This window comes from Arthrobacter sp. 10N410 (assembly GCF_056394945.1).
Genome location: NZ_JBFTIP010000004.1, coordinates 169,973 through 227,279, shown reverse-complemented (window position 1 = coordinate 227,279; position 57,307 = coordinate 169,973). Strand labels below are relative to the sequence as shown.

The following is a 57,307-nucleotide window of genomic DNA, read 5'->3' as shown; positions in this document are numbered from 1 at the left end:
ATTGCGGTGTCCACGCCGGGCGCGTACACCGTGAAGCGCAGGGCGAACTCGGCCCAGTCCAGGTCTCCTGGGTCGAGCTCCAGGGCCCGCAGCCGTTCCCAATAGAGCTCCGCGTAGTTCCCGGTGGGTCGTTCAGCGAAGCGCCACGGCGCGTTCGCGATCGGGCGCTTGGCGATGACTCCCGGGCCGAGCCGGGGACGGAGAACGTTTCGGAGATTCCACTGGTCGGCTATGTTGACGCTGGTTTCGATGGCACCGAACCGGCCGGAGTCCACAGCGAATGCGAGCGGCGCGTTGTCTCCGCTGTAGCCGGCGACACCGATCTTGCCGGCGGCGACTGCCTGGTCCAGGGTGTCCTGCAGATCGCCACGCCGCAGGATTTCAAGCGGGCATGAGTGCAGATAGAAGACGTCGAGCCGTTCCGACCGGGTCAAGCGCAGGGACTGTTCGATACTCTCCAGCACGCTGCCCGGCGACCAGTCCCGTTGGCCGTTGATCTTGGGCCCACCCTTTGTGGACAATACGAACTCGTCCCGGCGTCCGCCGAGGTGCCGGCCGATGCGCTCTTCGCTCAGCCCGTAACTGGCGGCGGTATCGATCAGCGTGACGCCGAGATCCAATGCCCCGTTGAGCACCTCGGCGGCTTCGGCCTCGGTGACCTCACTTTCACCGATCTGGCCGGCGCCGAGCCCCACGATGGAGACTTCCAAACCAGTGTTCCCGAATGGCCTTCGCTCCAGCATGAATTGTCTCCTTGAGTAGTAATTTGCCCAGTGGCCGCATGCGCCACCGCCTCGTGGCCACCGCTCTACCGTAACGCTGAAGCGGCCCGGGTACCGGAGTTTGCGGACGTGCCTCCGGCATAGGACAATGGGAGTTGTGACTGCGGTCACGAGCAATTGAATATGCCTTTGATCTGCGGCGGGAGAGTTCTGCAAGTAGGTACAAGCAGGCGCCGTAGGAGCAAACCCTCCCCAGGAATCTCTCAGGCCCATGTACCGCCGCGGCAAGGCAACTCTGGAAAGCAGCAAGTGCGTCACGCGGCGCGCTGTGCTCACCGACGGTGCAAGCGGAGCCTCGCGAAAGCGGCTGCGCGGAAACTCTCAGGTCCAATACAGAGCGGGGAGGAACCCGAATCAATGTGGCGTACCCTGCGCCGCCTTAGTTATGGAGTTCCTTGTGACTGTTACCTCAGCCTCCACGTCCTTCGTTGACCGGCATATCGGCGCCCGGCGCCAGGCCGACGTCGACGCCATGCTGAAGGCTGTCGGCTACGACACCGTCGACGCCTTGGTGGATACCGCCGTCCCGAAGGACATCCGGCAGGACTCCGACCTGGCGCTCGCCGCGGCGCTGAGCGAAGTGGAAGTGCTCGCCGAACTGCGCAAGCTGGCATCGAAGAACAAGACCGCAGTGCAGATGATTGGCCAGGGCTATTACGACACCGTCACCCCGGCCGTGATCCGCCGCAACATCCTCGAGGCACCGGCCTGGTACACCGCGTACACGCCGTACCAGCCCGAAATCTCCCAGGGCCGGCTCGAGGCGCTGTTGAACTTCCAGACCATGGTCCAGGACCTCGTCGGGCTCCCGATCGCCAACGCCTCGCTGCTGGACGAAGCCACGGCCGTCGCCGAGGCCGTGCTGATGATGCGACGGGCCAACAAGAACAAGACGGCCCACGACGGCAAGACCGTCCTCGACGCCGACTGCCTCCCGCAGACCATCGCCATCGTCAAGGGCCGCGCCGAGGCCCTCGGCTTCGAGGTCGAGGTCGCGGACCTGTCCAAGGGCCTGCCCGAGGGCGTCATCAACGGCGTCGTGCTGCAGCAGCCCGGTGCCTCCGGACGCGTGTTCGACCACTCGGACGTCATCGCGGACGCCAAGGAACGCGGCGCGCTCGTCACCGTGGCCGCGGACCTGCTGTCCCTGACCCTGATCACCTCCCCGGGCGAACAGGGCGCGGACATCGCGGTCGGCTCCGCCCAGCGCTTCGGCGTGCCGCTGTTCTTCGGCGGCCCGCACGCCGCGTACATGGCCGTCCAGAAGGGCCTGGAGCGCTCCATGCCCGGCCGCCTCGTGGGCGTCTCCAAGGACAACGCCGGCGTCCCCGCCTACCGGCTGGCGCTGCAGACCCGCGAACAGCACATCCGCCGTGAGAAGGCCACCTCCAACATCTGCACCGCCCAGGCGCTGCTGGCCATCGTGGCCTCCTTCTACGCCGTTTACCACGGCCCGGACGGGCTGAAGGCCATTGCCGAGACCACCCACGGCCACGCCCGGACCATTGCCGCCTCGCTGAAAGCTGCGGGACTGGACGTGCTGCACACCTCGTTCTTCGACACCGTGACCGTCTCCGTGCCGGGCAAGGCCGCGGAATTCATCGCCGCCGCCGACGCCAAGGGCATCAACCTGCGCGCCGTCGACGCCGACACGGTCGGCATCTCCGCCGATGAGGCCACGACGGCGGCGATCGTCGCCGACGTCGTCGCCGCTTTCGGCGCCAGCGTCGCGGATAGTGCCGCAGGCACGGACACTGCGTTTGCCCTGGACTCCGCCGTCGAGCGCACCTCCGACTACCTCCAGCACCCGGTCTTCAACACGCACCGCTCCGAAACCCAGCTGCTGCGCTACATCCGCCGCCTCTCGGACCGGGACCTGGCCCTGGACCGCACCATGATCCCGCTGGGTTCCTGCACCATGAAGCTGAACGCTACGGCCGAAATGGAAGCCATCTCCTGGCCGGAGTTCGCCTCCATCCACCCCTTCGCGCCCGAATCCCAGACCGCCGGCTGGCGCGAACTGATCGAGGACCTCGAAGCCCAGCTGACCGAGATCACCGGCTACGACCAGGTCTCCATCCAGCCGAACGCCGGCTCCCAGGGTGAGCTCGCCGGACTGCTCGCCATTCGCGGCTACCACCTCTCCCGCGGCGACGACCAGCGCAACATCTGCCTCATTCCGGCCTCCGCGCACGGCACGAACGCCGCCTCCGCAGTGCTGGCCGGCATGAAGGTCGTCGTCGTGGCCACCGCCTCCGACGGCACGATCGACCACGCTGACCTGCAGGCCAAGATCGAGCTGCACAAGGACGCCCTCTCGGCGATCATGATCACCTACCCGTCCACGCACGGGGTGTACGACGCCGACGTCCGCGAGGTCTGCGATGCCATCCACGCCGCCGGCGGCCAGGTCTACATTGACGGCGCCAACCTCAACGCACTCGTCGGACTGGCCCAGCCGGGCCAGTTCGGCGGAGACGTCTCGCACCTGAACCTGCACAAGACCTTCTGCATCCCGCACGGCGGCGGCGGACCCGGCGTCGGACCTGTCGCGGCGAAGGCCCACCTGGCCCCGTTCATGCCCGGCAACGCGGCTGATCCGGCCAACGGCGCCGAGGGCACGCCGATCTCCGCCTCCCGCTACGGCTCGGCCGGCGTGCTGCCGATTTCCTGGGCCTACGTGAAGCTGATGGGCGGACAGGGCCTGACCGAGGCCACCAAGTCGGCCCTGCTCGCGGCCAACTACATTGCGGCCCGCCTCAACGATTACTTCCCGGTGCTCTACACCGGCGAGGGCGGCCTGGTGGCCCACGAATGCATCCTGGACCTGCGCGAACTCACGGCCAAGACCGGTGTGACCGCCGAGGACGTCGCCAAGCGCCTCATCGACTACGGTTTCCACGCGCCCACCCTGGCGTTCCCGGTGGCGGGGACCTTGATGGTGGAGCCCACCGAGTCCGAGGACCTCGGCGAGATCGACCGGTTCATCACGGCCATGATCGCCATCCGCGCCGAGATTGACCAGGTGGCCCACGGAGACTTCACCGTGGAGCACAGCCCGCTGCGCAACGCCCCGCACACCGCGGCCGCCGTCATCAGCACCAACTGGGAGCGAAGCTACCCGCGCGAACAGGCCGTCTTCCCGGTGCACACGCTAAAGCAGGACAAGTACTTCCCGCCGGTCGGCCGGATCGATGGGGCCGCGGGCGACCGCAACCTGATCTGCTCATGCCCTCCCCTCGAAGCCTTCGAGGAAGACACAGCAGCCCACTCCGACGACTCCGCCAACTCCGCCTCTAACAACTAGGGACAGCCAACGATGACTGAGAACTACACGGCACTTTACGAAGAGCACAAAAAACTCGGCGCCTCCTTCACGGACTTCGGCGGCTGGCAGATGCCGCTGAAGTACAGCTCCGAACTCGCCGAACACCACGCCGTCCGCAAGTCCGCCGGCCTGTTCGACCTCTCCCACATGGGCGAGGTCTGGGTCACCGGCCCCGACGCCGCCGCCTTCCTGGACTACGCCCTCGTGGGCAAGATCTCCGCCATGGCGGTCGGCAAGGCCAAGTACTCGCTGATCTGCAACGAGGACGGCGGCATCATCGACGACCTCATCACCTACCGCCGCGGTGACGAGAAATTCCTTGTCGTCCCCAACGCCGGCAACGCCAAAGTCGTCTCCGCGGCCCTGGCCGAGCGGGCTGGAAAGTTCGACGTCACGGTCCGGGACGCCTCCGCCGAGACCTCGCTGATCGCGGTCCAGGGCCCCAAAGCGGAAGCGATCCTGCTCCGCCTGGTCCCCGCCGCCCAGCACGAGCTCGTCACCGGCCTGAAGTACTACGCCGCCGTCGACGTCCCGTTCATGGTCAGCGGCGCCAGCCAGGACCTGCTGCTGGCACGCACCGGTTACACCGGTGAGGACGGCTTCGAAATCTTCGTCTCCAACGACGACGCCGCCGCCCTCTGGCAGGCGCTCATCGCCATCGCCGAGGACGGCGAGCTGACGCCCGCCGGCCTGGCCTCCCGCGACTCGCTCCGGCTCGAGGCCGGCATGCCGCTGTACGGCAACGAACTCTCCCTCGAGGGCGACCCGTTCGCCGCCGGGCTCGGCCCCGTCGTCGCGCTGTCCAAGGACGGCGACTTCGTCGGCAAGGCTGCCCTGGCCGCCAAGAAGGAGGCCGGCGCAGGCTCCACCGCCGGGCGCAAACTCGTCGGGCTCAAGGGCCTCGGACGCCGGGCCGGCCGCGGCCACTACCCGGTCCTGAAGGACGGCAACACGGTCGGCGAAGTTACCTCCGGCCAGCCCAGCCCCACTCTGGGCTACCCGGTCGCCATGGCCTACGTCGACGTCGAGTTCACCGAACCCGGCACCGCCCTGGACATCGACCTGCGCGGCAAAACCGAGCCGTTCGAAGTTGTCGCACTGCCGTTCTACAAGCGCCAAAAGTAGCCCGGCTATTCGCGTCCCGGAGCTGTGGCTGGCTCCGGGACCGGCCGTCCCCGGCTCCGGGACCGACTAGCCCCAGTTTTCACGCGTGCTCGCTCGTTCCTCGCTTAGACGCACGCTTTCGAAAACCGCGGCCAGCCGCCCCCTCGTGGACAGCTCACCTTTTAGAACAACCCACAACACCAAAACCAACGGGAGCCATCGCCTTCGAAAGCCAAAGGTGATGGGGCCCGTACCGCCTACCGAGGGTCGGCTCTAAAAGATATCGACGGCCTCTGTTTCTTTCCGGAGAACGGCGGTTTGGCCCAAAACTATTGGCCTCCGGAACTGAACTGGCATTTAGCGGTGGGGGACGTCATCCGGAAGCGTGCGTCTAAGCGAGGGACGAGCGAGCACGCGGAGGATGGCGGGCCGCGCCGCGTAACCCGGCCACGGTCACTCCGCAACCCGGCCACAATTGATTTAGCACCAACGACCACTTCAAGACTTAGGAAAAACACATGGCAAAAGTTGCCCCTGAACTGCAGTACTCCGACGAGCACGAGTGGGTTGCGCGGGAGGCCGGGAACCTTGTCTCCATCGGCATCTCCGCGGTCGCCACGGACGCCCTGGGCGACATCGTCTACGTTGACCTGCCCGAGGTCGGCTCCGCGGTGACCGCGGGGGAGACCTGCGGCGAGGTCGAGTCGACCAAGTCCGTCTCGGACCTGTACGCCCCCGTCACGGGCGAGGTCACCGAAATCAACCCCGCCGTCGTCGACGACCCGGCCCTGATCAACAGCGACCCGTACGGCGCCGGCTGGCTCTTGAAGGTCGCCGCCGAATCGGACGGCCCGCTGCTCTCCGCGCAGGATTACGCGTCCAAGAACGGCGGCGAACTGTGAGCGCCGCCGCGGTCGCAGGTACAAACACCGCGGTATTCGAGCAGGTCGTTTCGCCGAGCCTGGACGCTGAACTGTCCGCGCTGGATCCGGAGATCGCCGCGAAGATCGACGCCGAGCTCAGCCGCCAGCGCGACGGCCTGGAAATGATCGCCTCGGAAAACCACACCGCCAAGGCCGTCATGCAGGCGCAGGGCTCGGTGCTGACCAACAAGTACGCCGAGGGCTACCCGGGCAAGCGCTACTACGGCGGCTGCGAACACGTCGACGTCGTCGAGCAGCTCGCGATCGACCGGGTCAAGGCCCTGTTCGGCGCCGAGTACGCCAACGTCCAGCCGCACTCCGGCGCGCAGGCCAACGCCTCGGTCATGCACGCCCTGATCCGTCCGGGCGACACCATCATGGGCCTGAACCTGGCGCACGGCGGACACCTGACCCACGGCATGAAGATCAACTTCTCCGGCCGGCTGTACAACGTCATCCCGTACCAGGTCCGGGAGGATGACCACCGGATCGACATGGCCGAGGTGGAGCGCCTGGCCCAGGAGCACAAGCCGGCCCTGATCGTCGCCGGCTGGTCCGCCTACGCCCGCCAGCTCGACTTCGCGGAATTCCGCCGGATCGCCGACTCCGTGGGGGCCTACCTGATGGTGGACATGGCCCACTTCGCCGGGCTCGTCGCGGCCGGGCTGCACCCGTCTCCGGTGCCGCACGCGCACGTGACCACCTCCACGACGCACAAGACCCTGGCCGGTCCGCGTGGCGGCATCATCCTCTCCAACGACGCCGACATCGCCAAGAAGATCAACTCGGCAGTGTTCCCGGGCCAGCAGGGCGGCCCGCTGGAGCACGTCATCGCCGGCAAGGCCGTGGCGTTCAAGATCGCCGCCTCGCCCGAGTTCAAGGAACGCCAGGAACGTGTGCTGGCCGGCGCCCGGATCCTCGCCGAGCGCCTGGTCCAGCCGGACGTCACCGCCAAGGGGATCAACGTGATCTCCGGCGGCACCGACGTGCACCTGGTCCTGGTGGACCTGCGCAACTGCGAGCTCAACGGGCAGGAGGCCGAGGACCGCCTCGCGGAAATCGACATCACCGTCAACCGCAACGCCGTTCCGTTCGACCCGCGCCCGCCGATGGTTACCTCGGGGCTGCGGATCGGCACCCCGGCGCTGGCCACCCGCGGCTTCGGCGAGGCCGCCTTTACCGAAGTTGCGGACATCATCGCCGAGGCGCTGACCGCCGACGCCGGCGCGGACCTGTCCGGTCTGCGCTCCCGCGTCGATGCCCTCGCCGCCGCCCACCCGCTCTACCCCTCGGTTGCTAATCTAGGTTGACCGCTGCGGCTGGCTCCGGGGCCGATCTCTTTCGGGTTGGCTCCGGGCCCGGCGGACCGGACTTTGCACGCGTGCTCGCTCGTCCCTCGCTTAGACGCACGCTTTCGAAAAGCCCGGCTCCGCCGGCCCCTCGTGGGCACCTCGCCCCCGCATTGACGTCTCAACCACATAGTGCCGCTCACGGTGACGGCCCCCGGGGAGGGGGCCGGGCATCCGGCAGCATGCGTCAAAGCGACGAAGGAGCAGCATGCAGAGGATGTCCGTCCCCCTCCCCGCCCGACCGCAGTGCCTAGTTAGGATTCAGTAATGGCTGTTGGCGTCTTTGATCTTTTTTCGATTGGGATCGGGCCTTCGAGTTCGCATACCGTGGGGCCGATGCGGGCTGCTGCGGTGTTTGCCGAGGAGCTCAAGGCCTCGGGGGATCTGGACCGCGTGGCGTCGCTCCGGGTTGACCTGTACGGCTCCCTCGCCGCCACCGGCCATGGCCACGGCACCATGACCGCCATCCTGCTCGGACTCGAGGGCTTCCACCCGGAGAAGATCCTCCCCGAGGAAGTCGAGGACCGGCTGGCCGCCATTGCCCAGACGGGCACCCTGCACCTGGCCGGATCCGTCGCGTTGCCCTACGGCGTGAAGGACATGGTGCTGCGCCCGCTCACCATCCTGCCCCGGCACACCAACGGCATGACGTTCACGGTGTCCGACGCCGACGGCGCCGTCGTGCACAGCGCCACCTTCTTCTCCGTCGGCGGCGGCTTCATCGTCCGCGAGGGTGAGGAGGACGCGGCGCTGAAGGAACTCGACGAGTCCAAGAAGGAACTCCCGCTGCCGTTCCGCACGGCCGCTGAACTGCTGGGCCGCTGCCAGTCCAAGGGGCTCTCGATCGGCGAAATCATGTTCGTAAATGAGCGCGCCTCCCGTACCGAAGAGGAGATCCGCGAAGGCCTCCTGCACATCTACTCCGTGATGGAAGGCTGCGTCGAGGTCAGCCTTAAGCGCGAGGGCCTGCTTCCCGGCGGGCTCAAGGTCCGCCGTCGGGCCCCCGACTGGCACGAACGGCTGATGAAGGAAAACCACGGCCAGGACCCGGACTACCGGGACCCCAAGTACTGGCAGGAGTGGGTGAACCTGATCGCGCTCGCGGTGAACGAGGAGAACGCCTCGGGCGGCCGCGTTGTCACCGCGCCCACCAACGGCGCCGCGGGTATCATTCCGGCCGTGCTTTACTACGCGCTGCACTTCGCCCCCGGCATGGATAAAGCCACCCAGGCCGACCGCGACGACGTCGTGGTTAAGTTCCTGCTGACCGCCGGTGCCATCGGGGTGCTCTACAAGGAACAGGCCTCGATCTCCGGCGCCGAGGTGGGCTGCCAGGGCGAGGTGGGTTCGGCGTCGTCAATGGCGGCCGCCGGCCTGGCCGAGGTGATGGGCGGAACGCCCCAGCAGGTGGAGAACGCCGCCGAGATCGCGATGGAGCACAACCTCGGCCTGACCTGCGACCCGATCGGCGGGCTGGTGCAGATCCCGTGCATCGAGCGCAACGCCATCGCCGCAGCCAAGGCGATCAACGCCGCCAAGATGGCCCTCTGGGGCGACGGCTCACACCGCGTGTCGCTCGACGAGGTCATCGTGACCATGCGCGAGACCGGCAAGGACATGAGCTCCAAGTACAAGGAAACCGCCATGGGCGGCCTCGCCGTCAACGTGGTGGAGTGCTGATTTCCCAGTCGTTCCTGATTGTCCTCAGTTGTTCAGTGCCGCCCACAGATTCAGTGACGCGGCGAACACGATCCAGGACAGGTAGGGGAGCAGCAGCAGCCCGGCGGTGCGGCTGATCGGGCCGAAGCGCAGCACGGTGGCGGCCACCGCGACCGCCAGCGCCACGATGATGACGAAGCCGATCCAAAGCGCGGGGGAACCCATGGCGGGGTACAAGCCAAAGAACACCGGGGTCCACAGCAGGTTCAGCACCAGCTGGACGGCGTAAGCGGTGAGGGCGGGCCTGGCGCCTTCCGCCCGGCTGCGCCAGACCAGCCATGCCGCTACGGCCATCGCGATGTACAGAATCGTCCAGACGGGCCCGAAGAGCCAGTTCGGCGGAGACCACGGGGCCTTGTCCGCGGCCGCGTACCATCCGTCGACGTTGCTGGCGCTGGCCAGTCCGCCGAGTGCCGCCACGAGGGCCGAAGCGCCGAGCAGTACCAGCAGGGCCACCGCCTCGACGCCGGGCCGGCGCGTCCCGGCCCCGCCCGGACGGAACTGCCGGCGGACGGCTGACGGTTCCGGCTGCGCATCCATACCTTCAGCGTAAACCCGGTGCGACGGCCGGCACAGGGCCGCCGCGCCCTGAGAGCCGCCGGCCTCCCGATAGACTTGATGCTGCATGCCAGCCATGCCGCCGAAGCTCGTTCCGCAAAGATTGGATACCGCACCCTTGCGAGAATTCACTGCCCGCTTTGCCTCCGCCGAAGAGGTTGCCAACTGGGACGCCCACGTCACCGCGAACCCCAACGGCGGGAATTTGCTTCAATCCGAGGCCTTCGCCGAGGTCAAGCAGCACTTCGGCTGGAAGCCCCTCCACCTGGTCTATGAGACGGCCGACTACACCAGCTACAACCTGGTCCTGGAGAAGTCCTTCCCCCTCCTCGGCAAGCTCTGGTACCTCATCAAGGGCCCGGATGTGGCGTCGGTGGAGGACATCCCCGGCATCGCGGCCGCCAACGCCGACTTCGTCAAGCGCGCCCGGCTGGGGGTATTCGCCATCAAGATCGAGCCCGACATCGTCCTGTCGGAGGACGCGCGGCGCGTCATCGAAGGCGCGGGCCTGGTCAAGACCCACAACCTCCAGCCCAACGACTCCACCGCGCTGCTGGACATCTCGCCGCAGGAAAACCAGCTGCTGCGCAACCTGCACTCCCGCGGCCGCAACGCCGTCCGGCGGGCCATCCGCGAGGAGGTCGAGGTCCACAACGTGGAGCCGACCGAAGAGAACTTCCGGGCGATGTACGCGCTGATGACGAACACCGTGGAGGCCAAGTCCCAGGTCCGGGTCCGCGAGTACGAGTATTACCGCCAGTTCTGGACCAACTTCGTGGACCGCGGCCAGGGCCGGCTGCTCTTCGTCTATGAAAACGGCGTGCCCTCGGTGGGGGCGTTCGTGATCAACTACGGACGGAAGGGCACCTACAAGGACGGCGGTTCCCTGCAGAAGCGCAGCCAGTACGGCGACTCGCACCTGGTCCAGTGGACGGCCATCAACCAGCTCAAGGAACTCGGCTGCACCGAATACGACTTCTGCGGCACGCCGCCCAGCGACAAGCTGAAGGACACCTCCAATCCCTTCCACGGCCTCGGCCTGTTCAAGACCAGCTTCAGCAAGACCGTCACGGACTTCGTCGGCTGCTACGACCAGGTCTTGAGCCCGCTGAAGTACAAGGCCTGGATGGCCGCCGGGGAGCGCGTCGCCCGCCAGCTGTACACGCGGCGCACGGGCCAGCAGTTCTACTAGACCGCCCGCAAGGTGAAATGAGGAGGCCGGAATGACCAAACCACCCGACGGCCGCCGCGGGCCGCAGACGGACGGCCTGCCCCGGACCGAGCCGATGTCGCCCCTGCAGGTGCGCCAGAACGCCGCCGCCAAACGCATGCTCCGCAGGCTGGTCCAAGGTGAGAACCCGCCCACGGCACCGCTGAGCATCGTCGACCGGCTGGCCGGCAGCCCGTACGCCAACCCGATGATCCAGGTCGGAGGCGTGGACACCTCCGCCCGCAAGACCATCGACTTTGCCCTCAAGCTGGCCGAATCGATGTTCCGCTACGGCGCCGGTGCCCTCGAAGTGGAAACCAGCATCATCGCCATTACCGCCGCGCTGGGGCTGAAGAACATCGAGGTGGACATCACCAACCAGTCGGTGGCCATCAACTATGCCCCGAAGGACCAGACACCCATTACGCTGCTGCGCGTGGTGCGGTCCTGGACCAACAACTACGCCGGCCTCGCCCAGGTCCACCAGTTGGTCACGGACATTGTGGCCGGCGGAGTGGGCCGCGAGGAAGCGGTGCGCCGGCTCGAAGAGATCACGCACAGCTCGAAGCCATTCCCGCGCTGGATGGTCACCGTGGCCTTCGGCGTCTTCTCCGCGGTGTTCGTCGGCGTGCTGGGCGGCGGGGTGGCCGCGTCCGGCATCGCCTTCCTGTCCAACCTGCTGATCAGCCTGCTGGCGCGGCAACTGGGCCGCTGGCGCACCCCGGACTTCTTCATCACGGCGTCCTGTTCCTTCGTTGTCACCCTGATCGCCCTGCTGCTCTGGCGCTTCGGCAGCCCGCTGGGAATCCAGATCGCCCCCGCCATCGTGGTGGTCGGCGGAATCCTCCTGCTGCTGCCCACCGGTCGGCTCGTCTCCTCGGTGCAGGACGCCATCAACGGCTTCCCGGTGACCGCGGCCGGCCGGTTCCTGTCCACCATGCTGACCTTCGGCGCGCTGGTCTCCGGGATCGCCGTCGGCTTTGTGGTGGGGGCGATGACCGGGATGCAGTCCATTGACGTCACCGAAACATTCCCGCCGAAGTATCCTTTGTGGGTGCTGGTGCCGTTGGTGGCCATCGCGGTCGTCGCGATCGGCGTCACCGAGCAGACCTCGCTGAAGCTGTTGCTGCCGACGGCGGCCGTCGGCGTCGTGGGTCATCTGGTGCTGATCGGGGGAACAGCCATCGGCATCGGTCCCCGGTTCGCCCCGGCCCTCGCCGCCGTGGTCATCGGCCTCCTGGCCCGCGTGGTCGCACTCCGGATGGGGGCCCCGCAGCTGGTCGTGGCGGTGCCCGCGGCGCTCATCCTGCTGCCGGGGCTGACTATATTCCGTTCCATGTATGTATTGACGATCGAAGAGTCCGAGATCCTGATGGGAGCCGGCGGGATGCTCAATGCCGGGGCAATCGTGCTCGGCGTCGCGGCCGGCATTGTGCTCGGCGACACCCTCGCCCGGCCGTTGACCCGGAGCCTGGCCAGCAACGAGCGGCGCCGCGCCCGCCGCCGCTAACGACGGCGGAGATGGCTCGTCTGCCTACGAGCTGAAGCGCCGCGTTTCCCCACCTTCGCCGGGCTCCGACGGCGTGTCAGCCCGCCGCGCCGGGCTGTCCCGGCGTCGTGGCGGCAAAAGTGGGGAAACTCCGCGGCGCCAGACCGCGTCAGCCGTGGATGGCTGGCTAAATCTTGCCGATCGGCAGCTTCTTTTCGGCCTGGAAGTCGTCCTCCACCCGGCCACTGGCCCAATACCCGGAGAGCGAGACCTGGCCACGTTCGAGGCCACGGTCGGCAAAGAACACCGGGCGCAGGGCCTTCATGTAGCCGCGCTCCCCGTGCGCGAAGACCTGCACTCGGCCCTCGGGCCACTGCGCGCCGCGTACGGCGTCCACCAGCAGGGTCCCGCTTCCGGCCGGAGTCCCGCGGCGCAGCAGCCAGCGCAGTTCCACCCCGGCCGGGGCGTCGATCGCCAGGACGTCGGCGTCGCTGTCCACCTCCAGGAAGGCCAGACCGCGGGCATCCCGGGGGAGTGACTCGATCGCGGCGCTGATCGCCGGCAGGGCGGACTCGTCGCCCGCGAAGAGGTACCAGTCCGCCGCCGGGTCAGGGTTGTAGCCCCCGCCCGGCCCGGTGAAGACAAGGCTGTCCCCGGCCTGTGCGGAGGCGGCCCACGGCCCGGCCAGGCCCTCATCGCCGTGGATGACGAAGTCGATCGCCAGCTCGCCCGCCGCCTCGTCGACCCAACGGACGGTGTAGGTCCGGGTGTGCGGCCACTCTTCCCGCGGGTGGGACTCCCGGATGGCCCAGAGATCCAGCGGCTGCGGATAGTCGACCCCCGGCTGCGGGAACGCGATCTTGACGTACCGGTCCACGTAGCCGTTGTTGACGAAGGCAGCGAAACCCGGGCCGCCGGCGACGATCCGGACCATGTGCGGCGAGAGCTGCTCGCGGCGCAGGACCGTGAGGTTGGTCTGCGGCCGGGAGTTCCGGTTGGCGGTGGTTGTGGCGGGGACGGAAGTCATGGAGCTAAGCCTAGCCAAGAACCGGGTCAGGGCAGCGGCGGCAGTTCCCAGTCCACGGTGCCGTCACCCTGGGCGGTGAGCAGGTCATTGGCGCGGCTGAAGGGGCGTGAGCCGAAGAACCCGCGCGAGGCCGAGAGCGGGCTGGGGTGGGCGCTGGCGATCACGGCGGCCGAGCCCAGCAGTGGCCGCACGCCCTCCGCGTCCTTGCCCCAGAGGACCACCACGAGCGGCGCGGGGCTGCCGTCGTCTCGGCGCCGCTGCGCGACGGCCCTGATGGCGGCCGCCGTGACGGCCTCCCAGCCCTTGTTCCGGTGCGAACCGGCTGCTCCGGCCCGGACGCTTAGGACTCGGTTGAGCAGCAGCACCCCCTGCTCCGCCCACCGGCTGAGATCACCGTGGACGCGGGGCGGCAGCCCGAGGTCGGCGTCGAGCTCCTTGTAGATATTGGCGAGACTGCGCGGGATCGGCCGGGTGCCGCCATCCACCGCGAAGGACAGCCCGACGGCGTGACCCGGTGTGGGGTAGGGGTCCTGGCCCACAATCAGAACCCGCACGCCGGAGAGCGGCTGCCGGAAGGCCCGGAGGATGTTCGACGGCGCCGGCAGCACCTCATGGCCGTCGGCCGTCTCGGCGGCGAGGAACGCGAGGACCGACCGCAGCTGTCCCTCGACCGGTGCCAGCGCCGCGGCCCAGTCCGGCGCCACCAGCCCGTCCAAGGGGAGGTGCGCCATCGCCGCGAGGTCCACCGCCTCTGCGGCGGGGTCAAGTTCGAAGAGCGCGTCGGGATTAGATGAATCAGGCACGGCTTCATTCTCGCAGGAGCCCGGGCAGCCGGCCGGGCCGGCTAAATGACAAGCCTGTTATTCGGCCGTAACATGTGGGGGAGACCTATCGGAACGAGCCAGGGAGTGTGCAGTGGCCGAAGCAGCACCCGAGTACCTGTCGGCGGATGACGCCGACGCCGTGCTGGCGGCAGTCTCCGAAGACTCGCCGTTGAGCAGCCGGGAGCAGCAGATGCTTGCCTTGGAGCGGCAGTGGTGGAAGTACGCCGGCGCCAAGGAACAAGCCATCCGGGAACTCTTTGACCTCTCCGCCACGCACTACTACCAGATCCTCAACGCCCTGATCGACACCGAGGCGGCGCTGGCCCACGATCCCATGCTGGTGAAGAGATTGCGTAGACTACGTACGTCACGACAACGTGCCCGCACTGCACGCCGTTTGGGCTCGGACGCTTAAGAGCACGTGAGGTCCGGCCGGAAGCGCGGAATTTCGCGCGGATTCCGGCGTCGGGCCATCAGCCAGAAATCAGCAAGGACGTCGTTTTACCATGACCAAGTACGCACGGGATGAATTTGATCGGGTCCCGGAGGCCTCCACGCGCCAGGGTGTCCACCGGACGGTCGCCGCTCCCGGTGCCCGCCGGCTGGGCCCCGTCCTCGCCACCGGCGCCGCGGCCCTGGTAGTCGGCCTCGTCGCCTTCCTTCTGCTGCCCAAACTGGGCTTTGGTCCCGCCGGTGGCTCGGCCATGACCGCGGACCAGGCCAGCAACAACGCCGCGGCGTCGCAGGCACCCACAACGTCCGCCGGCTCGAAGCCGTCCCCCAGCAGCCAGCCGACCGGGAGCCTCGCCCCCGCGGGCTCCAAGCCCTCCGCTTCTGCAACGCCGAGCGCCGCCGCGGACCAGTCCGGGGACCAGAAGCTTGACAAGACCCAGCCCGTGGCGATCTACAACGGCACCACGACGCCGGGCTTGGCCGGTCGCGTCGGCTCCAGGATCTCCGCCGCCGGATGGGTCCAGGGCCCGCTCGGCAACTGGGGCGGCGCCCCCCAGCAGACCTCGGTCGTCTTCTACAACGGCCCGGCGCAGAAGGCCAACGCCGCAGAGTTGGGTTCCCTCCTCGGGATTGGCACCCTGGTGGATTCGGCGGAATTCCAGATGCCGCTGGTCATCGTCCTCGGCCCCGGTTTCAATTAGCCCCAGGCTGGCCGCCGGCTTCGGTTACGCCTGAATAACTATTCCCGGCCGGGCCGGGACCCTGCCCGGGCACCGGTGGAAGGCTGTGGGTAGAGTGTCTGCGGACTTCATTTCGCATAACGCGGCGCACATTGGGGTGGGCCGTTCGCAAGCTAGCTGAAAGTGTGGAGAACATGGCACTGGGGACCGTCAAGTGGTTCAACGCCGAAAAGGGCTACGGGTTCATCACCGTCGACAGCTCCGGGGCCGACGTCTTCGTGCACTGGTCCGCGATCGCGGGCGAAGGCTACCGTGCTTTGGCTGAAGGCCAGCGGGTGGAACTGGAAGTCGGCGAGGGCGAAAAGGGCCCGCAGGCCGAAAGCGTCCGGCCCGCCTAGTGGCAGTCTCCGCTGCGGCAGCTGCCCCGAAGAGCGATGGCCGCCGGCGCAAGCTCCGGCGGTTCAGCCGTGCAGCGGCCGCCGGCGTGGCCGCAGCCGTGGCGCTGGCCGCCTGCGCCGGTCCCACCGGCAATGCCCGGGTGGATGCCGCGGAGGCGAGCGGCGACGGAACGCTGCGGATCGGCCTGATCCTGGACAACACCGGCCGGCAGGACTTCCTCAATCCGCCCCAACTGGCGGCGGCGAAGCTGGCGGTCAAGGAAATCAACGCGGCGGGCGGCCACAAGGGCAAGCCCGTGGAACTGCTGCCGGAGTCCATCGGTACGGACACCGCGGCCCAGGCCAAGGACCTGGTGGCGGCCAAGGCCGACGTCGTGATCGGGCCCACCGACTCCAGCCGCGCCGCCGGCGCCATCGACGTCCTCTCCCGCGCCAAAGTCGCCCTCATTTCACCGGCCAACACCGCACCGGGGCTCAGCTCGTACAAGAGCGGCGGCTACTACTTCCGGACCGCGGCCGCCGACATCGCGCAGGCCTCGGTCCTGGTCAAGCTCGCCCAGGACGGCGGCGCCAAGACCCTTGCCGTGGTGCACGAGGAAGGCGACTACGGCAAGGACGTCTCCGTGGCCGTCTCGGCGGCCGCGAAGGCCGCGGGCCTGGGCACCTCCGTCGACGCTGAATTCAAGGCCGGTCAGGCGCAACAGGCGGCCGCGGCGGCCAAGGCTGCCTCGCCGGACGCCGTCGTGCTGGTGGCCCGGGACGGTGCCCAGGGCGCCATTGCCGAGCTCAACAACGCGGGACTGTCCGGAAAGAAGCTCATCCTCAGCGACGGGGCCGTAAACCAGTACGGCGACGGCCTTGGCTCCAAGGCGCTGGACGGCGCCCGCGGGGTCCTGCCGGGCACGTTCCCCTCCGCGCACTTCCAGGCGGAACTCGTGGCCGTCGACCCGGGCCTGAAGGACATGGCGTTTGCCGCCGAGACGTACGACGCCGTCAACCTCGCCGCCCTCGCCGCCGCCGCGGCGGAGGACGACGCGGGGACCTCCATCGCCTCGAAGCTGGTCGCAGTGTCCGGCGGAACGGCTGCCGGCACCGGGGCCCCGTCCGGGGAAGCCGCGGCCTGCAAGTCCTACCAGGAATGCGTGGCCGCGCTCCGCGCCGGCAAGCGCCCCGACTACGACGGCGCCTCCGGCCCGATCAACTTCGACAGCAACGGCGACGTCACCGCCGCCGCCTACATGGTCTACAGCTATGGCCCGGACAACAACGCCGAGATGACCGGCAGCGAAACCGCCCGCAGCGCCGGCTCCTGATCGCTCCTAGCGAAGAGCGCCCGGCGGGGCGCACCCTGACCTCACCACTGCTTGCACTCTCCCCGGGGGAGTGCTAATTATGGAGTTAGCACTCCCGCGTATTGACTGCTAACTCGACGCCCCGGTTCGCCCGGTCGCGTGGAGGCGGCGGACGGGCCGGGAGCGAGAGAAATACCTGGCTGGGGTGAGATCCCCGGCCCGGCGGCGTACAGAGGCTGCCGGGTTGGAATCGTCCGTCGCGGGCACCGCAGCGCAAGGTTCATTCTTAACGACTGTCCCGAAAGGACTACTGCCGTTATGGCCAAGATCATTGCATTTGATGAAGAGGCACGCCGCGGTCTTGAGCGGGGCCTGAACATCCTCGCCGACGCCGTCAAGGTCACCCTCGGCCCGCGTGGACGCAACGTCGTCCTCGAAAAGAAGTGGGGCGCCCCCACGATCACCAACGATGGTGTTTCCATCGCCAAGGAGATCGAGCTGGACGACCCTTACGAGAAGATCGGCGCCGAGCTGGTCAAGGAAGTTGCCAAGAAGACTGACGACGTCGCCGGTGACGGTACCACCACGGCAACCGTGCTGGCCCAGGCCCTCGTCAAGGAAGGCCTGCGCAACGTCGCGGCCGGCGCTGACCCGCTGTCCCTCAAGCGCGGCATCGAGAAGGCTGTTGAAGCGGTCACCCGCGAGCTCCTGGCTTCTGCCAAGGAAATCGAAACCAAGGAAGAGATCGCCGCCACCGCGTCCATCTCCGCAGGTGACAACGAAATTGGCGCCCTGATTGCCGAAGCCCTGGACAAGGTCGGCAAGGAAGGCGTCATCACCGTCGAGGAGTCGAACACCTTCGGCCTCGAGCTGGAGCTCACCGAGGGCATGCGTTTCGACAAGGGCTACATCTCGGCCTACTTCGTCACCGACGCCGAGCGTCAGGAAACGGTCCTCGAGGATCCGTACATCCTGATCGTCAACTCCAAGATCTCCAACGTCAAGGAACTGGTTGCAGTCCTCGAAAAGGTCATGCAGTCCAACAAGCCGCTGCTGATCATCGCCGAGGACATCGAGGGCGAGGCCCTGGCCACCCTGATCGTGAACAAGATCCGCGGCACCTTCAAGTCCGTCGCCGTCAAGGCTCCGGGCTTCGGTGACCGCCGCAAGGCACAGCTGGCCGACATCGCCATCCTCACCGGCGGCCAGGTCATCTCCGAGGAAGTCGGCCTCAAGCTTGAGACCGCCGGCCTCGAACTGCTGGGCAAGGCACGCAAGGTTGTTGTCACCAAGGACGAGACCACCATCGTCGAAGGTGCCGGCGACGCCGACCAGATCGCCGGCCGTGTGTCCCAGATCCGCGCCGAGATCGAGAACTCCGATTCCGACTACGACCGCGAGAAGCTGCAGGAACGCCTGGCCAAGCTGGCCGGCGGCGTTGCAGTCATCAAGGCCGGTGCCGCAACCGAGGTTGAGCTCAAGGAACGCAAGCACCGCATCGAGGACGCTGTCCGCAACGCCAAGGCTGCTGTCGAAGAGGGCATCGTCGCCGGCGGTGGCGTGGCCCTGATCCAGGCCGGCGCCAAGGCGTTCGCCAACCTGCAGCTCGAAGGTGACGAGGCAACCGGCGCGAACATCGTGCGCGTAGCCATCGACGCCCCGCTGAAGCAGATCGCCTTCAACGCCGGCCTCGAGCCCGGCGTTGTGGTGGACAAGGTCCGCGGCCTGCCCGCGGGCCACGGCCTGAACGCAGCAACCGGCGAGTACGTCGACCTGCTCGCTGCCGGCATCAACGACCCGGTCAAGGTCACCCGCTCGGCCCTGCAGAACGCGGCTTCCATCGCCGGCCTGTTCCTCACCACCGAGGCCGTTGTGGCCGACAAGCCGGAGAAGAACTCCCCGGCCATGGGCGGCGGCGACGACATGGGCGGCATGGGCGGCATGGGCGGTTTCTAACCACCCGGCTTCCAAGCCCTGAACGCCTGAACTGACGGTTCTCCGTCAGCGACGGCACGTTCGACGACGGCGGTCCCACCACTGGTGGGGCCGCCGTCGGCGTTTAACCCTTCCGCCCCGGGGCACCTTCCCTCAAGTGGTGGGGTGGTCGGCCGGACGTTCTCTCGGTTGGTGGGGTGCTCTTACCCGGTGTCGGCGCCGGTGCCAGTGCCGGTGGTGCGGGAGCGTCGGGCGGCGGAGGTCTGGCAGGATGGTGCAGTGACGATTACAGCAGCGGCCGACGGTTCGGCTTTAGGAAATCCCGGCCCGGCCGGATGGGCCTGGTACGTGAACGACGACTGCTGGCGTGCCGGCGGGTGGCCGCACGGGACCAACAACCAGGGGGAGCTGATGGCCGTCCTGGACCTCTTCCGGGCCACGGCGCACCTTCCGGGCGAGGACCTGCACATTCTGTGCGACAGCCAGTACGTCATCAACTCGGTGACCAAGTGGATGCCCGGCTGGAAGCGTAAAGGCTGGCGGAAGTCCGACGGCAAGCCGGTGCTCAACGTTGAGCTGCTCAAGGAGATCGATCAGGCGCTCACCGGACGCAAGTACACCTTCGAATGGGTCCGCGGACACGCCGGCCACGACCTCAACGAGGCGGCGGATGACCGCGCCAGGGCCGCCGCCACCGCCTACCAGCAGGGCGTCGCGGCCCGGCAGGGCCCCGGCTTCGTCCGAGCCGGAGACGTTGCCGCCGCCGGCGTGCAGACTGCCCCCGCCGCGCAGCAGGCTTCGGCCGCGCCGGCCCCGGCCTCAGCCCCGGCGCAGTCCCGGCAGGCATCGTCCGCTCACGCCGGAACGCGGGAACTGATCGCTGAGCCGACGCTGTTCGGCGAATCCAGCCTTTTCGCTGAGCCGGATCTCTTCAGCGAACTGGAGGAGGAATCCCGCGTTGCGGCGGCCGGCCCGGAGCAGAGCCCGGAGGCAATCGTCGAGGCGCTGGAGCGAGAGCTGCTGCTCCCCGAGACGCGCTCGGATCTGGGGCGCACAGGAGTGCTGCTGCACCCGGACTTTACCGAGATCGGCAGTTCCGGACGGCTCTGGACCCGCGACGAGACGATGATGGCCCTCGAGGATGATCCCGGTGTGCCCGCCGAGCTGGAGCTTCTGGCCGCGGACCGCCTCAGTGAGGCCGCCGTGCTGCTCACCTACCGCGGCCACACCCGCACGGGGACGGCGTTGCGCAGCTCCCTGTGGGTCCTGGACGGCGCGCAATGGCGGCTCCGCTTCCACCAGGGCACTCCCGAGGCCTAGGGGGCACACAGGGCCGCGGGCGGGCCTCCGCCGCTAGCTGAACCGCTGGGCGTTGCTCAGCTCGGCCTGGGCGTAGCTGGCCGCGGCGGATTTGAGCGCGAGATTGATCGAAGCCAGGGAGGCCTCGACCTTGCCCTGGGTCAGGGTCCATTCTGCGAGCAGGGCCTGGAAATTGGTGGCGGCCGACCCGCGCCAGCTCGCCTGCAGTTCGTCCAGCCCGTGCCTCATGGCCTGCACGTCGGCGCTGATTCTTTCCACCGTGGCCTGGACGTTGGCGGACTTGAGCTGGAGCAGTTCGGTATCGACGGAAATGATGCTCACGGGAGGGCCTTTCACGGGTGCCGGGGATGAGGATGTCCGGATTTTCCGGACACTGTCAGCCTAGGAAGGCGCTGCGGCCTGCCCCAGCGGAGAAGCCCCCTATGTGGAAAACCCGCCGCACGGAAAGGGTTACCCGCGCGCCGCGCCGCCCGACCCCTGGCCAGGCTCCACGCCCGCATTAGCGCCGGACTCAGCGCCGGACTCAGCGTCCGGCTCAGCGCCTTTCAGCTCCGCTTCTGCTGTCTCGGCCTCCGGCGGCTCCGCTTCGGCCAGGAACGGGAGGCTGACCACCAGGGTGGCGCCGCCGCCCTCGGTCGGCTGGACACGGACCGAGCCCGAGTGCGAGCCGACGATGGCCGCCACGATTGCCAGTCCGAGGCCGCTGCCGCCGGTCTCCCTGGTCCGGGAAGTGTCCGCACGGTAAAAGCGTTCAAAGATCCGGGCCGCTTCGTCCTCCGAGACACCCGGCCCGTGGTCACGGACTTCGATCACGGAGCGGCGCGTCCCGTCGGCGTCGGACCGCACCCCCACGGCGAGCTCGATCGGGGTGCCATCCGGGGTGTAGCGCAGGGCGTTGCCCACGAGGTTGCCGACCACCTGGCGCAGCTTCGCCTCGTCGCCCATCACCGGGGCCGACGCCCCCGCGCCGCCGTCGAGGCCCCGGAGCGAGATCACCCGGCTGCGGTCGCTGGCCTGGGTGTCAACCACGGCGTCATGGGCCAGCAGCAGCAGGTCCACCGGCTTCTGCTGCAGCGGGCGCTGTTCGTCGATCCGGGCCAGCAGCAGCAGGTCTTCCACCATCGCACCCATCCGCTTGGCCTCGCTCTCGATCCGGCCCATCGCGGTGGCGACGTCCTCCGGCGTGGCCAGGGCGCCGTGCCGGTACAGCTCCGAGAAGCCGCGGATTGTGACCAGCGGGGTGCGCAGTTCGTGGGACGCGTCGGCGGCGAAGCGGCGCATCCTCTCCTCGGAGGCCATCCTGGCGGCAAAGGCCGACTCGATATGCGCCAGCATGGCGTTGAGGGACCGGCTGAGCCGGCCGACCTCGGTGTCGGGGTTCTCGACTTCCACGCGCCGCGAGAGGTCGCCCGCGGCGATGGCGGCCGCGGTCTTTTCCACCCGCGCCAGCGGCCGGAAGGACCGGGTGACGGTCCAGGTGGCAATGAAGAAGGCCAGCACCAGGGTCAGCAGCCCGACGCCGACCACCACGAGCGCGGCGTGCTCCATCACCGAATCCACCGGATACAGCGGCAGTCCGATCACGACGACGGCGGCGCGCTGGTTGCCGTCCAGCACGTTGACGGCCACCACCCGCCAGTTCCGCCCGTCGGTGCCGCGGACCTGGAACGGAACCTCGCCGCGGTCGTGGGCCTCCTGCGGCGCGATGCTGCTGATGGCCGGCCGTGAGCCCTTGCTGCCGCCGAACACGTAGGCGGACTGGCCCGGGCTGAAAAGCATCAGCGAATAGTCGGTGGGGACGTTCGGGTTCTGGTCCTGCAGCTGGCTGAAGGATTGCTGCTGCCGGGCCGATCCCACGGCGGCCTTGAGCTTGTCATCGACCTGGCCCTGCAGATAGCTGTGCAGCAGGGCAAGCGTGCCCGCGCCCGTGGCGGTGAGGGCCACGAGCATCAGGGCCATCATGATGGCGACCAGCTGCGACCGCAGCGATGCCGCCTTCCATCGGTGCAGCAAGGTCAGCGCTTCTCAGCCGTCCGGAGCACGTAGCCGACGCCCCGCTTCGTCTGGATCAGGGCCGGCGCCGCGGGGTCGATGTCCACCTTGCGCCGGAGGTAGGAGATGTAGGACTCCACGATCGAGGCGTCGCCGTTGAAGTCGTACTCCCAGACGTGGTCCAGGATCTGGGCCTTGGAGAGCACCCGGTTCGGGTTGAGCATGAGGTAGCGCAGCAGCTTGAACTCGGTGGGGGACAACTCGATCACTGTGCCGCCGCGGCGCACCTCATGGGCGTCGTCGTCGAGCTCAAGATCGTCGACCCGGATGACGGCGTCGTCGTCCTGCAACGGCTGGGTGCGGCGCAGCACGGCGCGGATGCGGGCCACCACCTCGTCGAGGCTGAACGGTTTGGTGACGTAGTCGTCGCCGCCGACGGTAAGGCCGGTGACCTTGTCCTCGGTGTCGTCCTTGGCGGTCAGGAACAGCACCGGGAAATGCTTGCCCGCGGCGCGCAGCCGGCGGGTGACGGTGAACCCGTCCATGTCCGGCAGCATCACGTCGAGGACGGCGAGGTCCGGGGAGTGGAGCTCCGCGGCGGCGAGGGCATCGCGGCCGGTACCTGCGGAGACGACTTCGAACCCGGCGAAGCGCAGCGAGGTAGAAAGCAGCTCGCGGATGTTGGGTTCATCATCGACGACGAGCAGCTTGGCTTCGGGACCGTTCTTTTTCATGGTTCCCATGATGCTCCCAGACTCTGTGAGTTTTCTGAAAGGCGGATGTGTGTTGAATGGGCGTCTGCTAGTTGCCTGCGCCGACGTCCTTGGCGTCCATGATCCGGTAGGCGTAGCCCTGCTCGGCCAGGAAGCGCTGGCGTTTCGCGGCAAAGTCCTGGTCCAGGGTGTCCCTGGCCACGAGCGAGTAGAACCGCGCGGCCCGGCCGTCCTGCTTGGGACGTAGCAGGCGTCCCAGCCGCTGCGCCTCCTCCTGGCGTGAGCCGAAGGAACCGGAAACCTGGATCGCCACCGAGGCCTCCGGCAAGTCGATGGAGAAGTTGGCGACCTTGGACACCACAAGGGTCTGGACCTCCCCGGCGCGGAATGCGTCGAAGAGCCGCTGGCGCTCCTTGACCGAGGTGTCGCCCTTGATCACCGGCGCCTGCAGGCGCTCGCCGATCTCGTCCAGCTGGTCGATGTACTGCCCGATCACGAGCAGCTGCTCGCCGGCGTGTTCCGCCACAAGCCGCTCCACGATCCCGGTCTTGGTCTCGGACGTCGCGCAGAGCCGGTACTTGTCGGCGTCCTCGGCCATGGCATAGGCCACCCGTTCGTCCCGGGGGAGGTCGACCCGGACCTCAACGCAGTCCGCAGGGGCGATGTAGCCCTGCGCCTCGATGTCCTTCCACGGGGCGTCGTAGCGCTTGGGTCCGATCAGGCTGAACACCTCTCCCTCGCGGCCGTCCTCGCGGACCAGGGTGGCGGTCAACCCGAGGCGGCGGCGCGCCTGCAGGTCCGCGGTCATCCGGAAGATCGGCGCCGGGAGCAGGTGGACCTCGTCGTAGATGATGAGGCCCCAGTCGTTGCCGTCGACCAGTTCCAGGTGCGGGTACAGCCCGCCGCGCTTGGTGGTGAGCACTTGGTACGTGGCGATCGTGACGGGGCGGACTTCCTTGACGGAACCGGAGTATTCGCCGATCTCCTCCTCGGTGAGCGAGGTCCGCTTGAGGAGCTCGTCCTTCCACTGCCGCGCGGACACCGTGTTGGTCACCAGGATCAGCGTGGTGGTGGAACTCGTGGCCATCGCGGCGGCACCCACCAGGGTCTTGCCGGCCCCGCAGGGAAGCACGACGACGCCGCTGCCGCCGGCCCAGAAGTTCTCCGTGGCCAGTTGCTGGTACGGGCGGAGCTTCCAGCCGGTTTCGTTGAGCATGATGGGGTGCGGCGTGCCGTCCACGTAGCCGGCGAAGTCCTCCGCAGGCCAGCCGATCTTCAGCAGCAGCTGCTTGAGCTGGCCGCGCTGGGAGGAGTGCACCACCACGGTCTCGGCATCGATCCGCGGCCCCAACAACGGAGCGATCTTCTTGGCGCGGCTGACTTCTTCGAGGACCGGATAGTCGGAGGTGCGCATCACGAGGCCGTGCTGCGGATCCTTCTCCAGCCGCAGCCGGCCGTAACGGGACATGGTCTCTTCGATGTCAATCAGCAGGGAGTGCGGCACCGGGAACCGGGAGTACTTGAGCAGCGTATCCAAGACCTGTTCGGCGTCCAGCCCGGCGGCCCGGGCGTTCCAAAGTCCCAGCGGCGTGAGGCGGTAGCTGTGGACATGCTCGGGGGCGCGCTCCAGCTCGGCGAAGGCCGCGATTGCATGGCGCGCCTCGGTGGCCTGTTCGTGGTCCACTTCCAGCAGGATGGTCTTGTCACTCTGGACGATCAGCGGTCCGTCATTCACTGGAGCAATTCCTCTGTGGTTTCAACATCAATGATCCGGTGGATGGACAGGACACGTTCGGTTTCCTTGGCCGGATCGAACACGCGCACACGCCCGCCATTCACTGCTACCGGAACAACGGTTTCGCGGGTGGCATTCCCCAGGCTGTCCACGATGTTCATCACCACCCGCTGCTTGAGCCGGATGGCCTTCTGCAGGGTCTCCAGGCCCAGTTGCGTCGCGGCCTCGCCGCCGCCCGCCCCGGCCCCGCGGCTTCCGGGGGCGGCGGCATCGGAGAAGGAGGAAGGCGAACCGCCGTCGCGCAGCACCGCGAGCTGGGCGTCGACGTCGGCGTCCGCCGGAGCGGTGCGCGGGGCGGTGTAGACCGGCCGGACGCTGCCTGGCGCCGCGGTGCTGCGGCGCAGCCGGACGGTGGCCGAACCGGTTTCCTCCACCGCGGGGGACAGGCCCAGCCCGCGCAGCAGCTGGGCCGCTTCCCGGGGTGCGGCGTGCGAGACCAGCACGGTCGGGGCGATCCGGACCAGGCCCAGTCCGGACGCCGCGGGGGTGTTGAGCAGCTCCAGCAGGGCTGTTTCATCCTCGCTCTGGATGAAGCTGGCGGCCGGGCCCACCCGGAGCCGGGCGTGGCGCGCGGCGGTGTCCTCGATGAGGTACTGCAGCGGCTGGGGCACGGCGGTGGCCGAGTGCTCGCGCAGGAAGTCCATGAGTGCCCCGGCGTCCTGCCCGGCGTCCAGGGCGCGCCGGACGGACGCCACCGAAAAGCGGTAGATGGTGGCCGGCCCCTGGCCCTCCGCGTCGGCCATGGTCAGGAGTTTCTCGCTCAGTTCCGGGTCCAGGTAGCCGGGGGCGACGGCGGTCAGGTCCGCCTGGAGCAGCACGTGGTTCAGCGCCGCCGGCAGGTGCTCGCCGAGGATGGCCAGGGCTTCGTCGGGCTGTTCGACGGCGATCGCCGCCCCGATCTGGCTGAGGGCGCCCGAGCCGACCAGGCCCAGCATTTCGGCTTCGGCGAGGACGCCCTGGATGAGCGAACTGAAGCGCCGCGCCATCCGCGGCTGCGACCAGTCGGCCCGTTCCAACACGGCGGCGGCGTCCAGCACCGGCGCCTCCCCGTCGGCCGCGGCCGCCTCCTGGGTGAGTTCGTTGAGGATTTCCAGGATCCGTTTCCGGACCACGGGGGCGTCCGGCCGCTGCGCCTCCGCGGAGAGGGCATTGATGGCGCTGCCGGCGGGGCCGCGGTGCGCCTGCGCGGTGGCGACGCCGCTGACCGGCTGCCCGACCAGCGACGGGACCCGTTCGCTGGCAAGCCAGGCGTTGACCAGCCACAGCCACTGCTCCTGCCGGGGCAGCGTCAGCCATTCCAGCTGCGGTGCCTGGATCCAGGCGGAGCTGTCCACGTCCAGGCGGAGCAGCCCGGAGAGGGCGCACAGCTCGGCGAGGACGCCGGCCTCATGCAGCCCGATTCGGAGGGCGTCGGCGAGGCGCTTCATTTCCCGGATGCCCACGCCGCCGCTGCGCAACGTGGCGAGCGGCTGCTCGCGCACGGCGTACAGCAGTTCGCCGGTCAGCCGCAGGGTTTCGGCGATGGCGCCGAGCGCGGCATTGCGGCGCAGCGAAGCGCTGGTCTGTCCCAGTCTCGGCACCGGCGGGCTGAGCGCGAAGTGCTCAATGACGAAGCCGCCGCGGAGCGAGACGCCCACGCTGTGCGGGAGCTCCACGTGGGCGGCGTCCAGCGGCACCAGCAGCCCGCGGGCCAGCAGCCAGTCGACGGGCCCGACGTCGGAGCCCTCGTTCAGCACGGACGCGCGGCGCTGCGCCTGGGGCACCGCGCCCATGGCCCAGTTTCCGAAGCGGGCGAGGAGCGCGGTCGTGCGCTCCGGTGCGGTGGCCAGGATCGCTTGCAGGGCCTCCGGCGACGCGGTCCAGTGCTGCAGCGACAGCGCCGCCTCCATCGGGGTGCTGGCGGGGGCGATGTCGGCGCCGGTGTGGTGGAGCTCGCCGACCAGCTGCACCACACGCTGCGCGAAGGCCGGCTGGAGCCGGACGAGCTCCGTGTAGCTGCGTCCCAGCCCCGCCGGGTAGATGCCGATGACGTCCTTGAGGCTGCCGACCGGGAGGTAATGGCGCTGCCGGGCCGTGGCCTGGCTGGCGCCGTGCGGGGGGTCGGCCCGGTGCACAAGCGCCAGTTCCTGCAGGGAGTGCAGCAGCCGGTCCAGCGCGGCGACGGAAGAGCCGTTGATCAGGCGCTTGAGCGTCGCGGCGGACGCGCTGTGTCCGGTGTCCGTATTGGTGCACAGGTGCAGGGTTTCGAGCACCTGCATTTGCGGACGGTTCAGCCGTTCCAGCGCCCGTTGCACACTGACCCGGCCGCTGGCTCGGGCGGCGAGGGCGGAGAAATCCGGCACCGGAGGGGAAATCAGGTCCGGCCGCGCGGAGAACAGGGCCCGCAACGAGTCGTCGCTGCGGGACTGCAGTTCCTTGCTGAGCGCGCGGATAAGGGACATCAGTCCAACGCTACCTTCCGCCGTGCCCGGGTGTCCGGCGCCGGGCAGCGACGGCGTCGACCACCAGGGCGAGCATGAGCAGGAACGCCACGGGCAGCCCGTAGAGCGCGGTCGACGTGACCCAGGCCGGCGCCACCGTGTTGTTGAAGGCCATGACCATGACGGCTCCGACGGCGGCCAGCGAGAGCGCGGCAACGGTGGCCGCAAGAATCGAGAGCGGCCGCCGGAAGCGCTGTGGTGTCATGGAGGCAACGCTAACAGCCCGGCTTCGCCCGCGCCTCAAGCCGTCAAAGTGGCCAAGGCAGGATAACCTTGGAGGAACAGACCAACACGGTCCGGGCAGTCACACCCTGAACCCGCATATCCATGCGGATGCGGTGACCGCCGGCCGCGTCCCCGCAGAACGAAGAAGGTTGATTACGTGCCTACCGGCAAGGTCAAGTGGTATGACAAGGAAAAGGGCTTCGGATTCCTCGCAGGCGAAGACGGCCAGGAGGTCTTCCTGCCCAAGTCGGCGCTGCCCGAGGGCGTAACCGAGCTCAAAGCAGGAACCCGGGTGGAATTCGGCGTCGCCGACGGCCGCAAGGGAGCCCAGGCCCTGGGCCTGCGGGTGCTGGACAAGACCCCGTCGATCGCCAAGGCCAAGCGACCCAGCGCCAAGGACCTCGCACCGCTGGTGCAGGATCTGGTCAGCGTGCTGGACAACCTCTCGGGAACGCTGTCCGCGGGCAAGTACCCGGAAGGCAACAAGGCCAAGGCGATCGCCGTCGCGCTTCGTAAGGTCGCCGACGAGCTGGACGCGTAAGGCTCTGCGATGACAACGGAACCTGAACAGAACGCCGCCGCGGCGGCCGGTGCGGCCGCCAAGGCCGCCGGCGCCAAAGCAGGATCCAAGCCGCGCTACGGCGTGCCCGTGTGGCGCGTCGGCAAGCCCGACGCCTTCCTGGCCGCGTCCGTCGATGTGGCCCGTGCCGCCGTGGAAGGCATCGCGCCGGCAGAGCAGATCGGCCGGCACCTGGGCGCGAAGAGCGAAGGCGACCGCCTGGTCACGCACCTCTTCGAGTCCAAGCTGCCCGGCTACGGCGGTTGGCAGTGGTACGCGGTGCTGACCCGAAATTCGCGCTCCAAGACCGTGACGGTGGATGAGCTGGGCCTGCTGCCCTCGGAGGATTCCATCCTGGCCCCGGAGTGGGTTCCGTGGGCCGAACGCGTGCGCCCGGAAGATGCGCAGCAGGACGAGGCCGCCGAAGCTCCCGCCGCCGCGGCTGCGTCGGATGAGACCGCCGACGACGGTGCCGCGGAGGCGCAGGCAGAGCCTGCCGAAGCAGGAGCCGACGCTGGAGCGGTCCAGGACGAGTCCGCCGTCGAGGTCGACTAACGGTTTGGGGCCGTTCGGGAGCGTGCAGCGGAAGGTCGGGACATGAGGTCCACCTTCAAATCGCTGCACATCCTGAACTACCGGATCTGGTTCATCGGCGCCCTGATCTCCAATATCGGGACCTGGATGCAGCGCACCGCGCAGGACTGGCTGGTCTTTGACCATCTGAGTGCCCAGGACGCCGGCGCCATGGGCATCACGATGGCCCTGCAGCTGGGACCACAGCTCTTCCTCGCCCCAGTCGCCGGGCTGGTCGCCGACCGCTTCAACCGCAAGCAGCTGCTGGTCCTGACACAGTCCTCCATGGCCGTGTTGAGCGCAGCGCTCGGTGCCCTGGTGCTGTCCGGGGCCGCGCAGCTCTGGCACGTCTACATATTCGCCCTGCTGCTGGGCGTGGTCTCCGCCCTGGACGCCCCGGTGCGCCAGACCTTTGTCTCCGAACTGGTGCGCGACGACTACCTGCCCAACGCCGTGGCCCTCAACAGCGCCTCGTTCAACGTGGCCCGGATGATCGGCCCGGCCGTCGCCGGCCTGCTCACCGTGGCCATCGGGCCCGGCTGGGTCTTCCTGGTCAACACCGTCACGTTCCTGGCGCTGCTCCTGAGCCTGGCCAAAATCCCCGCCGCCTCGCTGCGCCAGCTGCCCCGCGCGCCGGCCGGGAAGGGCCGGATCCGCGAGGGCCTGCGCTACGTGCGTTTCCGGCCGGACATTGTGGTGGTGCTGGTGGCGGTGTTCATCGTGGGAACCCTGGGGCTGAACTTCGTCCTCTTTATCGCTGCCATGGTCGGCACCGAATTCGGCCTCGATGCCGGCGCCTTCGGCCTGATGAACTCGATCATGGCGATCGGTTCGGTCGCCGGAGCGCTGCTCTCGGCCGGGCGGGGCCGGCCGCGGATGCGCGTGATCTTCGGCGCGGCCGGCGCCTTCGGCCTGACCTCCGGCCTCGCCGCGCTGGCGCCGGACTACTTCTGGTTCGGCGTCGCGCTGGTGCCGGTCGGCCTGTTCGCGATCACCATGACGACCAGCGCCAACGGTTACGTCCAGACCACCACGGACCCGGTGATGCGCGGCCGCGTGATGGCCTTGTATATGGCGATCTTCATGGGCGGCACTCCGATCGGCGCACCGCTGGTCGGCTGGGTGGCGAACGTCGCCGGCGCGCGCTGGTCCATGGGGGTGGCGGCGGCCTCCGGGCTGATCGCGGCACTGATCGGCATACTCTGGATTGTCCGCGCCAAGCAGCTGCGGATCGCCTTCAACCGGCGTGCACGGGGCCTGCGGTATTTCCGGGTCGTCCCCGGCAGCTCTGTGACCGGCGGCTCGGCGACCAGCGGCGCCGCCCGGGAGGAAGACCCGGACGACGCCGTCGACCGCTGAAGCGTCCCGGAAGGGACGGCGCGGTGGCTACTTCTTGAGCTCGCCGACGACGAAGTCGATGCACTCGAGCAGTGCGGAGACGTCGTCGGGTTCGATCGCCACGAAGGTGGCGATGCGCAGCTGGTTCCGTCCCAGCTTGCGGTACGGCTCGGTATCCACGATCCCGTTGGCGCGCAGGACCTTGGCGATGGCGGAGGCGTCGATCGAGTCGTCGAAGTCGATGGTGGCAATCACGTTGGACCGGTCCTCGGCCCTGGCTACGAACGGCGTGGCGTAGGCGGAGGCCTCGGCCCAGCCGTAGATGCGTCCGGCCGAGTCGGCGGTGCGGGCGGCGGCGAAGTCGAGGCCGCCGTTGGCGTTGAGCCACTGCACCTGCGCGTCCAGGGTCACGAGGGTGGCCAGCGCCGGAGTGTTGTAGGTCTGGTTCAGCCGCGAGTTGTCGATCGCGGTCTGGAGGTCCAGGAAGTCCGGAATCCAGCGGCCGCCGGCCTTGATCCGGGCCGCGCGCTCCAACGCCGCCGGGGAGAACAGTCCAAGCCAGAGGCCGCCGTCGGAGGCGAAGTTCTTCTGCGGGGCAAAGTAGTAGACGTCGGCCTCGGCGACGTCCACGTCCAGGCCGCCGGCCGCGGAGGTGGCATCCACCAGCACGAGGGAGCCTGCATCGGCGCCGGCCACGCGCTTGACCGGCGCTGCGACACCGGTGGAGGTCTCATTCTGCGGCCACGCGTAGGCATCGACGCCGGCCTCGGCCCGCGCCTCGGGTCGGGTGCCGGGTTCGGATTTGATGATCGAGGACTCGGCCAGGAACGGTGCCTTGTTGGTGGCCGCGGCGAACTTCGAGCCGAATTCGCCGAAAGACAGGTGCTGCGCCTTGTTTTCCACGAGGCCGAAGCTGGCAATGTCCCAGAACGCCGTGGACCCGCCGACGCCGAGGATGACCTCGTAGCCCTCCGGGGCGCGGAAGAAGTCGCTCAGTCCGCTCCGGACCGATCCCACGAGGTTCTTGACCGGGGCCTGGCGGTGCGAGGTCCCCAGCAGCGTCGCCGACGCAGCAGACAGGGCCTCCATCTGCTCCGGCCGGACCTTCGACGGGCCGGCGCCAAACCGGCCGTCCTTGGGCAGGAGGTTCGCGGGGATGGTGATGCTGGTGTCGCTCACAGGGGCTCCAATTTTCGGCTGGGTGTGTGGCGTGGCTTGGACGGGCTCTGCCGGGCGTGACCGGGACCCGCTATTTATTCTGCCCGACGGCCCCACGCGGGTGGGAATAAAGCCCGTCATAGTCCGGTCATTGAGACGGCGGCGCGGCGCCGGGCGGGGCGTAGTCCACAGGTCCGCGCGGCAGCCCACAGATTATCCGGACTAATTCAAAATAGGCTAGGCTGTGCGGTGACGTACGGCGGATCTCGCCAGGGCGCAACCCGCACGCTGTACGGTGGGAATGACGCAAGGACGGCGCTCGAGGAGCTGAGCTGAATGACGGATCTGATCGATACCACCGAGATGTATCTCCGGACCATCCTGGAACTTGAAGAAGAGAACATCATCGCCCTCCGCGCCCGCATCGCCGAGCGGCTCCGTCACTCCGGCCCCACCGTTTCCCAGACCGTCGGCCGCATGGAGCGCGACGGCCTCGTGGTTGTCTCCGGCGACCGGCACCTTGAACTGACCGAAACGGGCCGGAAGCGCGCCATCGAGGTCATGCGCAAGCACCGCCTGGCCGAACGGCTGCTTGCCGACGTGATCGGGCTGGACTGGGCCTACGTCCATGAGGAAGCGTGCCGCTGGGAGCACGTGATGAGCGAACGGGTCGAGCGCCGCATTTTCGAAATGCTGGACCACCCGACCGTGTCCCCCTACGGGAACCCGATTCCCGGACTCGCCGAACTGGGCGGGCTTCCGACGCCGGACCGCGGCGCCGTGGTCAACCTGCTTGACGCCATGGCCGGCTACGGCGCCGACTCGCGGATCACCGTGAGCCGGCTGGCCGAGCCGATCCAGGTCGAGCCGGAGCTGCTGGTCCAGCTGGACGAGGGCGGAATCCGTCCGGGCGCCAGGGTCTCGCTGGAGCGGGTGGGGGAGTACATCTCGGTCCGGGTCCCCGACATTGAAGGCGCCCTCGAGCTGCCTCCCGAGGTCGCCGCCCATGTGTTCGTTACGCTCGGGTAACCCGGCGTCAAAATCCTTCCGCCGGACAGCAGGTAAGTTGTGCACAGGCGAGATAACGGAATTATTACCGCCTGCCTTAATCCCCTATAGTTGATGACTAGCACTGATACTAAAGCGTTATCTGATCCGGAGCCGAGCTCTGCCAGCGGATCAGCCGGCGATTCACCTTCTGGCAGAGGCGGGGGAACCACAACCGGCTGTTGATTCAACAGCCTTGGGGTGAAGTCCGCTAGCGGCAAGCAATTCAAACTGGGACCTCCGTGGATGCCCCTGCGTCTGGATGCTTGCACCGGCGGACCGGGTCTTTGATCTCTCTGACCCGAATCCGACAGCTAACTTCGCAGGCTATCCAGAGAGGAACCGTTCTTGACCACCCAGACCGTCAGGGGCCGCCGTCGTGCGACCGGTCCCGCTCCGGAGCCACGCCCGGCCGCCGTCGTCCTCGACGAGCGCCCGCGTGACGCGCACCGCGAAGCGCGCCGCGGCCGGCGCAGCGCGTTCCGTCAGGTAACAGACTTCGCCGCTGTCAGCGGCGTGGGGCAGAAGGCAGGCATTGCCCTGGCCGCCACGGGTTTGGTCCTCACCGTTACAGTTCCGGCCACCGGCCCCGTGATGGCCACCGATGCGGCCAGGTCCGGTTCGGTTTCCGCGGCGGCCCAGCCCGAGGTCAAGGCCCCGGCCGCCGAAATCAACTTCAACCGCACGGCCGTCACCACCAAGGGTGACCCGGACAGCAAGCTCAAGCAGTTGCTGAGCGCGCAGTCCGTCGGCAGCATCACCCGGGCAGCCTCCGCGGGCAGTCTCGGGGCGCCGCTGGATTCCATGGTCACGGCCTCGCCGTTCGGCTACCGGGTCAGTCCCATCACGGGAGCCGTCGGGGAATTCCACCGGGGCCAGGACTACGCGGCCCAGTGCGGCACTCCTGTACATGCCGCCGCGAGCGGCACCGTAACCTTTTCCGGCTGGCACCCCTACGGGGGCGGCAACCGGGTCGTGATCGACCATGGCAACGGCCTGGAGACCACGTACAACCACTTGTCGTCCTCCGACGTCCACGTGGGCCAGCAGGTCTCACGTGGCGATGTGGTGGCGATGAGCGGGACCACCGGCGCCTCCACCGGCTGCCACCTCCACTTCGAGGTGATGGTCAACGGGGAAGTTGTTGACCCGCTCGGCTGGCTTTAGCCAAGCCGAGGGACCACTCGCATTTCTGTGACACGCCGTGATCTGAATGTGACATTGAGTCCCAACTGCTGTACCGTATGAAGCACGCCAACTTCTCCGAAGTTGGCGCTCTTGAGTGGATTGCCTAACTCTGCCACCGCTCAAGGTCCGTTCGCATGACATCGTCTGGCAGGGGCGGGGGAACCAATTTTGGTCTTCGCAAGAAGACCTTGGGGTTAAGTCGCAAAGCTTCCCAGGAAGCAGCGCGGCCGGGTGACTCCCATCCGAATCCGACAGCTCACCTCGTAGGCATTGGGAGAGGCTACTTTCGTGTCTTCACGCCACAATGCTGCGCGTTCTCGCGCTGGCGAGGCTCAGTTGAGCCCGCTGAATTCCATGCTCCGTGCCGCCCTTGCCGGCGCCCGGACTGGATCACACAACGCAGTTCCCGCTTTTGGCGCGTCTTCGCAGTACACCCTTCGCTAAGAAACCCGTTTCGGGGCGATCCGGCGTACCCCCAAGATGCCGGAGCGTCCTCAGTCCCGCCTGCAAGCAGCGCGGACCCAAGGATCACGAAAGAGAGAACTGAATGACTACTCGTGCAACCATTGCACGCCACCGCGCGGAGGTCACCAAGACCAACTCGCTGGCTGTCATTGCTAAGGCCGTCGGCGACAACGCCGGTGGTATGGGTCGCCAGGCCGCGGTTATCGCTGCAGCCTCCGGCCTGGTCCTGACCAGCGGTATCGCAGCCAACGCTGCCGAGACCAACGTTCAGCGTGAATCGACTTCCGCTTCGGCCATGGAAGTACAGTCCAACGCACCGGCCACGATCTCCGCGGCCTCCAGCATCGCGATCTCCTACGAGAAGCCTGCTGTCACCACCGCGCCGGCTCCCGTTGTCGAGGCGGCCAAGCCCGTCGTCAACGTCCAGGAAGCGGACACCGCCGTCACCGGTACCGGAACTGGTACCGGCACCGCGGTCACCGCATCGCTGGCCACCAAGGCTCCGGCCGCCGTCAGCGGCATGGGCGCTTCGATCGCCGCTGCTGCCTACGCACAGATCGGTGTCTCCCAGGATTGCACCATGCTGGCCACCAACGCGTTGGCCGCAGTGGGCGTCCACTACCACGGCTGGCCGGCGGGTTACCTGTCCCTGGGCCGCACCGTGAGCGCCGCCGAGGCCCAGCCGGGCGACCTCGCCTACTACCAGAACGGCGGCATGGGCATGGCCCACATCGCCGTTTACGTCGGCAACGGCATGGCCGTCCATGGCGGCTGGAACGGCGGCACCACCGCGCTGTACAGCGTCAACGTGGGCTCCGGCCCGGTCTTCATCCGCGTCGGCGGCTAGGACTTAGGCGCGTCTAACGCCTGAAGCTTTGTGAAGGACCCCTGCCCTCGCGGCAGGGGTCCTTTGCAGTTTGCGGCTCGCTCGCGCCCGCCCGCCGACGCGCGGCCGGGAAGCCCGGCAAAGAAAAATTCGGCAATCCGGGCCTTCGGTGTTTACTCTTGTGGTGTCGATCCATAGCCCGACCATGCACAGGGCAGCCGGCCCTCGTGCCCCTGGCGGGTGCGGCCGTGAAGAGGTATGCGGATGCGCACTCTCGTTCTGAATGCTGGATATGAACCGCTGGCGGTAGTCACCTTCCGCCGGGCGCTGGTGCTTGTACTGACCGGGAAGGCCAGCGTGGTGGCCGAGGGGGATGACCCCGTGGTGGGTCCGCAGGATATCCTCGGCCGACCGACGGTGATCCTGCTTAACCGGTACATCAGGCCGCGCTACAACACCCTGACGGCCGTGAGCCGCAGGGGAGTGCTCCGCAGGGACAACCACCGTTGCGCCTACTGCGGCAAGGCTGCCCACACCATCGACCATGTCCACCCCAAGTCGCGGGGCGGGGCGGATTCCTGGGAGAACCTGGTGGCGGCCTGCCTGCGCTGCAACAACGCCAAGGGAGACCACACGCCCGCCGAAATGGGCTGGAAACTGGGCTTCGTTCCCGGGCCGCCGAAGGGCACGATCTGGCAGATCAAGGAACTGGAGAAGCCGACGCCCGCCTGGGATCCGTTCCTGCTCCCCGAAAAGGCGCACTGAGCAGGCGCACCGGCGTCGCGGGCTGACCCGGCCGCGGTGAGGCCGATGCGGCTAGGCTGGGCTGGTGGAATTTGACGCTGTTGTACTCGCCGGGGGCCGGTCCGCCAGGCTTGGCGGCGTACCCAAGGCCCGGCTGACGGTCGACGGCGGCACCCTGCTAAGTCGGTCACTGCAGGCTGCCCGGGGCGCCCGCCGGACCGTCGTCGTCGGCCCCGACCCCGGCGACCTCCCACCAGATGTGCTCGGCTGTCGCGAGGACCCGCCGTTTGGCGGACCCGCCGCCGCGATTGCCGCCGGCCTTTCCGCCCTGGCCGCCGTTGGGCGCGGCGAGCCCGCCGCAGCCGGCGCGGCCTCGCTGACCCTCGTGCTGGCCTGCGACATGCCCCGCGTGGCCGACGCCGTCCGCGCCTTGCTCGACGCACTGGCTGATGTCCTCGCCAATGCCCCGGGTGACGCCGCGGCCGGCCCCGTCGACGGGTTCGTGGCCGTTTCGGCGGACGGCCGCCTGCAACCCCTCGTGGGACTTTATGGCACGGCCGCGCTAGAACGCGCCGTCGCCGACGCGGCGCGGCGGAACGCCCTCGAGGGGGGCTCAGTGTTCTCCCTCCTTGCTAGTCTTGAGCTGCGGCAGGTTCCGGTTCCGTCGGGTTCCACCGATGATGTGGACACTTGGGACGACGCCTCCGCCATGGGGGTGTCCACGCCCGGTCCGGGCCAGTCCGGGGCGCTGGGGCCCAACTCAACTTTGGAGGCAAACGGTGAAGAGCCAGGATGAAACGCTTGAAGACTGGTGCCGTGCGCTGCTCCAGGCCCTTGAGCTCGAAGATGTCGAGATCGACATCAACGAAGTGCTGGGGCTGGCCGGTGTGGCCGCCCACTCCGTCGTCCGGCCGGCCGCGCCGCTGACCACCTTCATCGCCGGCTTCGCCGCCGGCCTGGCGTCCGGATCCGGCCAGGCGCCGGACAGCGTGTCAATGCAGGCCGCCATGGGCGTGGCCCGGAAGCTCGCCAAGGAGTACGCCGCCGCCGAGGCTTCCGGGGCATGACCCCGGAGCCCCCTGACGGCAGCAGCGGCGTCGAGGACGACGATTCCGTGTCCGAACCGTCCGCCGCGCCACCGGATGCCGACGCCTCCGTCGACAATAACGCCCACGACGACGATGACGCCGACGACGGCGCCGCCGCCGTCGCGGAGGCGCCGCACCGGCATGTCGCCCACAGCTGGCAGGAAGCCCGGCAACTGGCCTTCGACTGCGCCGTGCCCATCCCGTCCTCGCCCATTCTGCTCCGGCACGCCTTGGGCCGGACGCTGGCCGTGGACCTGACAGCACTGCATGACATGCCCCACTACGCCTCCTCCGCGATGGACGGCTGGGCGGTCAACGGCAGCGGCCCGTGGATCCTGGCCGAGCCGGGCCAGCGGCTGGCCCCGCACCAGGCGAGCCCGATCAACACCGGAGGACTGATCCCGCCGGGTGCGAAAGCCGTGCTCCGCAGCGAGAGCGGCGTCATCGCCCCGGACGAGGACGGGCTGCCGGTCCTGAAACTGGGCGGTGGCGCCAAGCCCGGGGAACCCCGCAACGGCGAACACATCCGCAAGGCCGCGGAGGAAGCCGCCGCCGGAGAGGTGCTGATCAAGGCCGGCGCCGTGCTCAACCCCGCGCACCTGGCCCTGGCCGCCCTCGCCGGTCACGACGCCCTGCCGGTCCTCGGCAAGGCGATGGTGCGGCTGGTGCTCACCGGCGCCGAAGTCGTCAGCACCGGCGTCCCAGCGCCAGGGGAGGTGCGGGACACGTTCGGGCCGCAGCTCGGCGCCGTCGTGGAAATGCTCGGCGGAATCTGCGCGGGCGAGGTCAAGATCGGGGACAGCGACGCCGAATGGCTCGCCGCGCTCGAAGACACCGAAGACACCGGCGCAGCTCACGATCCGGTGGGCGGCGCGGAGTCGGCCGGCGAGACACTCCCGGCCGACGTCGTGATCACCACAGGCGGCACCGGCCGCTCCGGCACTGACCATCTCAGGCGCACGGTTGCGGAATTGGGCGGCAGGCTGCTGATTGATGGCATCGCCATGCGCCCGGGCCATCCCGCGGTGCTGGCCGAACTGCCGGACGGGCGCTTCGTCATCGGGCTCCCCGGGAACCCGCTCGCCGCCATGATGGCGCTGTCCACGATTGGCGCCCCGCTGCTGGCCGCGCTGGGCCACGGGACGCCGCCGCCGGTGACCGAGGTGCCGTGCGGGACCATGATCGAGCCCGACCCCGGCCGGACCAGGCTGATGCCGTTCCGTATGCTGTACGGGATGGCATCGCCGGCGCAGCACACCGGCCCGGGCATGATGCGGGGACTGGCGGCGGCCGACGGCATCCTGGTGGTCCCGCCGCACGGCGTCCAGCTGGGGGAGCCGGTCCCGGCGTTTGCCCTCCCGTGGGGAGCCGCGCTTCCGGAGCCCGCCCCCGCGAAGGCTGCCGCCAAACCGGCCACCAAGCGCACCGCCAGGAAGCCGGCACCGGAGGGTCCGGTTGACTGGAGCGGTCTGCTTGGCTGACGCCCGGACAGAGTTCATGATGGATTCAGGGGCGAGCCGCCGCAGCTGGCGGCCGAACCCGTACTTAACGCTGATGAGGAGTATCCGATGGGCCGCGTGACACAGCGCCGCAAGGTGCACAAATTTGTCCTGGACGGCTCGCCGCAGGCGCTCGAGTTCCCGGTCCGGCACCGGGAGGACGTGTTGGCGGTCGAGGAGCCGCTTGAGATCCGGCTGGGCAATCTGTCCTTTTCCGTCACGATGCGGACCCCGGGCAACGACTTCGACCTTGTTGCCGGGTTCCTGGTCTCGGAGGGCGTCATCTGGACGCCGGATCAACTCGTCTCGCTGCGTTTCTGCGCCGGCGAGGACGAGGACGGCGTCCAGACCTTCAACGTCGTCGAAGCGCAGCTGCGCCCCGACGTCGTCCGGCCGGACACGGGGCGAAACTTCTTCACCTCCAGCTCCTGCGGGATCTGCGGTACCGACTCGATCGACGCCGTGCGCAAGTCCTCGCACTTCAGCCCGGCAGCGGACCCGCTGACCGTGCCGGTGGAGACCCTCGCCTCGCTGCCGGACCGGCTGCGGGAGGCCCAGGCCGTTTTCGACGTCACCGGCGGCGTGCATGCGGCGGGACTCTTCCGGATTGCCGACGACGGCTCGGCCGAGCTGCTCTGCCTGCGCGAGGATGTGGGCCGGCACAACGCAGTGGACAAGGTGGTGGGCTGGGCGCTGCGCGAAGGCCTGCTGCCCTTGAGCGGGACCGTGCTCCAGGTTTCCGGCCGGGCATCCTTCGAACTGGTGCAGAAAGCCTCGCTGGCCGGGATCCCGGTGCTGGCCGCCGTCAGCGCGCCCTCCAGCCTGGCCGTCGAACTCGCCGAGGACAGCGGGATGACCCTGGCCGGGTTCAGCCGTGGCACCACCTTGAACGTCTACGTCGGCAACGAACGCGTGTCCATGCGGCAGTCATCGGCCAGCGGCGCCCCCGCTTAACAACGTTGGCTTAACCGAGGCGGCCGACGTAGATTTTATCCATCGACTGGACACAGGGGTCGACCACGACTTGGCAACACCGGCACCAGCGCGAAGAGGATCACATTGCACGACGACCGCCGTCTCACGGAAGTCCGGCTGGACCGCTTTCTGCGCGAACGCATCATCCCCGCCGTGTACCCGCGCCGGGTCCCGCTCACGCTGAGCAGCTGGGACGTCGCGGGGGAACCGGTCCCGGTACAGGATGCGCTGCGGCAGACGTTCGTCCCGCAGGATCAAGGGGCGGCGTGGGGACAGCCATGGAGCACCAAGTGGCTGCGCCTCCAGGGCGAGGTCCCCGACTCCTGGGGCAGCCGCGCGGACACCGCCGTCGAAATCCTGGTGGACCTCGGCTTCAGCGGTGACCTGCCCGGGTTCCAGTGCGAGGGTACGGCCTGGCGGGCCGACGGATCGGTAATCAAGGCGATCTCCCCGCGGAACCAGTACATCCCCCTCAAGCTGCTGGGCAGCGGCATGTCCGTGGACTTCTACGTCGAAGCCGCTGCGAACCCCGACCTCTCGCAGGGCTGGACCTTCGCAGCTACCCCTTACGGCGATAAGGCGACCGCCGGCACCGAGCCGCAGTACCGGCTGGGTCCGATCGTCATCGCCGAGCTCAACCAGGCCGTCTGGGAACTGCACCAGGACATTGCCACGCTTAGCGGGCTGATGCACGAACTCCCCATGGAGCTGCCCCGACGGCACGAGATCCTCCGTGCGCTGGAACGGATGCTGGACGTCATGGACCCGGACGATGTCCCCGGCACCGCTGCCGACGGCCGTGCCGCGCTCGCCGAAGTCCTCGCCCGGCCGGCCTACGCCTCGGCCCACCAACTCGTCGCCACCGGCCACGCTCACATCGACTCTGCCTGGCTGTGGCCGGTCCGGGAAACCATCCGGAAGTGTGCGCGGACCTTCTCCAACGTCGTGGCGCTGATGGACGAGGACCCTAGCTTCGTCTTTTCCTGCTCGTCGGCGCAGCAGCTGGCCTGGATCAAGGAGTACTACCCGGAGCTGTTCGGGCGCATCCGGGAAAAGGTCAAAACCGGCCAGTTCGTCCCGGTGGGGGGCATGTGGGTCGAATCGGACAGCAACATGCCGGGAGGCGAAGCCATGGCGCGCCAGTTCCTGGAGGGCAAGAGCTTCTTCCTGGCCGAGTTCGGCGTCGAATGCCAGGAAGCGTGGCTGCCGGACACCTTCGGCTACTCCGCCGCGCTGCCGCAGATCGTCAAGGCCGCCGGCAGCCGCTGGTTCCTGACCCAGAAGATTTCCTGGAACCAGGTCAACCGGATGCCGCACCACACCTTCCACTGGGAAGGGATCGATGGCACCCGGCTCTTCACGCACTTCCCGCCCGTGGACACCTACAGCTCCGAAATCAGCGCCCGGGAGCTGGCACACGCCGAACGCAACTACCGGGACCACGGCCGCGGCACCATGTCCCTGCTCCCGTTCGGCTACGGCGACGGCGGCGGCGGACCCACCCGGGAGATGCTGGCGGCGGCGCAGCGCAACGCGGACCTGGAAGGTTCGCCGAAGGTGCGGCTGGGCTCGGCCGCGGAGTTCTTCGCCGGCGCCGAGGAGGAATACCAGGGCCTCCCGGTCTGGGTGGGCGAGATGTACCTGGAACTCCACCGCGGCACGTATACCAGCCAGGCCAACACTAAACGGGGCAACCGACGCAGCGAGCACCTCCTCCGGGAGGCGGAACTCTGGTGCGCCACCGCCGCGATCCGAGCCGGCGCCGCGTACCCGGCGGCGGAGCTCAAGCGGCTCTGGCGGCTGGTGCTGCTGCAGCAGTTCCATGACATCCTTCCCGGCAGCTCGATCGCCTGGGTGCACCAGGACGCGGAGCGGAACTACGACGCCGTCGCCCGCGAGCTGGAGGCGATCACCGCCGCCGCCGCCGTGGCCGTGTTGGGAGAGGGCGAGCAGGAGTTCCTGCTCAACGCGGCCCCGCACCCCCGCCGCGGTGTCCCGGCGCTCGCCGCCGCCACGCCCGTCAACGCGGCCGCACCCGTGCAGTCCACGGATGCCGACGGCGGCCACGTGCTGGACAACGGGATCATCCGCGCGGTGGTGAACGCAGACGGACTCCTGGTCTCGCTGCGGGACCACGCCAGCGGCCGTGAAGCAATCGCGCCGGGGGAGTTCGGCAATCTCCTCGAACTGCACCGGGACAACCCAAACGAATGGGACGCCTGGGATATCGACGCGTTCTACCGCCGCAACGTCACCCCGCTGACCGAGGCCCGCTCCGTGACGCTGGAACGCGACGGCGGGGCCGCCGTCGTCGTGGTGGAGCGGCTGGCCGGAACCTCCGCCGTGACCCAGCGGATCCGGCTGGAACCGGGTGCGCCGTCGCTGGCGATCTCCACCGCGGTGGACTGGCAGGAACGTGAGAAGCTGCTTAAGCTCGGCTTCGCCCTCGACGTCCGGGCCGATCGCTCGGCCTCGGAGACGCAGTTCGGCCATGTGTTCCGGCCCACCCACCTCAACACCTCGTGGGAGGCCGCCAAGTTCGAGATCTGCGCACACCGGTGGATCCACGTGGCCGAGCCCGGGTACGGCGTCGCGGTCTCGAACGCCGCCAGCTACGGTCACGACGTCACCCGCAAGATCCGCGCGGACGACGGCGGGACCACCACCACCGTCCGGGTTTCGCTGTTGCGGGCACCCAAGTTTCCGGATCCGGACGCGGACCGCGGCCGGCACGAACTGACGGTCACCGTGCGGCCCGGCGCCAGCATCGCCGACGCCGTCGAGGAGGGGTACCGCACCAACCTCGCCCCGCGCGTGGTCAGGGGAGCCCGCGGCGCGGAGCCGCTGTTCACGGTCTCCAATCCCGCCCTCGTGATCGAGGCGGTCAAACTGGCGGAGGACGGCTCCGGCGACGTGATCGTCCGCCTTTACGAGTCACTGGGGGAGCGCTCCGCCGGCACGGTCTTGGCCCAATTCGCCGCCACGGGGGTGCGGACCGTGGACCTCCTGGAACGTCCCGCGGACGCACCGGGCGTAACGATTCAGGACGGTTCCGCGGAGCTGGTCCTGCGGCCGTTCCAATTGCTGACCCTGAGATTCCAGCGCTGAGCCTTCTTTGCCCGGGTCAAGCGGCCAGCCGAAGCTTGATTCCCGTTAAACAGGCTGAGTGGGAGCGGTCCTTGCGGACCGCTACCACTCATCCCCCCAATGGCGCTCGGACGCCCCGCCAGGTTCCGTAAGACTGAATCCCCATTCACGGATGCTGGCCGGCGTTTTCACACATTCATGATTATCTCACGGTCTAATGATTTTGTGAATCCCCTGGCTCACGACTGAGGAAACGTTGCCGGAGTGTTACGAGGCGGGCGGCCGCTTTGCCCGGAGAACCAGAAGGCGAGGAGTCCCAGGACGTATCCCAGCACCGCCAGGTAGTTCACGAACAGCCGGGGCAAATCCCATGACTCCGGGGCGAAGGACACGGGCACGCTCGCGACGGCCGCCACGGCTCCCACCATGGTCAAGGCGGCGCCGGTCCGCACCAGCCGTGGCAGGGCCGCCTTGATGGCTGCCCGCAGGGAAGGGAGCAGGAGCAGCGAAACAAACGCGGGGTAGCTGCGGCCGGCTGCCGCGTAGAGCGGGGCGAGAACGGCGTTCCGCCCGCTGCCTGTCATGTCTTGAAGACCGGCTGAAGAACCCCGGGTGTCCATCAGGAAGAACGTCACTCCGACGGCCAGGCACGCGGCTGCCAGCGCCCAGCGTCCCGCGCGGCCGGTGATCAGCTCCTTCGCGCGGGCTGCGCCCAGCCCCGCGGCCAGGCGCAGCCCGACCAGGAAGACCATTCCGAACACAATGAAGCGCAGAACCAGGTTGGTGAGGTTCAAGCTCCCCAGCGCACCATCGATCGCCGCGTAGGGTCCGGGGATGCTGAGCAGACTGCAGAGGGTGGCGAGGAACAGGATCCCGAACACAGCCCTGTTGCGACCGCGCAGGGCATCCGGCAGACGCAGTAACAGAACCAGGCCGCAAATAATCAGCGTTCCCCATTCAAGCATGTCCACCTCCTACTCACTCCGGCTTGGGCTCCCGGCGCCGCGGGCCCTTGAACTCTCTCACCTAGTCGCGTCCAATCTCACCCGGAGTCTTCGTTGATGACCCTTGGAGTCGCGGGGCTTTTCCCGCCGCCCTCTCCGGCCGCTGCCGGGTTGCCGCGACCCGCGCCAGCCAGATGACGGTCAGACCAATGCTGAGGCCAAGCGCGGCGGTGAAGTTGATCTTCGCCTGGACCCCGGATGAGCCTGGCGCAAAGAGCGGAAACAGGGCCGCAGCAATCAGTGCTGCGTACCCGAAGGACAAGAGCCCGGCACCGATCCGGATCGCGGCCGGCAAACGCCCCCTGACGGCACGCAGCGTAGCAGGCACCAGGCAGGCTGCCACGAAGGCGGGGTAGACCCTCCCCGCTGTCGCGTACAGTCCGATTAGCTGGGCGTTTTCCGCGCTCCGCAGGGGCAGCCCGTTGAGGCCGGTGGAGGAGCCGGTGGTGTCCGCCAGCAGGAACAGAACCGCAGTGGCAACTGCGATGGCGCCGAGCACGGCCAGCCCCAACGGCCCTGAGACGCGGCGGAGGCCGTTCCCGTCACCGAAGGCCTTCGCGGTGCGGTAGCCGGCCAAGGCCACCGCCCCGTATACGAGAAACCTCAAGATGAGGTTTGCGTAGTTGGCGCTCCCAAGCCACGCGTCGACGGCCAGGTACGGGCCATCGATGCTCAGCAGGATCGCGCCGGCCGAGAGGAGGAAGGCGCCAACAATTGACCGGTTGCGGCCCTTGATGGCGTCGGGGACGCGGGCTAAGGCGACGGCGCCGCAGATCGCCAAGGCCGACCACTGCAGGACCGCGGTCATCTATCTGCTCCGGGGGTCCGGCTTCGCGGCGGACGCTTGGCCGCCAGACGCCCCACCCAGATCAGAACGAGCCCGAGCACAAGGCACAGAATGCCGGTGTAATTGATGACAAACTCCCAGCTGGACAGCCCGGCCGGAATGATCGGGAATGCCAGTGTCAATGCGATGGCCACGGACCCGATGCCCAGGGCAACGGCGCTGCCGCGGATAATCAGCGGGAGCCTGCCGATGGCCGTCCTGGCCAGCGCGGGCAGCAGGGCCAGCAGGACGAAGGCCGGATAGAGCCTTCCGGCGGCGCCGTAGTACTCGGCCAGCACGGCATTGCGGCTGCTTCTGGCCGCCACCCCGGCAAGTCCCGCGGAGGACCCGGCCGTATCCATCATCAAGAACAGGATGGTGACGGCGGCGCACGACAGTAGCGCCATACCGATCCCCAAAGGACCCGTCAGGAAGCGCCGGGCATCGTCGGCACTGAAGCCTTTCGCGAGCTGGAGGCCTAGGAAGAACACCGCGGCGAACCCAATGAAACGCAGCACCAGATTCGCTATGTTGAAACCGCCCAGCACCTGGTCAATTGCCTGGTACGGTCCCTCGATGCTTAGCAAGATGGTCAACATGATCAGGACAAGGACGTAGAAGACGGGCCGGTTTTCACCCCGCCGGGCACTGGGGATCCGGGCAAGCGCCACCAGGGTGCACACTGCGAAGGTGCTCCATTGCAGGGCGCCGACGTTCATCCGAGGTTCTCCCAGATCTTTTCGGCTTGCGCCTGCTCCTGCTCCTGGCGGCGGAGTGTCTTGCCCAGGGCTTGGAGCCGCTCACCGGCCAAGGCAACCAGCTCGCCGTCGGACAGTGCATCCAGCGCGGACTGCCGGGCATCCGCGGGCCAGCCGGCTTCGGCCTCGGTGATGAGCCCCGTCGCGACGAGGCCGCCCGTCAAGCCCACGCCCCCGGCGCGCGAGGTTGCCACCGCAAGTTCCGGCGAGAGCCGGTTCGCGGTCAGCTGGGCTGAATAGTTCTGCGGGGCGACGCCGGTAGCGGCGGAAACGCGGTGGCGGAGTTCGCCGTCGTCGATGGCGTCCACCCAGTTTCGCACCGAGGTGGCGTGCGGAGCCGGGCTGAGCACGCGGAGCGTCCCAGTGCCGTTCTCGTGGTCCTGAGCGGAACGGGTAATGACGGCCCGCAGCAGGTCCATGGTGGCGACCTGGCTGACGAGCTCCGCCGGGGTGGGCGGCTGGGCAAGCCGGGTCAGGTCCGCGTACGTGCTGAAGTCGGCGAGCGATTCAGCGGGGTTCAGGCCGAGGGCCCGGCTGATGCTCACCACGGTGGTTTCGGCGACCTTGCCGCGCACCAGTTGCTGTGCCAAAGTGGTGCGCTTGACGCCGGAGATCCTGCAAATGTCCGCGGTGCTCATTGCCGGGGCAACGCCATGGAGCCAGAGTTGAAACGCTTTGGCGGGTAGTGCCATCTATGACTTTCTGCAGGGTCTTGCGCGGACTTAGCTGCTGGGCCGCTACACCGCCGGAGAAGCGCGGTGCCGCAACCCTCACATCATCATAATTCTTCAGCTGCGATCTTTTCTTGACCTTGCCCGCGGTGCGCGTCGGCCAAGGACGGGCTGTTTCGCGGGCCGCGTCGCGCGGACACCCTTCCCAGCCAGATCAGGGACAGGCCCACCATCAGCCCGAGCACCCCAACCAAGCTGATGATGTATTGGATGAAGGCCAGGCGCTGGGGCAGGAGGTCGCTGATGGGCAGAAGGATCATGGCGGCGGATCCGGCCGTCAGGAGTGCCGCTCCGCCGCGAACGAGCCCCGGCAGGCGGGATCGAAGGGCCTTGATGGTCGCCGGCAGAAGGCAGGCCGCCACGTATGCCGGGTAGAGCCGGCCGGCCGTCGTATAGAGGGCGATCAGTTGGCGGTTAGGGCCGCTCTGGTCCGGCAGCGTGGCCAGTCCCACTGAGGTGCCGGCGGTATTCGCCATCAGGAACGGCACTGCGGTGGCGAGGCAGATGGTTGCCAGCGCCGCCAGGCCCACGGGGCCGAGGAGCAGGCGGAGGCTGTGGGTGTTCTCAAAGCCCTTGACAATCTTGTACCCGGCCAGCAGGACGGTTCCATAAACCACATAGCGCAGCGCCAGGTTGGCGTAGTTGTAGGAACCCAGGAAACCGTCGACCAGCGTGTAGCTCCACTGGATGCTCAGCACCATGCCCACCGTGACAAGCAGGAAAATGCCGAAGAGCGAGCGGTTTTCTCCGCGCAGCGCCGCTGGCAGGCGGAGGAAGGTGATCAGGGCACAGACAGCCAGGACGAACCATTGCAGGGCACTGATCATGGGCGTTTCCTTTTCCAGCGCGTCCGCACGTGCTTCCGTTTGTGCGTCTTCACTCACGAGGGTCCGAGACGCTGGCAATTTTGCCGTGGGACCCAATTCAACTATGCTAGATGCTCGAACCCGCTGGTCCGTACACCCCCCAAGTCCGGACCAGCGGGTTCTTCTATGCCCGGCGGGATGTCGGCGGATCTGCTACGAATTTCCGGCCCCTGACGGCTGCCTGCGGCCGTCCGTTTTGGGCCTCAGTGAGAGAATGGACTAATGACTGCAACCCTTGTTGCCAAGGACCTTTCCGGTGGTCACGACCACCGGACTCTCTTCTCCAAACTCTCCCTCACCGTCGCGCCGGGCGACGTCGTCGGCGTCGTGGGCGCCAACGGTGCCGGCAAGTCCACGCTGCTGCGGCTGCTCGCCGGCGTCGACCAGCCGCAGGAGGGCACGGTGAGCCTTGCCCCGGCCGACGCGTTCGTCGGGTGGCTGCCGCAGGAGCATGAACGGATCGACGGCGAAACCGTGGCCGGCTACATCGCCCGGCGCACCGGCTGCGGCCAGGCGACGGCGGACATGGAGTCCACCGCCGAGGCGCTGGGAACCGGCGCCCCGGGTTCCGAGGACGCGTACTCGGTGGCGTTCGACCGCTGGATGGCGTCCGGCGCCGCGGACCTGGAAGAGCGGATTCCGCCGGTACTGGCGGACCTGGGCCTCGAAGTGGGACTCGACGCCGCGATGACCGGGCTCTCCGGCGGGCAGGCCGCCCGGGTGGCGCTCGCGGCCCTCCTGTTGAGCCGCTTCGACATCGTGCTCCTCGATGAGCCCACCAACGACCTCGACCTAGGCGGCCTGGCCAAGCTGGAGGCCTTCGTCCAGGGACTGCGCGGCGGCGTCGTCCTGGTCTCGCACGACCGGGAGTTCCTGGCCCGCTGCGTGACCACGATCGTGGAATTGGACCTGGCGCAGAACTCCGTCGCGGTTTACGACGGCGGCTACGAGGCCTACCTGGAGGAGCGCGCCGTGGCCCGCCGGCACGCCCGGGAACGCTATGAAGAGTTCGCCTTCACCAAGGCAGACCTGGTCTCCCGCGCCCGCACGCAGCGTGAATGGAGCTCCCAGGGCGTCCGCAACGCGATGAAGAAGAGCCCGGACAATGACAAGATCCGCCGGGCAGCGAACACCGAGTCCTCGGAAAAGCAGGGGCAGAAGGTCCGCCAGATGGAATCACGGATCGCCCGGCTCGAGGAAGTCGAGGAACCGCGCAAGGAATGGCAGCTGCAGTTCAGCATCGGGGCGGCGCCGCGCTCCAGCGCCGTCGTCGCGACCCTGCGGGACGCCGTCGTACACCAGGGGGACTTCACCCTGGGGCCGGTGAACCTGCAGCTCAACGCCGGCGAGCGGATCGGCATCACCGGGCCTAACGGGGCGGGCAAGTCCACCCTGCTGCGCCTGCTGCTCGGCGTGCAGCGGCCCGACGCCGGCGACGCCTCCATGGGCGCCTCGGTGGCGGTCGGGGAAATCGACCAGGCCCGCGGCCTGCTGGCGGGGCACCTCAAGCTTGCCGACGCCGTTGAAGCCGTGCTGACGGACCAGACCCCGGCGGAGGTGCGCACCCTGCTGGCCAAGTTCGGACTCAAGGCCGACCACACTGCCCGGCCCGTTGACTCGCTCTCACCGGGCGAACGGACCCGGGCCGCGCTGGCGCTCCTGCAGGCCCGCGGAGTGAACCTGCTGGTCCTCGACGAGCCGACCAACCACCTGGATCTTCCCGCGATCGAGCAGCTGGAGGAAGCCCTCGACAGCTACGACGGCGCCCTGCTGCTCGTCACACACGACCGCCGACTGCTGGAAAACGTGCGCCTTGACGTGCGCTGGAACGTCGTCGACGGCGTCGTCACCGAACTGCTGGGCGCGAGCGCCCCGAAAGGTACCAACCGATGAGCATGGACCGGGTTGCCTGGAGCTCCCTTTACAACATCACCCGCGCCTCGAGCGGCTCCAAGCCGTTCTCCAAGGAACTGCTCAAGCGCGTGTTCGGCTTTGCCCGGCCGCACCGGGGCCGGCTGATCGCCTTCGTGCTGCTGTCCATCGTGATGGCGGTCCTCGCGGTCGCCACGCCGGTGCTCGCCGGCCAGGTGGTGGACGCGATCATCGCGAAGGCGGACGCCGGCACCGTGATCTGGCTGGCCGTGCTGATCGCGATCGTGGCGGTCGCCGAGGCCGGGATCGGGCTGGTGACGCGCTGGCTGTCCTCGACCATCGGTGAAGGCGTGATCGTGGACCTGCGCACCAAGGTCTTCGACCACGTGCAGAAGATGCCGATCGCGTTCTTCACCCGGACCCGCACCGGGGCGCTGGTCAGCCGGCTCAACAACGACGTGATCGGCGCGCAGTCGGCCTTCGCCGGCACGCTCTCCGGTGTTGTCAGCAACGTGGTGGCGCTGGCCCTCACCCTCGTGGTGATGCTGAACAAGTCCTGGCTCGTTACCGTGCTGGCCATGATCCTGCTGCCAATCTTCCTCATCCCGGCCCGCCGGATGGGCTCCAAGCTGGCCGAGCTGCGCCGCGAGGCGGCCGAGCACAACGCCGCCATGGGCACGCAGATGACGGAACGCTTCTCCGCCCCCGGCGCCACCCTGGTGAAGCTCTTCGGCAGGCCCGACGAGGAATCCCACGAATTCGCGCTCCGCGCCGGCCGGGTGCGGGACATCGGCGTCCGCACCGCCATGCTCCAGTTCACCTTCGTCACGGCCCTGACCCTGGTTTCGGCCCTTGCCCTCGCGCTGGTGTACGGCCTGGGCGGCTGGCTGGCCCTTGGCGGGCAGCTCGCCGCGGGCGACGTCGTCGTGCTGGCACTGCTGCTCACCCGCCTGTACGCGCCGCTCACCGCGCTGTCCAACGCCCGGGTGGAAATCATGAGCGCCCTGGTCAGCTTCGAGCGGGTCTTCGAGATCCTGGACCTCAAGCCGCTCATCCAGCAGAAGCCGGACGCGGTGGAATCGCCGCGCGGCCCGCTCTCGGTGGAGTTCGACGACGTCCGCTTCTCCTACCCCTCGGCGGACAAGGTCTCGCTGGCCTCGCTCGAGGACGTCTCCACGCTGGACACCCGCGGCGGCGAGGAAGTGCTGCACGGGATCAGCTTCCGGGTGGAACCGGGCCAGACCGTGGCGCTGGTGGGTTCCTCGGGCGCCGGCAAGTCCACCATCGCGCAGTTGCTCTCACGGCTCTACGACGTCGATTCGGGCGCCGTCCGCTTCGGCGGTGCGGGGTCCGGCGCCGGCGTGGACGTCCGCGACCTCACCTTCGATTCGATGCGCGAAACCCTGGGCATGGTCACGCAGGACGGGCACCTCTTCCACGAGAGCATCGCCTCCAACCTGCGCCTGGCCCGCCCGGGCGCCAGCGAAGAGCTGATGTGGGACGTGCTGCGCCAGGCCCGGCTTGAGGACATGATCCGCTCGCTGCCGGACGGGCTGGACACCGTGGTGGGGGAGCGCGGCTACCGACTCTCGGGAGGCGAACGGCAGCGGCTCACCATCGCCCGCCTGCTCATCGCCCAGCCGCGGGTCGTGATCCTGGACGAGGCCACGGCCGCGCTGGACTCGACGAACGAGGCCGCGGTGCAGGAAGCGCTGGGCGCGGCGCTCGAAGGCCGCACCGCCGTGGTGATCGCGCACCGGCTTTCCACGATCCGCGCCGCCGATGCCATCCTGGTGGTCGAGGACGGCACGATCGTGGAACGCGGGACGCACAACGAACTTCTCGCCGCGGAGGGGCGCTACGCAGAGCTCTACCGGACCCAGTTCGCCGAGGCCACCGCGGTGGCCGCTGAGGCGGTGCCGGAACTCTAGCTCTTCCGGGCCGCCTTCGCGGCGAGGGCCGGCAGAACATGGTCCGTAAGCAGCGGAGCCAGGTCGTCCGGCAGCCCGGCGGCCAGGTCCAGCCAGCGGATTTCGGCGATCTCCGCCGACGGGTGCGCGGTCCAGCTGCCTGCTGCATTAACTAACGTGGGCGCGGTGAACACCGTGGCCTCGATCTGCGTGGCGGCCTCGTTGGCGGCCTCGGCCAGCCAACTTCCGAAGGGTTCGAGGTCCTCGGGCGCCACAATGATGCCGACTTCCTCCTCGAGTTCCCGGGACGCCGCCTGTGCCGCGGATTCACCGGCTTCGGGTTTGCCGCCCGGATGCATGAACTTGTCAGTGCCGCGCTTGCGGACGGTGAGGAGGCGTCCGGCGTCGTCAAAGACGCAGACGGCGGACACCACGATGCGGGGATTCACGGCCGCTCGGTGCAGCACGGATTCGAGCAGCAGATCCTTGGCCGGACCCGTGACATCCCAGCGGTAGCGGAAGTCATCCGGACCGAGCTTGGTGTACCCGACCCGGTACGTGTCGGGATCGCACCAATGCTGGTCCCGGTTGTCCTGCCCGCCGAAGCCGATGCGGTGGAAAGGGCGGCCGTCGGGGAAGAACATGTCCATCGTCGCTGGTGTTGCCGACGGCTTGAGCAGATACTCGCGGCTTGCCGGGCCGGTAAAGGGTGCACCGCCGGCCGGGTTCCACTGCACGGTGCCTTCTTCGCGGAAGCGGAGGCCGCCGTCGTCGGTTTCAGTGAAACGGACGACGCCGTTAAAGGTGCCGCGGCTGCCGGTGGCCCGGTCCAGCATGGTGCGGTCCACGCTCCAGTTGCCCAGCAGGTAGGCGCGCAGTTCAAAGCGCGGCTCAGCGGGCTGGTCAAGTTCCGGGCCGGCGCCCGGCGTCTGGGAGTCCAAGTGCCCTCGATTGGAATCGAACCAACGACACCGGCTTTAGGAGAGCCGTGCTCTATCCACTGAGCTACGAGGGCGGGCGAACAGGCGGGCGGCCTTCGGCCGGCCCGTCGGGACACGGATACAAGCATACAAGGTGGGGGCGCGTACTACGCTCTTGGCATGACAGCCTCTGCCCCGACGGTTTCCCGGGAGCTCATCTACATCCCCGACGTGGCCTCCGCCCGGTTTTATCTCGGCGCGCTCGCGAAATTGAGCGTGCTGCAGTATTTCGTCGCCGAAGCGGCGGTGATCGGCGCCTGGGCGGGTCGGGAGCCGTACAGCCGGCGCACCGGCTACATCAGCGATCTCGGCGCCCTTGGCTGCGGCGAATTCTCCGGCCGCGACGTCTGCTCGCCGGCGCACCTGCTGATGAATGCCTCGTTCGTGGTGCAGGGGATTGGCATGATGGTCGGGGCGCTGCTGCTCAGCTCGGCCGTGATCGGTGTTGCCGCCCGGGCCGGAACCAGGCTCGCCGTGGCCCCGGGCCGGCGGTCGCCGTCGGCCGCGGCGTTTGCCGCCCGCTCGCTCAGCATCACCGCGGGCGCCGGAACCGTGATCGTGGGACTGGTGCCGGAAGACGCCGGCTCCGGCTGGCACGTGGCCGGAGCGCTCATGTACTTCGCCGCGGGAGGTCTGGCCCTCCTGCTGGTCGGCTGGCTCTGGCGCAAACAGACACCGCTGGGCTGGTTCATCCTTGCCTGCGGCGCGGTCGCCCTGGCCGCGCTCATCGCCGGCGGAGCGACCGGGATGCGGGTTCCGGAACCCGGCACGCTGGAACGGCTGATGGGGTATCCCATCACGATTGGCACGGCGGCACTGGGACTGGTCGTCGCGCAGCGCGTCCGGCAGGAGCTCGTTGTGCGGAAGCGTGCGCGCGTGCAGGGGAGTTCTCCCCATCCCGCCGGTCGCGCCTAGCCAGTAGGGTAAGCGCACGGTCTGAACTATTTGGGGGAATCGTGCTGCATAGTATTGGGGATCCTGATCTCAGCATTTTTGAGATCAGCGGGCTGGCCTGGGCGGTCGCCGTTGACAGGGCGCTGAGGGCACTTGCCGCCGAACCGGAGATCGACTTTGCTGCCTACCAGCAGTCCTCAACCGCCCTGGCGCTGGGCTCGCTGGAGCCGGCGGACACTCGGCGCCTCGACGCGGAACTTCGCGAGGCAGGCATTGTCGATCCGGACGGCACGATGCCGGATCAATGGCTGCTGGCGGTGCTGATTGCCGTCAGTGCCCCGATCCGGGTCACTGTCGTGGCCCGAACCGGGGAGCACTCCGCGCACACCCACCTGGGGCTGGCTGGCGGGCGCGGAATCGCCGTCTCCTACCGGCGGCGGATCCGGACCACGGACGCGGGGACGGCCGTGACCGGGATCCAGGACGTCGTCGAGGTGGCCCTGTTCGAGGAGCAGCACGCCTGGTCCGCCGTGCGACGGATTCTTCCGGGCTTCACGGAGCTCCAGGCCGGCCCAGGCAGCGACCGCGGCCTGGACGGCGCCCGCGGCCTGGACGGCGCCCGCACGCCGGTCAGCCCGCAGCAGCTTCAGGCCGTTGGCAGCGCCGAGCTGCAGCAGGACGTGAAGGACGCCGTCCTGGCCCCGCGCTGCACCGTGCACCTGGACGTGGTGGCGGCTCCGCCCGGGACCGCGCCTGCCTTCCGCGCCGCGGATCTCTGGCACCTGTCGGAAAAGCTCTATTCGCTGCGGACCAGCGGCGACGACGGCGGCCGTTCCCTCGTGATGGTGGATGTTCCGCCGGGGGATGTGGCCAGGGAACTGTTCTGGCGGCTGCTCGGAGCGCGCGAGTTCCTCGCCGGTTCCGCGGGTCAGGCGGCGCAACGATGAGCCTGCACGGAATGGATGTGGAGTCCGGACGCCGGCTCAGCGAAGAACTGGACCGGGCCGGCGAGCGGCTGCTGGCGCTGAGCGCCAGCCTGACCCCCGCCATTGCCGCCGCCCCCTGGGCCGGCCAAGACGGCCAGCGGTTCAAGGATGAATGGGCCGGGCACCGGCAGCGGCTGACCGGGGCGGGAAACGCGCTCAAGGCGGCGTCGGGCGCAGTGCGGCGCAACGTCGAAGAGCAGCTCGAAGCCAGCAACCACGGCGCCGGGGCCGGCGGCCTTTCCGGCGGCCTTTCCGGCGGCGGTCACGGCGGCGGTTCCGGCGATGCGGGCGGTGCCGGGGCCGGCGGCTCCCTTTTCCACCGACTGGGACTCGACCGGCTGGCGGGCGGCGTTGCCGACACGGCAGGGGATCTCTGGAACCAGGGCGGCAAGGTCCTCAGCACGGTGGGAGCCGCGAGCGACTTCGGCTGGAACTGGCTCCAGGACGGCGCGCCCCTGCCGGTCAGGAACCTGATGGATGCCCAGTCCAACGTGCTGGACCAAGTCGGCCACTATGGAGACATGGGAATGCGGTGGCTGAGCACCGGCGAGCCCCCTTCGCTCACCGAACTCGCATCGAACGGCGTCCTGCTCAGGGCCGGAGTCCTCTCCCTGGCCGCCACCGCGCTGAGCGTGGGTACCTACAACCCGCATCTGCTCGACGATGGTCGGCCGGTGGCTGGCGAGCCGCTCCCGGTTCCGGTCGGAGAACCGGCCGGGACGGACAAAGACGGCCGATTCAACACCCCGGTGCCCTCGACCATCAGTGCGATCCTGCAGACCACCAATGCCGCCTACGGTGACGAAGGCAAACCTGCGACACCCGACGCTGCCGTCCGCATCACCACGATCCACAAGCCCGGGGAACCGGACGCCTACATCGTGAGCATCCCCGGAACCACCCGTTGGTACCCCGACGGCGCTGCCAACGCCACCGACCTGACGGGCAACCTGGAGCTGGCCGGCGGCAACTTGTCCACGGCGTCCCAGGCGGTCCGCCTGGCCATGGAAAACGCAGGTATCCCGGACGGGGCGCCCGTGATGCTGTCCGGCCATTCGCAGGGCGGCATGATTGCCGCCGCCCTGGCGTCGGACAATTCGTTCACCAACCGGTTCAATGTGACGAACGTCTTGACATTTGGCTCCCCGGTGGACTCTGCGCCGATACCGGCCCGCATCGACGTTCTTGCATTGCAGCACGCGGGTGATCCAGTCCCCAAAGTCGACCTCGGGGACCTCACGGTGGGACAGGACGGAAGTGTTTCGGCCAGCCAGGACAACGGCGCGGTCAAGGTCACACTGCCCAACCCCGCCGTGGCGCCCGGCGTTGCCGGGATCGGCTACCACGACGGCGGCGAGTACGTGAAGTCCACCGGCAGCCTTGAGCACCAGGGACCGATCGCCGACTACGCTCAAAGGGAGTCGACCCAGCAGTTCCTGACCACGGACCCCGGCCAGGTCAGCTCCACCGTTTCGAGCATCTCGCGCAAGCAATGAGCGTGAGCAGCCCGACGCCGAACCATAGCGGAAGTTATCGATGAAGAAGCTATTCCACCCCATTGCAGGAGCACTGATCATGGGCATTCTCGCGGCAACACTGGCGGCCTGCGGCCTGGGCGGACCCTCCGAGCCGGATCAGCTGGAGGCCGCCCTGCAGAAAGCCGGAAAGTCCGTCCCGGGCGTGACCGCCGTCCAGGCCGACGCCAACGTCAACACCTCCGGCAAATTCATCACGGTGAAACTGGTCGGTGAAAGTGCGGACAAGGCAGCGCTCACCCAGACGTTGGGGCGGGCCATGCCGGCCCTGCTGGACAGCCTCAAGGACGTGAAAGGCGGCACCCTCGGGGTTAGCATTTTTTCGCCCGACGACGCCGTCCATGCCGGCCCCGCCGATCTCGGATACAGCGGCTCAAGCTCGCTGTCGAGTATTCGCGAATACTTCGCCCGGTAATTATGGAATTGCCGCGCCCGCGCAACTGTGGGGCTTTCGGCGATTCTGTGTCGCGGGGGTGTCTTATGTCTCATATATACGGCCACTTGCACTATCATGAGGGCATTCGCCGGAATGTTCCGGTGCCTCGTGCGGGAGAACGGGTCCAGCGCACGCCGAATTGCCGACTTTGTAGTCTGTGGGGGCACATGTCTGATCAGCTGGTTGCGCCGCGCCTGGCAGCGACTTCTTTCGGCGACCCCACCAGTGTCCCTTCGCGGCTGGCCTCTGTCCGTCGGATTGCCATCCGATGACAGTCGAAGCCCCCGTTGCCCCGGACGGGCAAATCCCCGAGGAACCGCCGGCAGTCATTGACGCACCCGACGCCGGGACGCCGTCGTCGTCCGGGTCCCGGGCAGAGCTCGGCCTGGCGGACTTGGGGCTGGCCGAGCCGGTCATTCCCGCGACGGAAGCCTCCGCGGAGCCCGTCATCGGCGTCCGGCTGCTCGAGGACGGCATCATTGAAGTCGCGCTCCCGCCGAACCAGGAGATCGAGGGTCCGGAAGCGCGGGTGGCCGGTGAAACAGTCCGGATGCTCGCCGGCGGCGAGAGGGTTCCGGTGCTGCTGGTCATCTCCGGCGTCGTCGGCGTCAGCGTGGAAGCGCGCCAGGTCTACGCCGGTTCCATCGCGGCGTCGGCGTTCGCACTGGTGGGCGAGAGCCCCGTGGACCGTGTCATTGCGCATTACCTGCTGCGCTCAAGAACCGAAACGATCCCGGCGGAGTTCTTCCTTTCGCGGATAGAAGCCCTCAAGTGGTTAAGGCCTTATACGAGTGAAAAGTGATGTTCCAGACCCCCGGCTCCATGCGCTCGTGGAGGGCATTGTCCGGATTGCCAGCGGAGACCTAAGTACCCGGATTCCTCATTCCGGTGCGCGCGACGACGTCGCCGCCGTCATCGCGGGCATCAACCTGATGGCCGATGACCTGCAGACCATTTACCAGGAGCTCGAGGAGCGGGTCGAGAGCCGGACCGCCATGTTGCGCCAGGCCCAGGTTGAGCTCGAGCGTATGGCGCTGACCGATCCGTTGACCCAGCTGGCCAACCGGACGGCGCTGAACTCGGTGCTCAGCCACGCGCTGGCGGAGACGTCCCGTGGCGAGATGCCGCCTGCCCTGCTGATTCTTGACCTTGATTCCTTCAAGGGCATCAATGACACGCTAGGACACAGCGCGGGGGACGATGTCCTGCGCGTGATTGCCCGGCGTCTCCAGGACGCGGTCCGGGTCACCGATACCGTGGCGAGGCTGGGCGGGGACGAATTCGCCGTCATGCTGCCTAAATCCAACCTCGTGCGGGCCCGGCGGGTAGCCAACCGGATCCTGAAGGCGCTCAGTGAGAGCCTGGAGATCGGCGACCTGCGGGTCACGTGCGGCACCAGCATTGGCGTCCGCGTCGCCGAACCGGGCCAGTCCGCCGATGACCTGGTGATGGAAGCCGACACAGCCATGTACGCCGCGAAGGCGCAGCCGCACAGCGGGATCAAGGTCTTCGAACCGGCGCTGTTGTACGCCCGCAGGCTGCAGAGCCTGATGGTCACGGAGATGCGCGAGGCGATCCTCGAGGATCAGCTGACGCTGCATTACCAGCCGGTGGTGGAGCTCGCCACCGGGCGGATCGAGGGCGTCGAGGCGCTGGTCCGCTGGAACCACCCGGAGCGCGGGCTCCTGATGCCGGACCAGTTCATTCCGCTGGCGGAGGAGACTGGGATGATCGTGGAGCTGGGGCACTGGGTGCTGCGCAACGCGGTCCGGCAGCTCCGGGACTGGCAGGACCGGCTGGCGCTGGACAGCGAGTTCTCCGTCCGGGTCAACATCTCCACCACCGAGCTGCAGAACCTCGAGCTCATCGAACACGTCCAGGACATCCTCCGCGAGACGGGTGTGGATGCCGCGAACCTCATCATCGAACTGACCGAGTCCATGGCCGTGACCGGCGGCGACGTGGACAAGTACTCCCTGAGCGGGTTACGGCAGCTGGGGGTACAGCTCGAGATCGACGACTTTGGCACCGGCTACTCTTCCATCAGCTACCTGCGCAAGCTGCCCGTGAATGTGGTCAAGATCGACAAGAGCCTGATCGACGGGCTCGGGACGGATGCGGAACAGGGCGGCTTTGTCGAAGCTGTGCTGCATCTGATCCATGCGTGCGGGCTCAAGGCCGTGGCTGAGGGGATTGAGACCGCCGAACAGGCCGACGAGCTGGTCCGGCTGGGTTGCGCCAGCGGCCAGGGCTACTACTTCGGGCGCCCGGCGCCCGCCGAGGCCGTTGAGGCGCTCATCAGCCAGGACAGCTCGGTTTCGCAGTAGCCACGCAGTGGCGCGGGCGTGCCGGAGTGGCGCGGGCGT

At 68.3% G+C, this 57,307-nt stretch carries 50 protein-coding genes, 1 tRNA gene, 1 pseudogene and 4 riboswitches (1 of these 56 only partly in view); of the genes and pseudogenes, 33 read left to right on the top strand and 19 right to left on the bottom strand.

The features are described from left to right. A protein-coding gene (locus AC1DB8_RS12050; protein ID WP_441418244.1) for an aldo/keto reductase crosses the window boundary here: on the bottom strand, nt 1-710 show its 5' portion. It extends 136 nt beyond the left edge of the window; only the first 710 of its 846 coding nucleotides appear in the window; it begins with the start codon at nt 708-710; its stop codon lies beyond the left edge, outside the window. A gap of 202 nt (nt 711-912) precedes the next feature. Then, nucleotides 913-1,011, top strand: a riboswitch (glycine riboswitch). A 1-nt stretch (nt 1,012) separates the two neighbouring features. Further along, nucleotides 1,013-1,128: riboswitch (glycine riboswitch) on the top strand. A gap of 39 nt (nt 1,129-1,167) precedes the next feature. Here AC1DB8_RS12050 and gcvP point away from each other — a divergent pair. The 5 genes from gcvP (at nt 1,168) to AC1DB8_RS12025 (ending at nt 9,166) form a co-directional block, all read left to right on the top strand. Continuing rightward, nucleotides 1,168-4,089, top strand: coding sequence for an aminomethyl-transferring glycine dehydrogenase (gene gcvP, locus AC1DB8_RS12045; protein ID WP_441418245.1), 2,922 nt, complete (start codon nt 1,168-1,170; stop codon nt 4,087-4,089). Nucleotides 4,090-4,101: 12 nt separating this feature from the next. Continuing rightward, on the top strand, nt 4,102-5,235 hold the full coding sequence (gene gcvT, locus AC1DB8_RS12040) for a glycine cleavage system aminomethyltransferase GcvT (RefSeq protein WP_441418246.1): 1,134 nt from the start codon (nt 4,102-4,104) through the stop codon (nt 5,233-5,235). Between the two features lie 497 nt (nt 5,236-5,732). Next, the gene (gene gcvH, locus AC1DB8_RS12035; protein WP_476893153.1) at nt 5,733-6,116 is read left to right on the top strand and encodes a glycine cleavage system protein GcvH; all 384 of its coding nucleotides are present in this window, start codon (nt 5,733-5,735) and stop codon (nt 6,114-6,116) included. Then, nucleotides 6,113-7,447: a serine hydroxymethyltransferase gene (glyA, locus tag AC1DB8_RS12030; protein ID WP_441418248.1), complete on the top strand. Its 1,335-nt coding sequence runs from the start codon at nt 6,113-6,115 to the stop codon at nt 7,445-7,447. The genes gcvH and glyA overlap by 4 nt, the downstream gene beginning before the upstream one ends. A 306-nt stretch (nt 7,448-7,753) precedes the next feature. Then, a complete protein-coding gene (locus AC1DB8_RS12025) occupies nt 7,754-9,166 on the top strand; it encodes an L-serine ammonia-lyase (RefSeq protein ID WP_441418249.1) in 1,413 nt (470 codons plus the stop codon). A 24-nt stretch (nt 9,167-9,190) separates the two neighbouring features. Here AC1DB8_RS12025 and AC1DB8_RS12020 read toward each other — a convergent pair whose 3' ends face one another. Next, on the bottom strand, nt 9,191-9,745 hold the full coding sequence (locus tag AC1DB8_RS12020) for a TspO/MBR family protein (protein WP_441418250.1): 555 nt from the start codon (nt 9,743-9,745) through the stop codon (nt 9,191-9,193). A gap of 136 nt (nt 9,746-9,881) precedes the next feature. Here AC1DB8_RS12020 and AC1DB8_RS12015 point away from each other — a divergent pair, with 136 nt between their 5' ends. Both AC1DB8_RS12015 and AC1DB8_RS12010 read left to right on the top strand, forming a co-directional pair. Then, nucleotides 9,882-10,955 (top strand): lipid II:glycine glycyltransferase FemX, encoded by a 1,074-nt coding sequence (locus AC1DB8_RS12015; protein WP_441418251.1) that lies wholly within the window; start codon nt 9,882-9,884, stop codon nt 10,953-10,955. Nucleotides 10,956-10,986: 31 nt separating this feature from the next. Continuing rightward, a complete protein-coding gene (locus tag AC1DB8_RS12010) occupies nt 10,987-12,483 on the top strand; it encodes a threonine/serine exporter family protein (RefSeq protein WP_441418252.1) in 1,497 nt (498 codons plus the stop codon). Between the two features lie 166 nt (nt 12,484-12,649). On the opposite strand, the gene AC1DB8_RS12005 is transcribed toward AC1DB8_RS12010, so the two are convergent. Together AC1DB8_RS12005 and AC1DB8_RS12000 are read right to left on the bottom strand one after the other, a co-directional pair. Beyond that, nucleotides 12,650-13,489, bottom strand: coding sequence for a siderophore-interacting protein (locus AC1DB8_RS12005; protein ID WP_441418253.1), 840 nt, complete (start codon nt 13,487-13,489; stop codon nt 12,650-12,652). A 26-nt stretch (nt 13,490-13,515) separates the two neighbouring features. Continuing rightward, nucleotides 13,516-14,220, bottom strand: coding sequence for a uracil-DNA glycosylase (locus AC1DB8_RS12000; protein ID WP_441418394.1), 705 nt, complete (start codon nt 14,218-14,220; stop codon nt 13,516-13,518). Between the two features lie 184 nt (nt 14,221-14,404). Here AC1DB8_RS12000 and AC1DB8_RS11995 point away from each other — a divergent pair, with 184 nt between their 5' ends. The 6 genes from AC1DB8_RS11995 (at nt 14,405) to AC1DB8_RS11970 (ending at nt 20,391) form a co-directional block, all read left to right on the top strand. Next, a complete protein-coding gene (locus tag AC1DB8_RS11995; RefSeq protein ID WP_441418254.1) occupies nt 14,405-14,728 on the top strand; it encodes a DUF3263 domain-containing protein in 324 nt (107 codons plus the stop codon). Between the two features lie 91 nt (nt 14,729-14,819). Continuing rightward, nucleotides 14,820-15,467, top strand: a complete 648-nt coding sequence (locus tag AC1DB8_RS11990) for a LytR C-terminal domain-containing protein (protein ID WP_441418255.1) — start codon at nt 14,820-14,822, stop codon at nt 15,465-15,467. A gap of 173 nt (nt 15,468-15,640) precedes the next feature. After that, entirely contained in the window at nt 15,641-15,844 is a 204-nt protein-coding gene (locus AC1DB8_RS11985) for a cold-shock protein (RefSeq protein ID WP_175322015.1), read from the top strand. 86 nt (nt 15,845-15,930) lie between these two features. Continuing rightward, nucleotides 15,931-17,157 carry an ABC transporter substrate-binding protein gene (locus AC1DB8_RS11980; RefSeq protein WP_441418395.1) on the top strand — a complete coding sequence of 409 codons (1,227 nt, stop codon included), beginning with the start codon at nt 15,931-15,933 and terminating at the stop codon, nt 17,155-17,157. Between the two features lie 297 nt (nt 17,158-17,454). After that, nucleotides 17,455-19,092 carry a chaperonin GroEL gene (groL, locus tag AC1DB8_RS11975; RefSeq protein ID WP_175322016.1) on the top strand — a complete coding sequence of 546 codons (1,638 nt, stop codon included), beginning with the start codon at nt 17,455-17,457 and terminating at the stop codon, nt 19,090-19,092. A 258-nt stretch (nt 19,093-19,350) separates the two neighbouring features. Further along, entirely contained in the window at nt 19,351-20,391 is a 1,041-nt protein-coding gene (locus tag AC1DB8_RS11970) for an RNase H family protein (RefSeq protein ID WP_476893152.1), read from the top strand. A 33-nt stretch (nt 20,392-20,424) separates the two neighbouring features. On the opposite strand, the gene AC1DB8_RS11965 is transcribed toward AC1DB8_RS11970, so the two are convergent. The 6 genes from AC1DB8_RS11965 to AC1DB8_RS11940 form a co-directional block, all read right to left on the bottom strand. Beyond that, nucleotides 20,425-20,712 (bottom strand): WXG100 family type VII secretion target, encoded by a 288-nt coding sequence (locus tag AC1DB8_RS11965; RefSeq protein WP_441418257.1) that lies wholly within the window; start codon nt 20,710-20,712, stop codon nt 20,425-20,427. 129 nt (nt 20,713-20,841) lie between these two features. Beyond that, the gene (locus AC1DB8_RS11960) at nt 20,842-22,404 is read right to left on the bottom strand and encodes a sensor histidine kinase (protein ID WP_441418258.1); all 1,563 of its coding nucleotides are present in this window, start codon (nt 22,402-22,404) and stop codon (nt 20,842-20,844) included. 2 nt (nt 22,405-22,406) lie between these two features. Continuing rightward, on the bottom strand, nt 22,407-23,117 hold the full coding sequence (locus AC1DB8_RS11955; RefSeq protein ID WP_175322020.1) for a response regulator transcription factor: 711 nt from the start codon (nt 23,115-23,117) through the stop codon (nt 22,407-22,409). A 67-nt stretch (nt 23,118-23,184) separates the two neighbouring features. Then, the gene (locus tag AC1DB8_RS11950) at nt 23,185-24,831 is read right to left on the bottom strand and encodes a DNA repair helicase XPB (protein WP_175322021.1); all 1,647 of its coding nucleotides are present in this window, start codon (nt 24,829-24,831) and stop codon (nt 23,185-23,187) included. Next, entirely contained in the window at nt 24,828-27,332 is a 2,505-nt protein-coding gene (locus tag AC1DB8_RS11945; RefSeq protein ID WP_476893151.1) for a helicase-associated domain-containing protein, read from the bottom strand. The genes AC1DB8_RS11950 and AC1DB8_RS11945 overlap by 4 nt, the downstream gene beginning before the upstream one ends. 10 nt (nt 27,333-27,342) lie before the next feature. Further along, nucleotides 27,343-27,576 (bottom strand): hypothetical protein, encoded by a 234-nt coding sequence (locus AC1DB8_RS11940; RefSeq protein ID WP_476893150.1) that lies wholly within the window; start codon nt 27,574-27,576, stop codon nt 27,343-27,345. 177 nt (nt 27,577-27,753) lie between these two features. Between AC1DB8_RS11940 and AC1DB8_RS11935 the strand changes: the two genes are divergently transcribed. From AC1DB8_RS11935 to AC1DB8_RS11925, 3 genes are read left to right on the top strand one after another with little or no spacing between them, the layout of a single operon-like run. Further along, nucleotides 27,754-28,137 carry a cold shock domain-containing protein gene (locus AC1DB8_RS11935; protein ID WP_175322024.1) on the top strand — a complete coding sequence of 128 codons (384 nt, stop codon included), beginning with the start codon at nt 27,754-27,756 and terminating at the stop codon, nt 28,135-28,137. Between the two features lie 9 nt (nt 28,138-28,146). Beyond that, nucleotides 28,147-28,710: a DUF3027 domain-containing protein gene (locus AC1DB8_RS11930; protein WP_476893149.1), complete on the top strand. Its 564-nt coding sequence runs from the start codon at nt 28,147-28,149 to the stop codon at nt 28,708-28,710. A gap of 42 nt (nt 28,711-28,752) precedes the next feature. Next, entirely contained in the window at nt 28,753-30,087 is a 1,335-nt protein-coding gene (locus tag AC1DB8_RS11925; RefSeq protein WP_476893148.1) for an MFS transporter, read from the top strand. 27 nt (nt 30,088-30,114) lie between these two features. On the opposite strand, the gene serC is transcribed toward AC1DB8_RS11925, so the two are convergent. Continuing rightward, the gene (gene serC, locus AC1DB8_RS11920) at nt 30,115-31,245 is read right to left on the bottom strand and encodes a phosphoserine transaminase (RefSeq protein ID WP_476893147.1); all 1,131 of its coding nucleotides are present in this window, start codon (nt 31,243-31,245) and stop codon (nt 30,115-30,117) included. Nucleotides 31,246-31,560: 315 nt separating this feature from the next. On the opposite strand from serC, the gene AC1DB8_RS11915 reads away from it, so the two are divergent. The 9 genes from AC1DB8_RS11915 to AC1DB8_RS11875 all read left to right on the top strand — a co-directional run bounded on the left by AC1DB8_RS11915 (nt 31,561) and on the right by AC1DB8_RS11875 (nt 42,164). Then, a complete protein-coding gene (locus AC1DB8_RS11915) occupies nt 31,561-32,253 on the top strand; it encodes an iron-dependent transcriptional repressor DtxR (protein WP_175322028.1) in 693 nt (230 codons plus the stop codon). A gap of 142 nt (nt 32,254-32,395) precedes the next feature. Next, nucleotides 32,396-32,615: riboswitch (cyclic di-AMP (ydaO/yuaA leader) on the top strand. 4 nt (nt 32,616-32,619) lie between these two features. Further along, entirely contained in the window at nt 32,620-33,438 is an 819-nt protein-coding gene (locus tag AC1DB8_RS11910) for a M23 family metallopeptidase (RefSeq protein WP_441418264.1), read from the top strand. Nucleotides 33,439-33,584: 146 nt separating this feature from the next. Continuing rightward, a riboswitch (cyclic di-AMP (ydaO/yuaA leader) is annotated at nt 33,585-33,743 on the top strand. Between the two features lie 263 nt (nt 33,744-34,006). After that, entirely contained in the window at nt 34,007-34,771 is a 765-nt protein-coding gene (locus AC1DB8_RS11905) for an NlpC/P60 family protein (RefSeq protein ID WP_441418265.1), read from the top strand. Between the two features lie 243 nt (nt 34,772-35,014). Then, nucleotides 35,015-35,515 (top strand): HNH endonuclease, encoded by a 501-nt coding sequence (locus tag AC1DB8_RS11900; protein WP_441418266.1) that lies wholly within the window; start codon nt 35,015-35,017, stop codon nt 35,513-35,515. Between the two features lie 64 nt (nt 35,516-35,579). Then, on the top strand, nt 35,580-36,290 hold the full coding sequence (mobA, locus tag AC1DB8_RS11895; protein ID WP_441418267.1) for a molybdenum cofactor guanylyltransferase: 711 nt from the start codon (nt 35,580-35,582) through the stop codon (nt 36,288-36,290). Further along, nucleotides 36,274-36,561, top strand: a complete 288-nt coding sequence (locus AC1DB8_RS11890) for a DUF6457 domain-containing protein (RefSeq protein ID WP_349627252.1) — start codon at nt 36,274-36,276, stop codon at nt 36,559-36,561. Before mobA ends, AC1DB8_RS11890 begins: the two co-directional genes overlap by 17 nt. After that, entirely contained in the window at nt 36,558-38,063 is a 1,506-nt protein-coding gene (locus tag AC1DB8_RS11885) for a molybdopterin-binding protein (RefSeq protein ID WP_476893146.1), read from the top strand. The genes AC1DB8_RS11890 and AC1DB8_RS11885 overlap by 4 nt, the downstream gene beginning before the upstream one ends. 87 nt (nt 38,064-38,150) lie before the next feature. Next, complete coding sequence (fdhD, locus tag AC1DB8_RS11880) at nt 38,151-39,035, top strand: formate dehydrogenase accessory sulfurtransferase FdhD (protein ID WP_441418269.1); 885 nt, start codon at nt 38,151-38,153, stop codon at nt 39,033-39,035. A gap of 105 nt (nt 39,036-39,140) precedes the next feature. Beyond that, nucleotides 39,141-42,164, top strand: a complete 3,024-nt coding sequence (locus AC1DB8_RS11875; protein ID WP_476893145.1) for an alpha-mannosidase — start codon at nt 39,141-39,143, stop codon at nt 42,162-42,164. A 218-nt stretch (nt 42,165-42,382) separates the two neighbouring features. On the opposite strand, the gene AC1DB8_RS11870 is transcribed toward AC1DB8_RS11875, so the two are convergent. The 5 genes from AC1DB8_RS11870 to AC1DB8_RS11850 all read right to left on the bottom strand — a co-directional run bounded on the left by AC1DB8_RS11870 (nt 42,383) and on the right by AC1DB8_RS11850 (nt 46,289). Further along, the gene (locus tag AC1DB8_RS11870) at nt 42,383-43,108 is read right to left on the bottom strand and encodes a hypothetical protein (RefSeq protein WP_476893144.1); all 726 of its coding nucleotides are present in this window, start codon (nt 43,106-43,108) and stop codon (nt 42,383-42,385) included. Between the two features lie 61 nt (nt 43,109-43,169). Continuing rightward, nucleotides 43,170-43,955, bottom strand: a complete 786-nt coding sequence (locus AC1DB8_RS11865; protein ID WP_476893143.1) for a hypothetical protein — start codon at nt 43,953-43,955, stop codon at nt 43,170-43,172. Further along, complete coding sequence (locus AC1DB8_RS11860) at nt 43,952-44,692, bottom strand: hypothetical protein (protein WP_476893142.1); 741 nt, start codon at nt 44,690-44,692, stop codon at nt 43,952-43,954. Before AC1DB8_RS11860 ends, AC1DB8_RS11865 begins: the two co-directional genes overlap by 4 nt. Continuing rightward, the gene (locus AC1DB8_RS11855; RefSeq protein ID WP_476893141.1) at nt 44,689-45,423 is read right to left on the bottom strand and encodes a hypothetical protein; all 735 of its coding nucleotides are present in this window, start codon (nt 45,421-45,423) and stop codon (nt 44,689-44,691) included. The genes AC1DB8_RS11860 and AC1DB8_RS11855 overlap by 4 nt, the downstream gene beginning before the upstream one ends. A gap of 86 nt (nt 45,424-45,509) precedes the next feature. Continuing rightward, entirely contained in the window at nt 45,510-46,289 is a 780-nt protein-coding gene (locus AC1DB8_RS11850) for a hypothetical protein (RefSeq protein WP_476893140.1), read from the bottom strand. A gap of 261 nt (nt 46,290-46,550) precedes the next feature. Between AC1DB8_RS11850 and AC1DB8_RS11845 the strand changes: the two genes are divergently transcribed. After that, nucleotides 46,551-48,221 (top strand): ABC-F family ATP-binding cassette domain-containing protein, encoded by a 1,671-nt coding sequence (locus AC1DB8_RS11845; protein ID WP_476893139.1) that lies wholly within the window; start codon nt 46,551-46,553, stop codon nt 48,219-48,221. Further along, nucleotides 48,218-50,131: an ABC transporter ATP-binding protein gene (locus AC1DB8_RS11840; protein ID WP_441418277.1), complete on the top strand. Its 1,914-nt coding sequence runs from the start codon at nt 48,218-48,220 to the stop codon at nt 50,129-50,131. Before AC1DB8_RS11845 ends, AC1DB8_RS11840 begins: the two co-directional genes overlap by 4 nt. Here AC1DB8_RS11840 and AC1DB8_RS11835 read toward each other — a convergent pair. The 3 genes and pseudogenes from AC1DB8_RS11835 to AC1DB8_RS11825 all read right to left on the bottom strand — a co-directional run bounded on the left by AC1DB8_RS11835 (nt 50,128) and on the right by AC1DB8_RS11825 (nt 51,125). Then, complete coding sequence (locus tag AC1DB8_RS11835) at nt 50,128-50,559, bottom strand: NUDIX hydrolase (RefSeq protein WP_476893193.1); 432 nt, start codon at nt 50,557-50,559, stop codon at nt 50,128-50,130. The two genes, AC1DB8_RS11840 and AC1DB8_RS11835, sit on opposite strands and share 4 nt — an antisense overlap. Before the next feature lie 18 nt (nt 50,560-50,577). Further along, nucleotides 50,578-51,051 (bottom strand): annotated as a pseudogene (locus AC1DB8_RS11830) (DUF6314 family protein); the annotation flags it as partial. 1 nt (nt 51,052) lies between these two features. Continuing rightward, nucleotides 51,053-51,125, bottom strand: a tRNA-Arg gene (locus tag AC1DB8_RS11825). Between the two features lie 85 nt (nt 51,126-51,210). On the opposite strand from AC1DB8_RS11825, the gene AC1DB8_RS11820 reads away from it, so the two are divergent. From AC1DB8_RS11820 to AC1DB8_RS11795, 6 genes are all read left to right on the top strand, one after another. Further along, a complete protein-coding gene (locus AC1DB8_RS11820) occupies nt 51,211-52,005 on the top strand; it encodes a DUF998 domain-containing protein (RefSeq protein ID WP_476893138.1) in 795 nt (264 codons plus the stop codon). 41 nt (nt 52,006-52,046) lie between these two features. Further along, the gene (locus AC1DB8_RS11815; protein ID WP_476893137.1) at nt 52,047-52,931 is read left to right on the top strand and encodes a hypothetical protein; all 885 of its coding nucleotides are present in this window, start codon (nt 52,047-52,049) and stop codon (nt 52,929-52,931) included. Continuing rightward, nucleotides 52,928-54,466 carry a PGAP1-like alpha/beta domain-containing protein gene (locus AC1DB8_RS11810; protein ID WP_476893136.1) on the top strand — a complete coding sequence of 513 codons (1,539 nt, stop codon included), beginning with the start codon at nt 52,928-52,930 and terminating at the stop codon, nt 54,464-54,466. The genes AC1DB8_RS11815 and AC1DB8_RS11810 overlap by 4 nt, the downstream gene beginning before the upstream one ends. A 40-nt stretch (nt 54,467-54,506) precedes the next feature. Next, nucleotides 54,507-54,920 carry a hypothetical protein gene (locus AC1DB8_RS11805; protein ID WP_476893135.1) on the top strand — a complete coding sequence of 138 codons (414 nt, stop codon included), beginning with the start codon at nt 54,507-54,509 and terminating at the stop codon, nt 54,918-54,920. A gap of 289 nt (nt 54,921-55,209) precedes the next feature. Further along, complete coding sequence (locus tag AC1DB8_RS11800; protein WP_476893134.1) at nt 55,210-55,743, top strand: DUF7793 family protein; 534 nt, start codon at nt 55,210-55,212, stop codon at nt 55,741-55,743. Next, nucleotides 55,733-57,268, top strand: a complete 1,536-nt coding sequence (locus AC1DB8_RS11795) for a putative bifunctional diguanylate cyclase/phosphodiesterase (protein ID WP_476893133.1) — start codon at nt 55,733-55,735, stop codon at nt 57,266-57,268. Before AC1DB8_RS11800 ends, AC1DB8_RS11795 begins: the two co-directional genes overlap by 11 nt. Nucleotides 57,269-57,307: the final 39 nt, after the last annotated feature.

Coding starts and splice junctions, on each gene's coding strand:
- gcvP (WP_441418245.1), top strand. CDS start 1,168: ATGGAGTTCCTTGTGACTGTTACCTCAGCCTCCACGTCCTTCGTTGAC.
- gcvT (WP_441418246.1), top strand. CDS start 4,102: ATGACTGAGAACTACACGGCACTTTACGAAGAGCACAAAAAACTCGGC.
- gcvH (WP_476893153.1), top strand. CDS start 5,733: ATGGCAAAAGTTGCCCCTGAACTGCAGTACTCCGACGAGCACGAGTGG.
- AC1DB8_RS12025 (WP_441418249.1), top strand. CDS start 7,754: ATGGCTGTTGGCGTCTTTGATCTTTTTTCGATTGGGATCGGGCCTTCG.
- AC1DB8_RS12020 (WP_441418250.1), bottom strand. CDS start 9,745: ATGGATGCGCAGCCGGAACCGTCAGCCGTCCGCCGGCAGTTCCGTCCG.
- AC1DB8_RS12010 (WP_441418252.1), top strand. CDS start 10,987: ATGACCAAACCACCCGACGGCCGCCGCGGGCCGCAGACGGACGGCCTG.
- AC1DB8_RS12005 (WP_441418253.1), bottom strand. CDS start 13,489: ATGACTTCCGTCCCCGCCACAACCACCGCCAACCGGAACTCCCGGCCG.
- AC1DB8_RS12000 (WP_441418394.1), bottom strand. CDS start 14,220: ATGGCGCACCTCCCCTTGGACGGGCTGGTGGCGCCGGACTGGGCCGCG.
- AC1DB8_RS11990 (WP_441418255.1), top strand. CDS start 14,820: ATGACCAAGTACGCACGGGATGAATTTGATCGGGTCCCGGAGGCCTCC.
- AC1DB8_RS11985 (WP_175322015.1), top strand. CDS start 15,641: ATGGCACTGGGGACCGTCAAGTGGTTCAACGCCGAAAAGGGCTACGGG.
- groL (WP_175322016.1), top strand. CDS start 17,455: ATGGCCAAGATCATTGCATTTGATGAAGAGGCACGCCGCGGTCTTGAG.
- AC1DB8_RS11955 (WP_175322020.1), bottom strand. CDS start 23,117: ATGAAAAAGAACGGTCCCGAAGCCAAGCTGCTCGTCGTCGATGATGAA.
- AC1DB8_RS11945 (WP_476893151.1), bottom strand. CDS start 27,332: ATGTCCCTTATCCGCGCGCTCAGCAAGGAACTGCAGTCCCGCAGCGAC.
- AC1DB8_RS11940 (WP_476893150.1), bottom strand. CDS start 27,576: ATGACACCACAGCGCTTCCGGCGGCCGCTCTCGATTCTTGCGGCCACC.
- AC1DB8_RS11930 (WP_476893149.1), top strand. CDS start 28,147: ATGACAACGGAACCTGAACAGAACGCCGCCGCGGCGGCCGGTGCGGCC.
- AC1DB8_RS11925 (WP_476893148.1), top strand. CDS start 28,753: ATGAGGTCCACCTTCAAATCGCTGCACATCCTGAACTACCGGATCTGG.
- AC1DB8_RS11915 (WP_175322028.1), top strand. CDS start 31,561: ATGACGGATCTGATCGATACCACCGAGATGTATCTCCGGACCATCCTG.
- AC1DB8_RS11905 (WP_441418265.1), top strand. CDS start 34,007: ATGACTACTCGTGCAACCATTGCACGCCACCGCGCGGAGGTCACCAAG.
- AC1DB8_RS11900 (WP_441418266.1), top strand. CDS start 35,015: ATGCGCACTCTCGTTCTGAATGCTGGATATGAACCGCTGGCGGTAGTC.
- AC1DB8_RS11885 (WP_476893146.1), top strand. CDS start 36,558: ATGACCCCGGAGCCCCCTGACGGCAGCAGCGGCGTCGAGGACGACGAT.
- fdhD (WP_441418269.1), top strand. CDS start 38,151: ATGGGCCGCGTGACACAGCGCCGCAAGGTGCACAAATTTGTCCTGGAC.
- AC1DB8_RS11870 (WP_476893144.1), bottom strand. CDS start 43,108: ATGCTTGAATGGGGAACGCTGATTATTTGCGGCCTGGTTCTGTTACTG.
- AC1DB8_RS11865 (WP_476893143.1), bottom strand. CDS start 43,955: ATGACCGCGGTCCTGCAGTGGTCGGCCTTGGCGATCTGCGGCGCCGTC.
- AC1DB8_RS11860 (WP_476893142.1), bottom strand. CDS start 44,692: ATGAACGTCGGCGCCCTGCAATGGAGCACCTTCGCAGTGTGCACCCTG.
- AC1DB8_RS11855 (WP_476893141.1), bottom strand. CDS start 45,423: ATGGCACTACCCGCCAAAGCGTTTCAACTCTGGCTCCATGGCGTTGCC.
- AC1DB8_RS11850 (WP_476893140.1), bottom strand. CDS start 46,289: ATGATCAGTGCCCTGCAATGGTTCGTCCTGGCTGTCTGTGCCCTGATC.
- AC1DB8_RS11845 (WP_476893139.1), top strand. CDS start 46,551: ATGACTGCAACCCTTGTTGCCAAGGACCTTTCCGGTGGTCACGACCAC.
- AC1DB8_RS11840 (WP_441418277.1), top strand. CDS start 48,218: ATGAGCATGGACCGGGTTGCCTGGAGCTCCCTTTACAACATCACCCGC.
- AC1DB8_RS11820 (WP_476893138.1), top strand. CDS start 51,211: ATGACAGCCTCTGCCCCGACGGTTTCCCGGGAGCTCATCTACATCCCC.
- AC1DB8_RS11810 (WP_476893136.1), top strand. CDS start 52,928: ATGAGCCTGCACGGAATGGATGTGGAGTCCGGACGCCGGCTCAGCGAA.
- AC1DB8_RS11805 (WP_476893135.1), top strand. CDS start 54,507: ATGAAGAAGCTATTCCACCCCATTGCAGGAGCACTGATCATGGGCATT.
- AC1DB8_RS11800 (WP_476893134.1), top strand. CDS start 55,210: ATGACAGTCGAAGCCCCCGTTGCCCCGGACGGGCAAATCCCCGAGGAA.